At 39.6% G+C, this 42,485-nt stretch carries 34 protein-coding genes and 1 pseudogene (1 of these 35 only partly in view); 19 read left to right on the plus strand and 16 right to left on the minus strand.

Annotation, left to right across the window (positions count from 1 at the left end):
• Positions 1 to 1,151, minus strand: partial view of a hypothetical protein gene (locus ACNKW3_RS16740; RefSeq protein ID WP_427400475.1) — the 5' end (the start) only. 1,537 nt of this gene lie to the left of the window's left edge; the window shows 1,151 of its 2,688 coding nt (coding positions 1–1,151); the start codon lies at positions 1,149 to 1,151; its stop codon lies beyond the left edge, outside the window.
• 702 nt (positions 1,152 to 1,853) lie between these two features.
• Here ACNKW3_RS16740 and ACNKW3_RS16745 point away from each other — a divergent pair.
• The 6 genes from ACNKW3_RS16745 to ACNKW3_RS16770 all read left to right on the plus strand — a co-directional run bounded on the left by ACNKW3_RS16745 (position 1,854) and on the right by ACNKW3_RS16770 (position 11,311).
• A complete protein-coding gene (locus ACNKW3_RS16745) occupies positions 1,854 to 3,092 on the plus strand; it encodes a hypothetical protein (RefSeq protein WP_427400476.1) in 1,239 nt (412 codons plus the stop codon).
• Positions 3,093 to 3,094: 2 nt separating this feature from the next.
• Positions 3,095 to 5,554: a LamG domain-containing protein gene (locus tag ACNKW3_RS16750; protein WP_427400477.1), complete on the plus strand. Its 2,460-nt coding sequence runs from the start codon at positions 3,095 to 3,097 to the stop codon at positions 5,552 to 5,554.
• Between the two features lie 108 nt (positions 5,555 to 5,662).
• Positions 5,663 to 7,216, plus strand: coding sequence for a hypothetical protein (locus ACNKW3_RS16755; protein WP_427400509.1), 1,554 nt, complete (start codon positions 5,663 to 5,665; stop codon positions 7,214 to 7,216).
• Between the two features lie 11 nt (positions 7,217 to 7,227).
• Positions 7,228 to 7,674 (plus strand): DUF3592 domain-containing protein, encoded by a 447-nt coding sequence (locus ACNKW3_RS16760; RefSeq protein ID WP_427400478.1) that lies wholly within the window; start codon positions 7,228 to 7,230, stop codon positions 7,672 to 7,674.
• Positions 7,675 to 7,814: 140 nt separating this feature from the next.
• Positions 7,815 to 10,136: a response regulator gene (locus ACNKW3_RS16765; protein WP_427400479.1), complete on the plus strand. Its 2,322-nt coding sequence runs from the start codon at positions 7,815 to 7,817 to the stop codon at positions 10,134 to 10,136.
• 134 nt (positions 10,137 to 10,270) lie between these two features.
• Complete coding sequence (locus tag ACNKW3_RS16770) at positions 10,271 to 11,311, plus strand: hypothetical protein (protein ID WP_427400480.1); 1,041 nt, start codon at positions 10,271 to 10,273, stop codon at positions 11,309 to 11,311.
• Positions 11,312 to 11,374: 63 nt separating this feature from the next.
• Here ACNKW3_RS16770 and ACNKW3_RS16775 read toward each other — a convergent pair whose 3' ends face one another.
• The 3 genes from ACNKW3_RS16775 to ACNKW3_RS16785 form a co-directional block, all read right to left on the minus strand.
• A complete protein-coding gene (locus ACNKW3_RS16775; RefSeq protein ID WP_427400481.1) occupies positions 11,375 to 11,938 on the minus strand; it encodes a CBS domain-containing protein in 564 nt (187 codons plus the stop codon).
• Positions 11,939 to 12,013: 75 nt separating this feature from the next.
• The gene (locus ACNKW3_RS16780) at positions 12,014 to 12,316 is read right to left on the minus strand and encodes a hypothetical protein (protein WP_427400482.1); all 303 of its coding nucleotides are present in this window, start codon (positions 12,314 to 12,316) and stop codon (positions 12,014 to 12,016) included.
• Positions 12,317 to 12,447: 131 nt separating this feature from the next.
• Positions 12,448 to 13,020 (minus strand): YceI family protein, encoded by a 573-nt coding sequence (locus tag ACNKW3_RS16785; protein WP_427400483.1) that lies wholly within the window; start codon positions 13,018 to 13,020, stop codon positions 12,448 to 12,450.
• Positions 13,021 to 13,259: 239 nt separating this feature from the next.
• Here ACNKW3_RS16785 and ACNKW3_RS16790 point away from each other — a divergent pair, with 239 nt between their 5' ends.
• The 3 genes from ACNKW3_RS16790 to ACNKW3_RS16800 all read left to right on the plus strand — a co-directional run bounded on the left by ACNKW3_RS16790 (position 13,260) and on the right by ACNKW3_RS16800 (position 17,220).
• Positions 13,260 to 14,882, plus strand: a complete 1,623-nt coding sequence (locus tag ACNKW3_RS16790; RefSeq protein ID WP_427400484.1) for a SulP family inorganic anion transporter — start codon at positions 13,260 to 13,262, stop codon at positions 14,880 to 14,882.
• A 515-nt stretch (positions 14,883 to 15,397) separates the two neighbouring features.
• Positions 15,398 to 16,123, plus strand: coding sequence for a DUF1796 family putative cysteine peptidase (locus tag ACNKW3_RS16795; protein ID WP_427400485.1), 726 nt, complete (start codon positions 15,398 to 15,400; stop codon positions 16,121 to 16,123).
• Between the two features lie 119 nt (positions 16,124 to 16,242).
• On the plus strand, positions 16,243 to 17,220 hold the full coding sequence (locus ACNKW3_RS16800; RefSeq protein WP_427400486.1) for a hypothetical protein: 978 nt from the start codon (positions 16,243 to 16,245) through the stop codon (positions 17,218 to 17,220).
• Here ACNKW3_RS16800 and ACNKW3_RS16805 read toward each other — a convergent pair.
• The 5 genes from ACNKW3_RS16805 to ACNKW3_RS16825 form a co-directional block, all read right to left on the minus strand.
• Entirely contained in the window at positions 17,217 to 17,963 is a 747-nt protein-coding gene (locus tag ACNKW3_RS16805) for a capsular biosynthesis protein (RefSeq protein WP_427400487.1), read from the minus strand. The genes ACNKW3_RS16800 and ACNKW3_RS16805 overlap by 4 nt on opposite strands.
• A complete protein-coding gene (locus ACNKW3_RS16810; RefSeq protein WP_427400488.1) occupies positions 17,960 to 19,576 on the minus strand; it encodes a hypothetical protein in 1,617 nt (538 codons plus the stop codon). Before ACNKW3_RS16810 ends, ACNKW3_RS16805 begins: the two co-directional genes overlap by 4 nt.
• Positions 19,573 to 19,968 carry an HAD hydrolase family protein gene (locus ACNKW3_RS16815; protein WP_427400489.1) on the minus strand — a complete coding sequence of 132 codons (396 nt, stop codon included), beginning with the start codon at positions 19,966 to 19,968 and terminating at the stop codon, positions 19,573 to 19,575. The genes ACNKW3_RS16810 and ACNKW3_RS16815 overlap by 4 nt, the downstream gene beginning before the upstream one ends.
• Before the next feature lie 8 nt (positions 19,969 to 19,976).
• Positions 19,977 to 21,014 carry a glycosyltransferase family 61 protein gene (locus ACNKW3_RS16820; RefSeq protein WP_427400490.1) on the minus strand — a complete coding sequence of 346 codons (1,038 nt, stop codon included), beginning with the start codon at positions 21,012 to 21,014 and terminating at the stop codon, positions 19,977 to 19,979.
• An 81-nt stretch (positions 21,015 to 21,095) separates the two neighbouring features.
• Entirely contained in the window at positions 21,096 to 23,984 is a 2,889-nt protein-coding gene (locus ACNKW3_RS16825) for a glycosyltransferase family 2 protein (protein ID WP_427400491.1), read from the minus strand.
• A gap of 450 nt (positions 23,985 to 24,434) precedes the next feature.
• Here ACNKW3_RS16825 and ACNKW3_RS16830 point away from each other — a divergent pair, with 450 nt between their 5' ends.
• From ACNKW3_RS16830 to ACNKW3_RS16840, 3 genes and pseudogenes are all read left to right on the plus strand, one after another.
• Complete coding sequence (locus ACNKW3_RS16830) at positions 24,435 to 24,650, plus strand: hypothetical protein (RefSeq protein WP_427400492.1); 216 nt, start codon at positions 24,435 to 24,437, stop codon at positions 24,648 to 24,650.
• 194 nt (positions 24,651 to 24,844) lie between these two features.
• The gene (locus ACNKW3_RS16835; RefSeq protein WP_427400493.1) at positions 24,845 to 26,992 is read left to right on the plus strand and encodes a hypothetical protein; all 2,148 of its coding nucleotides are present in this window, start codon (positions 24,845 to 24,847) and stop codon (positions 26,990 to 26,992) included.
• A 301-nt stretch (positions 26,993 to 27,293) separates the two neighbouring features.
• Positions 27,294 to 27,458, plus strand: a pseudogene (locus tag ACNKW3_RS16840) (excalibur calcium-binding domain-containing protein); the annotation flags it as partial.
• On the opposite strand, the gene ACNKW3_RS16845 reads toward ACNKW3_RS16840, so the two are convergent.
• The 5 genes from ACNKW3_RS16845 to ACNKW3_RS16865 all read right to left on the minus strand — a co-directional run bounded on the left by ACNKW3_RS16845 (position 27,447) and on the right by ACNKW3_RS16865 (position 31,793).
• Positions 27,447 to 28,412 carry an FAD:protein FMN transferase gene (locus ACNKW3_RS16845; protein WP_427400494.1) on the minus strand — a complete coding sequence of 322 codons (966 nt, stop codon included), beginning with the start codon at positions 28,410 to 28,412 and terminating at the stop codon, positions 27,447 to 27,449. The pseudogene ACNKW3_RS16840 and the gene ACNKW3_RS16845 overlap by 12 nt on opposite strands.
• 13 nt (positions 28,413 to 28,425) lie before the next feature.
• Positions 28,426 to 28,698 (minus strand): hypothetical protein, encoded by a 273-nt coding sequence (locus ACNKW3_RS16850; RefSeq protein ID WP_427400495.1) that lies wholly within the window; start codon positions 28,696 to 28,698, stop codon positions 28,426 to 28,428.
• 62 nt (positions 28,699 to 28,760) lie between these two features.
• On the minus strand, positions 28,761 to 29,504 hold the full coding sequence (locus tag ACNKW3_RS16855) for a hypothetical protein (RefSeq protein WP_427400496.1): 744 nt from the start codon (positions 29,502 to 29,504) through the stop codon (positions 28,761 to 28,763).
• Entirely contained in the window at positions 29,501 to 30,121 is a 621-nt protein-coding gene (locus ACNKW3_RS16860; protein WP_427400497.1) for a sigma-70 family RNA polymerase sigma factor, read from the minus strand. Before ACNKW3_RS16860 ends, ACNKW3_RS16855 begins: the two co-directional genes overlap by 4 nt.
• Entirely contained in the window at positions 30,087 to 31,793 is a 1,707-nt protein-coding gene (locus ACNKW3_RS16865) for a vWA domain-containing protein (RefSeq protein ID WP_427400498.1), read from the minus strand. The genes ACNKW3_RS16860 and ACNKW3_RS16865 overlap by 35 nt, the downstream gene beginning before the upstream one ends.
• 313 nt (positions 31,794 to 32,106) lie before the next feature.
• Between ACNKW3_RS16865 and ACNKW3_RS16870 the strand changes: the two genes are divergently transcribed.
• Positions 32,107 to 32,826 carry a hypothetical protein gene (locus tag ACNKW3_RS16870; RefSeq protein ID WP_427400499.1) on the plus strand — a complete coding sequence of 240 codons (720 nt, stop codon included), beginning with the start codon at positions 32,107 to 32,109 and terminating at the stop codon, positions 32,824 to 32,826.
• Positions 32,827 to 32,867: 41 nt separating this feature from the next.
• Here ACNKW3_RS16870 and ACNKW3_RS16875 read toward each other — a convergent pair whose 3' ends face one another.
• The gene (locus ACNKW3_RS16875; protein WP_427400500.1) at positions 32,868 to 34,451 is read right to left on the minus strand and encodes an N-acyl-D-amino-acid deacylase family protein; all 1,584 of its coding nucleotides are present in this window, start codon (positions 34,449 to 34,451) and stop codon (positions 32,868 to 32,870) included.
• A 307-nt stretch (positions 34,452 to 34,758) separates the two neighbouring features.
• Between ACNKW3_RS16875 and ACNKW3_RS16880 the strand changes: the two genes are divergently transcribed.
• The 3 genes from ACNKW3_RS16880 to ACNKW3_RS16890 all read left to right on the plus strand — a co-directional run bounded on the left by ACNKW3_RS16880 (position 34,759) and on the right by ACNKW3_RS16890 (position 39,131).
• Positions 34,759 to 35,214, plus strand: coding sequence for an Hsp20 family protein (locus tag ACNKW3_RS16880; RefSeq protein WP_427400501.1), 456 nt, complete (start codon positions 34,759 to 34,761; stop codon positions 35,212 to 35,214).
• A 152-nt stretch (positions 35,215 to 35,366) separates the two neighbouring features.
• Positions 35,367 to 38,240, plus strand: a complete 2,874-nt coding sequence (locus ACNKW3_RS16885; RefSeq protein WP_427400502.1) for a M16 family metallopeptidase — start codon at positions 35,367 to 35,369, stop codon at positions 38,238 to 38,240.
• Positions 38,241 to 38,279: 39 nt separating this feature from the next.
• The gene (locus ACNKW3_RS16890) at positions 38,280 to 39,131 is read left to right on the plus strand and encodes a DMT family transporter (protein ID WP_427400503.1); all 852 of its coding nucleotides are present in this window, start codon (positions 38,280 to 38,282) and stop codon (positions 39,129 to 39,131) included.
• A 17-nt stretch (positions 39,132 to 39,148) separates the two neighbouring features.
• On the opposite strand, the gene ACNKW3_RS16895 is transcribed toward ACNKW3_RS16890, so the two are convergent.
• Positions 39,149 to 39,571 (minus strand): hypothetical protein, encoded by a 423-nt coding sequence (locus ACNKW3_RS16895; RefSeq protein WP_427400504.1) that lies wholly within the window; start codon positions 39,569 to 39,571, stop codon positions 39,149 to 39,151.
• A gap of 539 nt (positions 39,572 to 40,110) precedes the next feature.
• On the opposite strand from ACNKW3_RS16895, the gene ACNKW3_RS16900 reads away from it, so the two are divergent.
• The 3 genes from ACNKW3_RS16900 to ACNKW3_RS16910 all read left to right on the plus strand — a co-directional run bounded on the left by ACNKW3_RS16900 (position 40,111) and on the right by ACNKW3_RS16910 (position 42,367).
• The gene (locus ACNKW3_RS16900) at positions 40,111 to 40,767 is read left to right on the plus strand and encodes a DUF2306 domain-containing protein (protein WP_427400505.1); all 657 of its coding nucleotides are present in this window, start codon (positions 40,111 to 40,113) and stop codon (positions 40,765 to 40,767) included.
• A 111-nt stretch (positions 40,768 to 40,878) separates the two neighbouring features.
• On the plus strand, positions 40,879 to 41,250 hold the full coding sequence (locus tag ACNKW3_RS16905; RefSeq protein WP_427400506.1) for a hypothetical protein: 372 nt from the start codon (positions 40,879 to 40,881) through the stop codon (positions 41,248 to 41,250).
• Positions 41,251 to 41,386: 136 nt separating this feature from the next.
• Complete coding sequence (locus tag ACNKW3_RS16910) at positions 41,387 to 42,367, plus strand: hypothetical protein (RefSeq protein ID WP_427400507.1); 981 nt, start codon at positions 41,387 to 41,389, stop codon at positions 42,365 to 42,367.
• Positions 42,368 to 42,485: the final 118 nt, after the last annotated feature.

Genomic DNA, 42,485 nt, shown 5'->3' on the forward strand with positions numbered 1-42,485 from the left:
TGACTCCAACTGTATAGGATTCGACCGCTACCGTCCCACAAAGGATATAAGGCGTTGATAAATCCTGGTGGCGACACTTCGCCGGTTAACACTATGCCGTCAAACAAGGCGCTCTGCTGCGCTGGTCCTTGCAATGAACTCATAGATGCAATTGGACGGTTGTAATCAATAAAGTTTTCAATGTCTATGGTGACATAATCAGTACCAAAACGATTATTCTCAAATGAATTAATCCCCATCAAGATTTGTCCATCTGGGGTAACGCTAGCTTTGGCATACTGCACGTCATCGACATAATCGGAAAGATTGTGACTATGTCTACCGTACATGATCTCTAGATCACTGCCGTCCGGATTCATTTGATAGAGATTTAACCCTTTGTTTCCGTTGGACTGATCCCAGCGGCTGAACAAAAGTTTTCCATTGGGTAGAATCAGAGGATCAAGGTCATGACTTTGGTTAAAGGATATTTGCTGAATATTACTACCGTCAGGATCCATGATATGTAATACCGACGCTAGGGCATCCAGTCCTTCTTCTAACCCTGAATATTGCGGTTTGCCTTCATCTAATAAACGTGACTGATTACCTCGTTGGCGATTCGAACTAAACACTATTCTGCCATCAGCTAAATAGACAGGACCCGTATCGTCGCCAGCTTCAGCTACTATATCACTTGAAATAATTCGCATTAGAGTGTCGGTTTGTCTGTCGTACTCCCAAATGTTCCACGTGGGGAGCTCTTCCATACCAACCAATTCTGGCGCCCTGACACTAAAAATTAATTTGTTCCCAGAGTAGTCGCCCTTTAAATCTTTAATGTCTATTGGTAGCGGATTACCTTGGTCATCTAAAGCGTCAGGAAATAGTCGCTCACTGATATTAACGGGAACAGCGGACGCATTGGCGCGTTGTTTGATATACAGGGTCGCGCCAGGTATAAATTGTGTTGGATCAGCAATGTCACGAATGGGTTCACCTTCAGATACAGCAAGGTCTCTTTCGATATAGGCGACAGGGACGTCAATTACGACAGGATCAGGTTCCTGATTCTCAGTGTCACCAATAGAACCGCCACAACCTGCTAACACTATTAGCAAGCTGGTACTGAGGAATGCCCTAGTGACATTAAATTGGCGATTTATTGACATAATCCCACCTACTTTTCACAATTGAGACAGCTGTAGCAATAACCACACCCAATTTGCAAATCCTAGCGGTATTATTTTGCCTTATGAAGTGTCTCAAAGTGCCGACAGCTTTGTCTATTGGCCTAAAAATTAAAAAATGTTTTTTCGACTAAAATAGTCTCAGCTCAATAAACTCAATACAATTGCGGTATTGATTATTAGGAATATATATTCATAACTAAGATTATGAAACCGAACCTTTAATTCACATTTAATATAAAAATTTAGAATTAAATAATGAATTGATATAGAAATAGCGCAATTTAGTTCTCTAATGCCTGACAGGTAGCCGTTAAAGACGTTTACCTTTTCTAATCTAACCGTCTGAATTTACTTAATATTATCTCTTTCTTTGTGGCAATTATCAGTCAATATGTCTGAATTTAGAGACACATAATTCTTGACGAAACAGCATTTTATTAGAAAAGTAATTAAAAATCATACGCTTAAACGAATAGGCATGATAATTGATAAAAGCATTTCCTATTAATAAACACAGGCATAGTCAACTTAAACAGTATTGTTCAATTAGTTTTTTGGCTGAGTAAAAAGCCAACACCTTTTAATCGAAAGTTATTAGTTTATAGACCCAAGAAGATTCGCCGATAACCTATGGATAGTCGCGATTTTGTATAACAAAGTATCAAAATGGGAGTAAGCGATATGCAAGGTTCAAAAAAATTGGTTATCGGTAAAGCAAAAAATATCGTGGCGAACTTAATCGTCGCGGTCGGTATTTTGAGCGCTTCCTCAATTGCTTTAGCTGATAGTGTATCCCAAGCTAAACGCATGCATGATCGCCTTGCTGGCGTTCCTCCTACTGAACAAATTTTGCAACAAATGGCCGGATTAATTGAGGCTGGGCAACCCGAACAAGCCGCATTTTTAGCCATGGAAAACCCAGCCTTTTACAATGTTACATTAAAAAATTGGATCACTCCCTGGACGAATGAAGAAGCCGACGTTTTTGCACCTTTAAATGATTATACTGCCACTGTGATAGGCATTATTAGAGACGATATCGATTTTCGACAAATTTTGACTGGCAATATAATCTATTCTGCTCCTAGTGTTTCAGGCATTCCAACTTACTCAAACTCCAATAATGCCCATTACGAAGCACTTGAAAATAACGGCATCGACCTTGCCTCAAATTTAGTTCAACAAACCCAATCCTCAGTCACAGGTTTACCCGCGCAGGCTACGGCTGGCGTTATTACAACTAGGGCAGCGGCGAAATCATTTTTCAAAGACGGTACCAATCGCGCAATGTTCAGATTTACTTTGATAAATCATATGTGTACTGATTTAGAAGCGTTAAAAGATACCAGTTTACCGCCAGATAGAATTCGCCAAGATCTTAGCCGTAGCCCAGGAGGTGATAGCCGAATTTTTGCCAACTCTTGCTCCGGCTGTCATACCGGCATGGATCCCTTAGCACAAGCATACGCCTATTATGAGTATGAATATGATGTTCAAGGTGATCCAGAAGGAAACAATGGTTACCTAGCCTACAACCAAGATGGCCAAACTGATCCCGAAACGGGTTCGCGAGTGACGGCGAAACACAGAATCAATGCTAACAACTTTGAATTCGGTTATGTGATCGAAGACGACCGCTGGGACAACTATTGGCGCGAAGGTATTAACCAAACTCTTGGTTGGTCAGAACAACTACAAGGTTATGGTTACGGCGCCAAAAGTATGGGTGAAGAACTGGCTAACAGCCAACAATTTGCACAATGCCAAGTGACAAAAGTATTTAAGGATGTGTGTTTGCGCAATCCACAAGATGTTAGCGATAGAAGTGTCATTGATGAGGCAACTCAAACCTTTATGCAAAACGGGTATCAGATGAAGCCTGTGTTTGCCAGTACTGCCAATTATTGCAAAGGGGAATAATCATGAAACTTAAGCATTATTTCAAGATCTTCTCTTTAGCTGCTTCAGTGGCATTATTGGTTGCTTGTGGCGGCAGCGAAACACAAGTGCAAGAAAACCCGATTCCACCACCTGCTAGACAACCAGTGCAAAACTATAATGGACCAGCGGCTGCCACTGAAGACGTGCAAAACTTTAAGCTTAATGTTTGGGACAATATTGCCACCGATGATAAATGTGGCGCTTGTCACACCCAGAACAATCAATCTCCCGCATTTGCCAGAGACGATGATATTAATGAAGCTTATGCTATTGCCAATACTTTGGTAAATTTAGCTAGTCCACAAGACTCATTGCTAGTGACTAAGGTTGCAGGCGGACATAATTGCTGGCTAAGCAGTGATACAGCTTGTGCAGACTTGATGACCACTTGGGTTGAGGCATGGTTAAATACGGATGAAAGCGCCAATGCCATAGTCCTAGAAGCGCCAGTACCTAGAGCTGTTGGTGCAAATAAAAACTTTCCTGAAAGTCCGGATCTATTCGCCGCAAATATACATCCGATTCTAGAAGCCCATTGTGGCGATTGTCATCAAAGTAGCGCCTCCATTCCTATTTCACCTTACATTGCATCAAGTGATTTAACCGAAGCATATTTAGCCACCATTTCTAAAATCAATTTAGATCAGCCTAGTGACTCCCGCATTGCGGCTCGCTTAAGAGATGAGTTTCACAACTGCTGGAACGACTGTGCAACTGACGCGCAAAGTATTATTGATGCAGTGCAAGCCATGTCTGACGCCATTCCAGCTACTCAGTTAGATCCTAATTTAGTTGCCTCAGATGCGGTATCTCTATATGAGGGAACTTTAGCAAGCGGCGGTGGACGTTTTGAAACTAACCTCATTGCCAAATGGGAATTTAAAACCGGCTCAGGCAATACAGCATTTGATACTAGCGGTATTTCACCTGCACTAGATTTAACAATTTCCGGTGATTATGACTGGGTCGGCGGCTGGGGAATTCAATTGCGCGGCGGTAAAGCTCAAGGCTCAACCACCGCGAGCAAAAAAATTCATGATCTTATTGTTGCCACCGGTGAATTTTCTATTGAAGCCTGGATTGCACCAGCCAATGTGACTCAAGAAGGTCCGGCGCGAATCATTTCTTATTCAGGTGCCGATGACAGACGTAACTTGATGCTTGGCCAAACACTTTATAATTATGATTTTTATCTGCGCAATGTGAACACAGATGCTAATGGTGAACCCTCATTAAGCACTCCCGATGCTGAAGAGGATTTACAAGCAGCTCTACAGCATGTGGTGATTAACTATGACGGCACTAATGGCCGACGCATATACGTTAATGGCCAGTTTACTGACGATATCGATAGTATTGAAGCTAGCTTATTAAATGATTGGGATGACAGTTTTGCGTTTGTAATAGGCAGTGAAGTCAGTGGTCGTTATCCCTTTGCTGGCACAGTTCGAATGGTGGCAGTGCACAATAGAACGCTGACCGACGAGCAGATTGTAAGTAACTTTGATGCAGGCATTGGTCAACGCTTTTATTTAATGTTTGGTATTAGTGATGTGGTGAATGTGGCGCAAAGTTATGTGGTGTTTGAAGTTAGCCAGTTCGATTCGTACAGCTATCTCTTTAGCGAGCCGTTTATTGTTAGCCTAGACCCAAATGCCAGCGTTGCAGATATCAATTTAACCGGTATGCGAATAGGTGTAAACGGTAGGGAAGAAAAGACTGGCCAAGTATTTGCCACATTAGATACATCCGTCGACGCTACTTCACCCAATGATTTGGGAGGGATTCCTTTATCTCGCCAAGGCACCATAATTCCGTTACAAAAAGGGCCTGAATTAGATGAGTTTTTCCTTACCTTCGATGTATTAGGCGACGCACAATCACAGAGAGTGCCTGCAGCGCCACCTGTGCCGGCATTACCTCAAGACCTGACGGCGCAATCGGAAATCGGCGTAAGACATTTTGCTGAAATAAATGCCAGTATGGCCGCTTTAACTAACGTTAGCAGTCAAGAGCCTCAGGTGTTAGCGACCTATAACCAGTTACGCCAGCAATTACCAAGTGTTACCAATATTGGAAGCTTTTTAACATCTAACCAAATGGCGATTACCCAGTTAGCCATAAAGTATTGCGATCGTTTGGTGGAAGATAACCAGTTGCGCACATTGTACTTTCCAGATGTTGATTTCAGCTACAACGCCAATAATGGTTTTAGCGCTGGATTTAAAGATAATGTGATTTTGCCGTTAACATCAAAAATGCTAGGCCAAAGCATAGGCACTCAACCTGATCAGTTAATGGTAAACGCTGAAATAAGTAACCTTATTGACAGATTAGGTAGTTGCTCACAAACCAATTCATGCACCACTGAAACGACAGAAACTGTGGTCAAAGCAAGCTGTGCTGCTGTGCTAGGCAGTGCAGTTGTGACCATACAGTAAGGGGTTGACAAAATGGGTACTTCAATGAAAAAGACATTCAGTTTCGCAAAATCATTCGGTCGAAAACGCCACAACGGCATACCTAAGGTACATTCACTTGATGCGCCTATGCTACATCAAGACCATGGCCGTCCCATGACCCGCAGAGAATTTATTTCCCAAGGTTTTTGTGCTGGCGCCGGCGCTGTGGTGGGAGGTTCATTATTAAGTCTTTTTGCTAATCCTGGCAAAGCATATGCCCAGTTATCTCCTGACTTGGAAGCTTTAAAAGCAGGCTGCGGCATTGCGTCACAAGGTGCAGGAAAAATTCCTTTTATTGTGTTTGATCTAGCCGGTGGCGCAAATATCGCTGGTTCTAACGTGTTAGTTGGCGGACGCGGCGGTCAACTGGATTTCTTAAGTACCCAAGGCTATTCACGTCAAGGTTTGCCGGGTGATATGGTACCTTCTATTGCCAACCCAAATACTGGCCTGTCGGATTTTGTAAATAATGAACTGGGTTTATCGTTTCATAGTGACAGTGCGTTTCTGCGCGGCATTCTGGACAAGGTGTCGGTAACTAACAGAGCAAATATTAACGGTGCCGTCATTCCAGCAAGATCTGAAAACGATACGGGTAATAATCCACATAACCCTATGTATGGAGTGAATAAAGTAGGCGCTGATGGCTCTTTGCTTACGTTAATAGGTTCAAGGAATACAGATTCTGGCGCGAATTCTATGGCGCCCCTTAGTATGATAAATGAAAGTAAACGCCCCACTAAGGTAGATCGTCCTTCTGATGTGACTGGATTAGTGGATACTGGAGACTTAGTTGGTCTATTAAGTCAGGAAGATTCGGTTGCTGTTATGGAATCCATTCAACGTATTAGTGACATGAAACTTGGCCGAGTTAACACAGGCATTTCATCTGACGATGTGGTTAAAGATTTGGTGCGATGTGGGTATGTGAAAAGTGCTGATATAACGGATCGGTTTGGCGATCCTAGCTCACTCAACCCAGAGTTAGATCCATTAATAGTTGGCGAAGGTGGTATTTTCAGCCAACAAGAATTTGACAGCGACGGTGAGTTTCGAAAAGCAGCCTCTGTTATGAAACTGGTCGTTAATGGATATGCCGGAGCCGGCACCATTACCATGGGGGGCTATGATTACCATACTGGCAACCGCTCTAGCGGCGAAGTCAGAGATTTACGTGCTGGACGTTGCATGGGCGCTTGTTTAGAATACGCAGCTCGAATTGGAACGCCGCTGATGATGTATGTATACTCTGATGGGTCAGTATTCAGTAATGGAATGATTGATGAGTCTGTAGACGGCAGAGGCAAAGGCGTGTGGACTGGCGATAACTCGTCAACATCAGCGTCATTCTTTTTAGTTTATAATCCAGGTGGTGCACCACAACTTATTGGAGCTAATGAAGTGCAACAAGCTCAACACCAACAACTTGGTTATATGCGCAGAGACGGTTCTGTAGAAACTGCTGCAACCCCAGCCGCCAACAACGTCAATTTATTGGTAGAAACCGTTGTATTGAATTATCTCGCTCTGCACGGTGAACAAAATCGATTTGCGGAATATTTTCCGCGTCATGGATTAGGAAATGCAACGCTTATGGACTCTTTGACCGCGTTTCAACCTATAGTTAATGGCACCATATAGGCTTAAAGACCATGTTTGAAATCGGCTTTTGGGGAGGTAGTCTATTATGTTTAATATCGTTTTATTTATTACGACGAAATTTCGACTACCGCCAACTCATCCGAGACAGTTACGAATGGCCGCAGACTAACGGCACAATTCTTAAATCTGACGCGCGTAGAGAAGAAAATGGCGTAGGTCGCTGGAAATATTGCATAGATTATTGCTATGACGTGTCTGGTAGTACTTACTATGGCAATAGACTCAGTCTTACTGACCCCGACAATGAATGGGACGCACTGAGTTTTGAAAAAGAATTTCCCCCCGGCTCTTCAGTAAAAGTGTATTTTGACCCAGCAAGCCCTTTGCGATCAATTTTAATCCGAGAAAAAGACCACAAACAGTTTGATATGGGAATTGCTTTGTCTCTGGTTGGGATTGTTGCCGGTTGGGCATTGATTATATATAGTTACCTGTGATTAAAAGATACTCAAGTATGTATGTAAATACCTGAAATGCCGGCGAATAAAGTAGTTTAAGCCGACATATATTTATTGAACGTTGCGACAATCTGTACCGAGGCTTCATGCGCAGGCTGTTTTTTTCATTAAAGGGTAGATTGAGCCTATTAGTCCTGCTAATTTTTACAACGCTGTTTATTATTTTCTTTGTCTTTGCTGAGAATTTCATAGATCAGGTAGAAAACGAGTTAGGCGCTAAGTTACTCAGCCAAGATCTACTGATTACTCGGGAAAGGACACTCAATTATTTCAACCGTGACCAGAAATTAATCGAATTCGGGCTGGCTGCTGACGACTATAAAAAATGGATGAAAAATCCAGATGATGAACTAGCAAAAGACGCCGCAATAAAAAACATTAAAATTATTTGTGACCTTGTGAACTGTTACGGTTGGTTCATGTTTTCCAATCAAAGTTTAAATGGCTACGATTGGAATCGTAAATATAACGAAATCCAAACCGATCAAATTATCCTTTCTAGAGACTCTTGGTATACCGAAATTTTATCGTCTGGCAAGCAAGTCTATATTATGTCGAGCATACACCCCAAAACTCAGGAAAAAGGCGTTTTCTTTGATTATATAGTGCGCGAACAAGACAAGGTCATCGGATTAATGGGGACTTATATCTACATCGATAACATTGTCACAACAATCTTACAGCGAGATTCATCCAGTGTTACTAACCTGTTTGTGGATGAAGCGAGAGTGGTGCGGTCTCTACATGAAGACAATCCGCAAAACGAACTGCAGAATACGTTAGTTGATCAGGTCAATAACCAGAACTGGGAAAACTTACTGCCCGCAACTAGTATTGCCCAAATCAATGAATTTATTGGAACTAATGCTGCCGCAAGCGATGCCATGTATTACACCGATATCACCATTGAAGGTAAAACCTATTTATTAGGCGCTCTGCATGTTAAAGAGGTTGATTGGATAGCAATAAGTTTGTTTCCACAGTCTTTGATACAACAGAAATTTGATAATGTTTATCTATTTGCCGTCGCTGTGCTGATTCTGCTGTTTTCGTTACTCTTGACGATTTTTGTTATTCACCGGGAAGTTTTCGACCCCGTGAGCAAACTGAATCAGTATGTGGATGCCATTCACATGGGCGATTTTCATAAGACTATCGGTAATCTAGGTACTGATGTCATGCAGAATTTGGGTAATCGCATCAGCCATATGGCAGCTCACATTGCCGAACAAGTGGAGCAATTACAAGAAGCCAACAATGCTTTAATTCAGGCAACTGAACGAGCCAATAAAGCAAACAATGCCAAGTCCTTGTTCTTAAGTAACATGAGCCACGAAATGCGCACTCCGTTAAATGCTGTATTAGGCTTTGTGCAATTCGCGAAAGAAGCAAAAAGTCCACAGGAATTAGAGCGTTATTTAAGAAAAATTGACAATGCTTCCGGGCATCTATTGAATATTATCAATGACTTATTGGATTTAAACAAAATCGAGTCGGGTGAGTTAGAGCTTGACCACGTAAATTTCAATTTGAATAAAGTATTGCGTAAGGTCATGAACATCTGTCAGTTGAAGATTCAAGAAAAGCAATTAACCGTTGCCTTTTTTGTTGACCCATCGACGCCGGTTCATCTTTTGGGCGACTCTTTGCGACTTGAACAGATTCTGATCAACTTAATCAATAATGCGTCCAAATACACCGAAAAAGGATCTATTCATTTAGTTATTTCAGGTAAAAAATTAGACAGAAAATATGCCTCTTTATCGTTTTCAGTGATTGATACTGGTATAGGCATGACGCCGCAGCAACTCAGCCGTATTTTTAAACCCTTTAATCAGGCTGATGCTTCAATCACCAGACGCTTTGGTGGCAGTGGATTGGGCTTGACCATCAGTAAGCAACTCGCCCAAGCCATGGGAGGTGACATCACTGTATTGAGCAAAATAGGCGAAGGGTCAACCTTCACATGCCGAGTTATTTTAGAATATTTAGAAGTTGCTCCAGAAAAAATCCAGCAAACACTTCCTGAATCCATACCCGAGTCAGAACTTAAAACCTTGGCTGGCAAAAAACTGCTATTGGTTGAAGACAATGATATTAACCAAGAGATTGCCAAAGGAATTTTAGCGCCTCTTAAACTGCAAATAGATGTAGCGGTGAATGGTAAACAAGCGGTAGAAATGTGTGAAAACAACGCATATGACGTTGTCTTGATGGATATTCAAATGCCCGAAATGGATGGTTTAGAAGCAACTAAACTTATCTTAAAACGTGCGCCAGAGACTAAGGTTATAGGTTTGTCAGCCCATAGCACCAAAGAAGATGAAATCTTTTCAATGAAAATTGGCATGCAGGCTTATTTAACCAAACCCATTGATAAGCAAAAACTCTTTACTGCAATTTACCACTCGATTTACTCAGAAACCTCGACGCAAATTTAATATCGCCAGCTATACTTATATTTCTGATAAAAAATAGGTAGTGATTCATTTAAAAATGAGTAGTCAGCACCTTTTCTTGCAAACTAACCTGAACTATCTTTGTTGTCCTAAGCTTAAATAAAAAAGGATTTGTTATGAAGTTCAGATATCGCTTAAATTCAACATCTAAGCTCTTTTTATTGGCCGCATTCTCCATTGGCTGTTTATTTTCTCCTGTCTCCTATGCGCTACCTATTAGTGTATTAAGCGGTGGTAATTTCGAATTTAATATGCAAATCGAAGGCGGAAATCAATTACCCATTGGGCTTGAATCCATAACTGACTCAATACTATTCAACAATAGTGCAGCAGCCTCACTTGCTGCTCCAGATGCGCTAGATTCGGACAATCAAACCGATATTATAGCCGGTAGTGGTCCTGACAACCCCTCAATATTTAGTGAAGAGGCACTAAGTGTAAGGAATTTGGGCACTGAAGGCGCATACGCTAGTAATATATGGAATGGCTATGGCATTCGGGCACAAGAAGTTTTGCCTGATGGTACAAATGATTTCGTGGAACGTGGTATTTGGGGCAGCAGTACTTCGCAAATCGGCTTAACTACGCAGGAATTCAATTCTCAAGCAGACTCATACTTAGTTAATAGCCGCACATTGCAACTATCAAATAGTTCTGCCTTTGCAATCACATTCGACCTTTTAGGTAGCTTTAGTGCTGATGTGTATGCTTATGCAAATGGTGACAATGGTTTTGCCCAAAGCAGCGTGCTTTTAGACATGTTTTTTGAAACCCAAGGTAATTTAGATATTGTGTATACAGAGCTTGAAGCCTATACACCGGCTACTAGCGCTTCATCACCTTTAGCTTCATCAATAGCGTCTAGAACCGTAGATCCTGCCGGCTCTGGTCATATATCCTTTGAAGCCTTGTCGATTGCTGAGGGTGACACTGTATCTGGGCCGAATGAGTCAACAGCCAGTGGTAACTTTGCATTTGCACTCGCAATCACCTTACAACCTGGACAAGAAATGCTGATGTCGAGTGGAGTAACCTTTGATAATTTTGTTACCTTTGAAGCAAACCCTAGTGAAGTAAATGCGCCATCATCGATTGGATTTCTGCTGATGACTACATTCATTGGTTGGACGTTACGAAAAAATGTTGTAAAGAGTTGAAATAACAAGACACTCAAGTACCTAGACGTTAGGTTTACGAGAGTGTCTGAGATCCTGAATTTCTTAAGCTGCGATAATGTGCGACAAACTCGCAAAAGATGGTTGAGTTTGAATATCTAAAGGGATCTTTAATATTCGGGCAATGTCGCTAACACTGATAACACCACGAATTTCATGGGCTTGTTTATCAATCACTAAACAATGCATAGCACCATTTTCTTCCAGTGTATTGATCACGTCTGACACTGAAGCAACTTTCAGTTCTTGATAATCAAAGGCCTGCAACAAGGCTTTGGGTTGCATCATGTCGACTACCAATAATTCTGAGCGCGGCGTTCCAAGTTGCACTACACGTTGAAGAATCTTTTGTTCAGTGATGTCTGCTAGTGTCACTATGCCGATAAACTGTTCGGTTTTGTCCAAAACAAGTTTCATTTTGACATGAGATTGGCGCATCAATTTTTCTAATTCTATGGCTTTCACGTTGCCATCAATCACAAGCGGTTGATGTTCATGGAAGTCGGTAAAAATGCTCAACGCTGACGAATTTAATTGAATATGCTCATAAATGTCAGGATGCGCTAATGTATCAATTGATTCGGTTTTACAAAGGGATAAATTATGCATGGGAATGCCCTCAAATAGTTAACAGTGGTAAGCCAAAACAACTTCTTGCAGTGTTAAGGCGATGGATTTAATTAACTATTTTTGTGGTGGGGCTCTTATGCTTTTGTGGGTACCGGCAGTGTGGGAATATGCTAGATAATAATTTGAAAATAATCGGGCTAGTCCAGCATCGATAATTCTAACACTGTAGCTGGTATTAAGGTCAGCATTATCTAGATCGTCTTCATGCACATTGTCGTTGTCTGAACAGGTATCGACAATAACATCTTGCAGGTCGGCAACTGGGACATGGATACCATTTTCGGTCGCTAATACATTACCCGCAGTGGTTGTGAAAACCATTGCATAGAGTATTGTTATTAGTCTTAACCAATTCATATTAGAGGTTATCCATATTCACACTTAAACATTAGAGTTAAACGTTTTTGCGAAAGTTCAAAACCACCGCTAAAAAACGTCTAACTCTCTTATACGCCAATTTCGGCAAAAAGCCCATCAGCATTTTCTGATTACTTTGTTTGCGCTTCCGCGGTAAGTTTCAAAGTAATGTCGTCACCCACATAGGGTACGTATTTATCGATACCGAACTCAGAACGTTTGATAACTACTTCAGCGTCAAAACCGACCGCTTGTTTTTTAGTCATTGGGTGTTCACCCATGCCGTTTAACGTAACATCCATAGTCACAGATTTAGTCACACCTTTGATGGTTAAGTCGCCAGTAACATCAAACTCTTTGTCACCTGTTGGAGTTACCTTGGTGCTAACAAAGGTTGCTTTGGGAAAGTCTTCAGCGTTGAAATATTCGCTACCTAAAAACTCTTCTGTTAGTTTTTCTACAAAGGTATCCACGGTATCAATGCTGACCGAGATATCCACTGAACTTTCCGCCGGTTTTGCGGGATCAAAAATGATGGTGCCCTCAGCGCCAGCAAATACGGCACTCGGGGTAGAAAAACCAAAATGGCTCCATGACGCCACAACAAATGTGTGCGTAGGATCTACTTGGTAAGTAGTTGGAGCAGCTACCGCTGAAACGCTAAATAAGGCACCGATTAATAAACTGGTAATACGCTTTTTCATGACAGAATCCTTTTGAGTATAAAATGAACAAATATTGAACTAACAGTATTGTTACGTAAAAAAATTAGAAAGGCTCTATCAATAAATTCAATATTTTTTTCTAATTTATCGAAAGGTGAATTATGCGCCTTAGTTGCAGATTGACCTTGCATTGGCTTTTAGTCGGCCGTTACTTCCTAAATTTCTGATATTGCGCTACATTGGTCAGACAAGTTCCAAGCTCAAGGTAACCAGTCAATATGTACAGTCGCCAAGATTTTACCCGAAATATAAGCGGTGATTTATTTGGCGGAATTACAGCTGCCATAGTCGCTCTGCCATTAGCGTTAGCGTTTGGGATATCCTCTGGTGCTGGTCCTATCGCCGGTTTATACGGTGCGATTATTGTTGGGCTTTTTGCCTCCATTTTTGGCGGGACTCCGTCTCAAATTTCTGGTCCAACAGGACCCATGACTGTGGTCATGACGGCTATTATTGCGCAAACCCTTGCTACATATCCTCAAGCGGGTTTAACGCTTGCTTTCACTACTGTTTTGCTGGGTGGTCTTCTGCAGGCGTTGTTTGGCTTGTTACGCTTAGGAAAATATATTGTCACTGTGCCCTATCCCGTGATATCAGGATTTATGAGCGGTGTAGGCGTGATTATCATTATACTAGAACTCGGGCCAATGCTAGGATTTTCGCCAGGTGCAGGCGTACTGAATTCGTTAGAAAACTTACCACTTCAAATTAAAAATTTAAATGCGCCTGCGTTGTATTTGGGATTGATTTCCCTGCTGATTGTGTTTCTTTGGCGCGGTAAAGCCAATCGATTACTGCCTGCTCCTTTATTAGCGCTATTACTCACCACAATGTGCGCACTTTGGTTAGACCCGTCAGCCATTGCTCCTCGCATCGGTATTATTCCGTCGGCTTTACCCGAACTCTATGTGCCAAAGATTGAATTTGAGATGTTGCAGTTTATGCTGATGAACGCCTTGATGCTTGCTGTCCTCGGATCTATTGATTCATTGCTGACATCTTTAGTTGCCGATAACGCAACTGGCACTCAACACAATTCTGATAAGGAACTTATAGGCCAAGGCATTGGCAATGCGTTTGCAGGTTTGTTTGCTGGTTTACCTGGCGCTGGCGCTACTATGCGAACTATGGTGAACATTAGAGCCGGCGGTACCGGACCATTATCAGGCGTTGTTCATTCACTAATTTTGGCCATAGTCATAGCTGGTGCTGGCTTCTTATTCGAGAACATTCCTTTAGCTGCATTAGCTGGTATTTTGCTAAAAGTGGGCATCGATATTATCGATTGGCCATTTGTGAAACGCTTGCATCAATTACCTAAGTTTCCTGTATTTTTAATGTTGTTAGTGTTTGGTTTGACAGTCTTGGTTGATTTAATCACTGCTGTTTTCGTCGGAGTCTTTATCAAAAACATCGTGATTCTGAATCAACTGTCTGACATTGAGTTAGGCAGAATTATATTTGCGGATACTACACAGGGATTAGACCGTTTACGTAAAAAAGAACAAAAATTACTACAACAGCAACAAGATTCCACGGTACTTATTCGAATTACCGGCCCTGTAAGTTACGCCGTGGGTAGAGGACTGAAACAACAGTTTGAACCCTTTAAAACCCATCAGGTTGTGTTAATTGATGTACAAGATGCTTCCTTGTTGGGAATCTCCACCGGCATTGTTATAGAAGGTTTAATTCGCTACGCCCTAGAAAATGATGCTCAAGTAAAACTCATAGGTGTTGAAGGACAAACAGGCGCTGAGTTAAAAAGGCTGGGCATAGTGACTTTAGTCGGGGAAGAAAATTGCTATAGTTCGCTTAGTAACGCATTAGAAATAAACTAACCTAGATCGTAAGTCAACTGGGCGACTGTCGAGCACTACTTTTTTAAAAAACAATGGAACACAAATCAAGTACTGCAGAGACTTGCAGCGTCACTAGCATATGCATCCTTATTTATTGAAATGTGGCAAAGAGAAAACTTAGTGCAAATAGCGCCTTTGATATGTGCATTCCCCTTATTGACAATGTAACCATTGAATACATAAGACCTATATATAATTGTAACCGGTTTTTCGTATTACTCACTTTTTATATTTAAAAACAAGTGATATTGGGCTACGAACAAATGAATAATGCTAGCTTTTGTATAGCGTTCTAGTATAACCTTACGACCAAAACGAAAACTAACTTTACAATAAGTAAAAAGTAATTTATTAGACGCCTTTTTTTGGTGGTTAAAACACAAGGATGGTGTCAAAATTTCAATTTTGAAAGGACGGGAAAACCGAACCCCTAACTCTAATGAATGTCCCCATTTTTTGTTTTGCTGATACAACTAAATTTTTAATGGCACCATATGAAGTTCGATAAAGCAGTGAGTTTAGGCCTAAATTGCCAATGTAGGTATAATATTTCCAGAATTCTTTTAAATCGGACTAAGCTCAAAAAAGACAATGTTAGTACAAAAGACCCATATGATTATGGTACCCACTTTTTTGATTGGAGTGTTAGCCCCCTAGATTCAGTTATTAAAATCCTGAATAGTGACTTTCAAAATACCTTTATGTTGGAAAATTTAAAACTGGTTCCATTAAATGAGAATGAGCAAACAGTGTTAGATCAAGGCTCTGGTTGTGAATATCCTCACATATTTGAAAAAACAAAGTTTGGTAATTGTTCTCGGAAAGATTTGGAACGGGATTTCGAAAAAGCTAAGCAAAAAATAGATCCCCTAGTTGATAAAACCAAAGCTCTCTTATCTTCAAATGAAAGAGCTTTATTTGTAGTAACGGGAAACAGCAAAGCCCAAGATTTACTCAATTTAAACTCAGCGATAGAAAATTATCGCGATTCAAACTATATGATCTTACATACGACTTGGAAGAACAAATTCGGTTTCGAAGATTCATTCAGGGTTGAAAATGAAAGATTTATTGTAAAACCTATAACGCATACGCCATACCCCGGAGACTTTAATTCATGGGATGAAGCCTTCTCCGATATTGATTTAGAATTGCCGTTGGATAAAAATCCACTTCGGGTAACTCTTGCATGGCTAAGAAAAATAGCCCTCAGGGGGTGAGTTTATCTTAACCAATTTGTTAAGTGTTTTATTACATAAAAATATTTAGGTTTTAGTCCTATTGTATTAAAGTCTGTTAACACGAAGCTAACGTTTTTAAAGAGAGGTTTGCTGTACAAATGAAAGCTATTTTACATATAGGGCTACCGAAAACAGGGACTAGTTCAATCCAGTCATTTTGTTGCAGATATTATGATTATTTGCAGGAAAATAAGATTCTTTACCCTAAAACAGGGATGCAGGGACAAGCTCATCATCTATTCGCTAGAGCTGTCTGCATGCCTGAGAAAAAGATGACCATGAACTGGATAAGAGAAGCGGATGTAAAAAGGCTGATTGAAGATTTGGTTGAAGAAGTTTCGAATTCTTCACCCGACACTGTACTGCTAAGCTCAGAGGCATACGGAGATGTGAGTATATTATCCGAACTGGTTAATAAGTTAAAGGAAACTAATTTATTCCATAACTTTAGCGTAGTAGTTTATCTACGAAGACAAGATGAATATCTCGAGGCTAAATATTCAACCGATAGGCGCGCCGCACTCACTTCAGTAGCACCAGAAGAATATTTCAAACAACATAATGGAGACGTGGAATATTTATGGCTACTCGATCAATTAGAGGCGATTTTCGGCCTACAAAACGTTAAAGTAGGGATATTTGAAAAAACAAGTGGCGGCAAAAATTTACTCGAAGAGTTTTTTGAAGACAAGATAAATATTCCGATTAAGACAGACTTTGATACCAATATTACAGTGAATACTCGCCTTACCAGAGACGCGCTAACTTTCTTAGAAAAAATTCGTGAAATGGAATACTTCGATCAGATTTCAAATGAATTGATTCACATTTTAGAAGACTGGTCATCTAATCAAGTAGAAAGGTTCAAATATTTTAGTTCCTACGATTTAAGAAAAAGCGTGCTCGATTCACAAGCTGAAAATAATGCAACAATTGCCAAAAAGTTTCTGGGCAGAGAAAATGGCGTTTTATTTCAAAATTCAGATATATCTCCTGAGTGGGAAGAATATAAAGGTCTTACTAAAGAGAAATTTCAATCCATAATAAAGTATCTTAATGAAAAGTATTTCACCTAGCTTTCTAAAACTTGCATATATTCAGATGGAGTTCCACAAAAAACAATTTGTTCACGAGGAATAACCGTGAACCTCACATCAGCGCCTGCCTTAATAATATAGTTATACATTGGCGCTATATAATACTCTTGAGCGTCCAACTTTTCCAAAGGGGTTTGTTTCATCTCATTAAAAGCATTAACAAACAAACTACATGACCCCCAATAATACAAACCGGTGCAACAAAATTCACTAATCTCCCTTTTCTCAGCTGTAAGTTTTACTTTATTTTCTGTTTTATCATAGGGTAAAACGTTACTCCAATTTTTCCCGCTGCCGATAAATGTTTCTAAATAACCGTCTATTTCATCAAGATTGAAGTCATCAGGAAAAGTATACCCAAGTCTAAATGTATCAATGTTAAATATTAACAAACCGGTTTCAAAGCTTTCCTCAATCGCATTTATTCCTTTTATTACAGTCTCCGCCTGACCTTTAGTTGCCGTTTCTAATATCACTACCTTATAGTTAAAAATACCAAGTTTTTTACATTTGTCATGAATGAATTTAGGAGTTTCAAATACATCCAAACATATAAATAAGAACTCGCACAACCGAAAGTATTTTTCGAAACTCAACAATGACAGTTCAAATACAGTTTTACCTTTAGCTTCTAACATATACTTCGGAATTTTATATCCGGCTTTAGTGAAACGAGACGATAAACCGGCCATAGGGATAACTATTTTTGTATTATTGTTCATAATTCCTGCAATTTAAAATAGAGCCTCAACGCATTTGCTATCATTGCTTGCTGGCGTTCTTTGTAATCGAAGTGAAGAGGCAACATCGAAAGAAAAAGGTGAATGGTTATGGAAAGTATTTCTTTATGACGGTTATCCGCGTTAATAAGAAAAATTTCATTAAACAATTTTTCAACTTGCGATTGGTTTTCATTGGTAAGTAATTTAAAAGTATACTGCTTTGTTTGTTTATCAAAACTATTTTGAAATCTACCTGAAATTATTAGATCATAACCACCAAATACTGAATGGTATAATTTTGCAATATCGTATCTGGTGTCCCCATATATCGTAAACTGAGAATTACTATCCATTCCTCTAGGATCAATCAGCTTAAGTCGTCTGGCTCTGCTATCATAAAGTATATTGCTAAAACAAAAATCTCCGTGAATTATACCAACTTTCTCTTGGGTAATTTCAGTTATATATTTTGAAGACTCATGCATAATTTCATTTAATGATACCTTTACATTTGGCTTACATACCAGGCCAAATTTCTCATCAAGATCGAAATTTTCCATTTCAGCAAATTGTGCTAACCTCTTTTTTGTCTTGTCCATATAAATCAGGTTAGAAATAGAAACAACCTTATCTAGTTCTTCACCTGACGGTTTATATGATTTAAATTGGTCTAAAATATTTGCTGCGGCTGAAAAAATTTGACGCCAGTCGCCATCAGCCAACTGTCCAAATACAAAAAGATCGTTCAGAGGTAATAAATATAAAAACTCTAGCTGATATCCACAATATTCGTTATTTTCTTTAATCTCACCCAAAAATTGAGGCGTATGTAATTTTAAATATTTTGGTAAAGCTTCAAACCAACTAGATTCAGCATACATTTTTTTTGAGTTTGAACTTCGCTTATCGACAACAAGGCTCGTTATCTTCATTTCGTTGAAAGCGCGTTGAGTTGTCATTTCGCTTCTTGAGCGAAAAAAACTATTGAGATGCCCGAAGTCGAACCAATCACCTTTGCTAATTAACGTAAGGGTTCGGAAGCTATTATAATACTCTAAAGCTTTGATGAAATTACCATTATTCTCAAGAATACCTTTCATCAAAAGATGAGGTTCCGAAAATGAGAAGAATCCAGAAACAACAAGGTCGCTGTCACTGGCTCTAACATTTTTAAATTTGGCCGAAATATCCGAACCGTTAGCCAATTTTGCGCGGATATAAGAACCGGTGTTCTTGTGCACGCTTATACTATCTGGTGGGTGATGGTTAAAATCAAAATCTTGAGAAAAAAGGGTATCACCATGCAATATCGTTAACGTATCATGAGATTTACCAGTAGAGTTCCAACTATACAGAATAGATTCACCCAGTGATATTTTACTTGGCACTCTTAAAATAGAAATGTCTAAATTTTCTAGCTCGCTCACGTCGGCATCGGGCACTACATAGTCTTTTGGTAACGATATGTATTTATTACTTTTAGACGATGCTATTAAATCAGCTTGCAACTCATAAAGTCTTTTGTTCGCTATAGGTAAAAAAGCGGGAGGTAATAGACCAACTTCACTAGCAAACTCTTGTGAAATGTAAGCGCCAGAGGTTAATAAGATCATTTAGTTTGTCCGTTTGCTATTTCCGTTTCTCTTTTGAGCAAATCCTCTATTTCTTCATAAGTCAGATTAGCAAATTCTGAGGGCCTGATAGCTCTGTCATCTATGTAAAATCCTTCGAAACCGCACCAGGGTTTACCAACGACAATACCATCGTAGGGTATTTGTTTTTCTTCTAGCCAATTAATAATTATAGGGAGCGTATTTGCGTTTATTTTTGAAATATCTCCCTCGTAGGTTCTCATATTCCGACTAGTAAATATTGTAATATTGAAACCTTTCTGCTTGTATTCTAACAGTTTAGTTTTAACACTTTCATTCACCTCTTTTTTTTCATAGGGCAAATCTGACTCAAGTGTTAGAGTGCTATCTAAATCAATAACTATATTTTTCATCTGTTGGCCTAATAGAACGTATTTAAACTGGTTTTGAAAGCTTCTACATTAATCTCGTATGGGACATTGCCGTTCTTACTAGTTTCATCACTTATAGTAATATCTTCAAACACACCAACTTGTTTTAAGTTTGGGCATAATGCCTGTGCTAGATCGACGAACCAATCGGCATGGCCAAAAGCATATTTGTGAGATATTACTATTAAGTATTCTAATTTGCGGGCAAAAAGAATATTCATTACATTCGCACCGATAGGTGTAATTATAACTTTTGCATCCTTTAAAACGGAGGCTTTTTCACCAATAGATAGACCTTCAAAATATTTATCGACAAATTCGTATTCGCGGAGCTCTTCAACAAATTTTGTTTGATTTAACATTATTCTGGCTGCTCCTGAATTACTAGGGTCTATTTTTCGACCAAGGTATATTAATTCGTCAGAAGAGGTGTCATCGCTAATATTTCTTGTCGCTTTGTCTATGAGTAAATTAAGAGCATTAATCGTTATTGTATGAAGGGGGTTCAGATTCCGAGTAAAAAGTCGCGGGTAAATAGCCAAGCTTTGTATTTCGACCGGATTTTGCTCGTCAACAGTTATGAACTCAAAATCAGGATAAAGTAATGTTAAAATCTCTCTAACAAAAGGCGCTTTTGAGATTAGTATTGGTATATCAATTGTGAAGTTAATATCAAACAGGTGAAGTCTGGGTAAAGTTTCTATTAAAAAGTGTTGATAGTTAGCATCGTAGCTATGGGTTAATACTAACGCTTGATCTAATTTTCTGCTGGCTTTTAAAGGACCGTTTAATAAACTCTCTGTCCAAGTTCGCTGTAGATTTTCATTAGGATAGATTTCAAAAACAGTCGTTTTTTCAATTAACTGATTTTCCTGTAATAAACCATGATGAGTAGAGACTACATTACTATAAGTGATGATAGATACTTCATCATAAGGAATTTTTCCAGGGGCCGTTAATCCTCGAATAGGCAGTATAGTATCTGGCTTTAAACTAGATGCTGTTCTTTTGTTTTTATATATTTCCATTTAATATGCTTCTTTTAATTCTGCCTGTAATTTGAACTAAGAATCGATCCAAAATACAAAAATAAAGGTGTCATTAATTTATTAATGGTTAGCAGATTTTAGTAATCTCATCAATACCATTGACAATTCAATTACAAAAGAGTCTATCGATAATTCAGCCTCTTTTTCTGAATGGTGCTCTGCCACCATAAGATTCAATCCATCAATACTGAGAAGCCTATTTATCAATGACTCTGCTTCATCAGTTGAATCGTAAAACAAAGGATAGTCTGCACCTAGGTAGCTCTCGAATCCCGGATGTCGATTGATAACCAGCTTTGTACCTGCTGAAATACACTCGCTTATGAGATTACTCCCTGCTGGCTGGATATAGTGATTGAACACAATTCCATGTGAAAGAATATCTTGATATTCATCGTTGCTTGCGTTGTACATATCTGCAACGTAATGCTCAATTTCTAAAAGACCATTTTCAGCGAGTTCACGATTAACTACGTCATTGATAAAATAATCTCGATCCAAATTCCCAGGTATCAATAGAACTTTTTTATCTTTTGGTAAGTCAAGTTTGGCAAATTCAGAAAAAGAACGTAAATGCCAACCAACATGATATACCTTTCCTTCTGCTGTTGTTCCCGATTCACTTGCGTCGGTGCGTTGAATCGGAATATTTGGGTGGAATAGTGTGACGATAGGTACAGACACATTCCGTTGATCCAACTCTCTTTTTAAATAGTCTGCGTTTTCTTGGCTTAAAACAATTAATCCTTTACACAACTTTAGACTTTCTAAAAACCTTGGTTCTTCTATAAGGCAATCCAAATTTTGTGCTTTGTGATCAAAAGATGAGCTCTTATGCGGAGTTGTATGAATAAACGCGATCCATGGTTTGTCAAACACGAATTGATGTTGTGGATCTAATGGGTTCCAAAAAAAAGTTCTTTCAACAAATAAGTCTAAATAAATACCTTCAGGGTTATGATTTAACTTTTCATGAACATTATCTCTAACCCAGTTCCAACCCAATAAATGATGATCACCATAAGTACCATCGTTTAGCGATAAATCGAAAGCGTTAGAAACCGCTAACTGCTTTAGATCATAAGATCCGTATTGCAATGCTAACTGAAGTAATTTTCTATAATTACTATCTTGGCGCATATGCGCTTGAGTATCAGAGAGGTAAAACAGCGCTGAATAATTATTTTGTTTAAACGTAAATCCTTGTCTCGATGCCTCCAACCAAAATACTAAATCAGTAAAAGCGCCGTATTTTTCTTCTTCAAAGTAACCGATAATATTATGTAATTCACGCCTCCACATAGCGGAAGCGTTTGGAACACAAAAAGAAGCAATTCTATTGCCATCTATAATTTGGAACATATTTTCATGGTTGTAGTAGCCCGCGTCTAAGTTGTGCCATGACACTTTGTTGTTCTTAAAATCATATTTCTGAATTACATCGAACCACTTCTCAAATTCCTTCCCGCCTTGCTTTTGCTTAATATAATCATCATAGCTATTAATGCTTCTATCACTAAAAGGAACCGTGATTGGACTTGACACATCACATAAGTTAGCCTTTAGATTGAAAAGGCAACTAGACATCCAATTTTTCCCTCTAATATCGTCGACATTCAAATTAGCTATAAACTTTGAGCGAATTTTTTTGATGACAATGTTCCAACATTCGTATAACCCAGGGTCTTTTAAAACAGGCAAGTAGTAAACTGTATCGTAATTTTTAGCAAGAGTTTGCAGGCCTAGCGACGTTTCTTTCGAGTGACTTCCTACAACATCCATTAAAATTATGGTTGGTGGTTGTTTGCAAGTCATAATATCTCTGACGTCGTCAGTGAATCTTTGTATATAATCACCAGCTCTGAAAATACTAGAAAATAGAGTTACCTCTGTTTTCACAGTACTGTTAATGCATTCAGGAATAAACTCTTCAAACAATGAAATCGGAACTATTGATTGGTATTCAACCCTAAACTGGTTTTTGCTCAAGGTTTCGTCCATTAATTTCCAATTTATTTGATTGTCATCATGCTCATGACTGGTATCTGCACTACCATTATCTATAAAAATCTCGTCCTGATCGCGCTTTAGTGAAATATGCTCATATTGGGCTGATGCTTTAATAGAGCGAATAAGAAAATCAATATCATCCATACCCATCCCAGCAAAATTCTCATTGTAGCCATTCACTTCTTCAAAAAGAGCTCTACTTTTACCAATCCTTCCACAGCTTCCGTCCCAAGAGAGTGGGATATTATGATATACATTGTCCTCAAACAAATTATAAGATTCCCAGTCCTTATGCTTCATTGGAGAAGCACCGGTAGTTTGATGTACAAGAGAATATTTATTATTTAGATTAGCATAGAAATTTTGTAGATCTTCTTCGTTGATATAGTTATCAGCGTCCAGTGAAATTATATATTCGCCCGTAGATAATCTAGCTGCTGCATTTTTTGCAGGGGCCATATGAAATTTAGTCCATGGCTTTTTGATCCTAAAATATTTCAATTTTCCACTTAAAATATCAAATGAAAAATGTTCATCAATAAACTTCGCTATTTGCGCCGAATCGCTGCCGCCAAAATCAACTACGACCAGTTCTGAAAGTTCACAATTTCTTAATGTAGCTAAGTTTGTTGGTAGAGTTTGTTTCAATTGCCAAAAACGATTAAATACAGAGGTAACAAAAGAATATTTAAAGCAATTGCTTGAAAAAATACTGGAAACAGGCGTATTTTTTAATTTATTGTCGGGTTTAAAGACACCCTTCTTTCTGCTTATCAACTTTTCTAAACTTTCGACAAGCTGTCCTCTACCTAGGTTATCGTCCCCAATATTTTGCTTACAATTTGCTAATATCCTTTTACATTCGTTGTAATTCTTTTCAGCTAACGCATTCCTCACGTCATTCATCTGTTCCCAGAATTGGGTAATATTTTTATCCATGACAAATCTTATTTATTATTCTTAATACAATTTAGGAAATTATTAAAATTATTTATGTTCAGCAGTGCGAACTGGATTTCATACTTCTATTTCATTTTAAATTAAATGGAGTAGTCCGACCTTACATATAGCTCATATATTTTATCAAATACAAAATTTAACACATTTTAATTAGCCTTTTATAGATTTTTAAAATGTAAAACAGTCAAATTTTTAAGTAGTTGGACTTTGCTTTACGAGCTGAAAAGAAACGCAGTATTAACTCGGCTAAAAATCTAATCGGTTAAAAAGTTAACTCAACTTAAAGTAATGATAAAACTTGTCTAGAATTTACAAATAATTCCAAAATATAAACCTGATTATACTGTATTTACGCATCTAGCGAGCTACTGAGTTTCACCGTTGGTAGAGGATTAAAAAAAGTTTGAACCCTTTAAAACCCATCAGGTTGTGCTAATTGATGTACAAGATGCTTCCTTGTTAGGAATTTCGACTGGTATTGTTTTAGAAGGTTTAATTCGCTACGCCCTAGAAAATGACGCCCAAGTAAAGCTCATAGGTGTTGAAGGACAAACAGGCGCTGAGTTAAAAAGGCTGGGCATCATTACACTTGTTGGAACCAACAACTGTTTTACTACGTTGAATAACGCGTTAGAACAAAGCTAGCGGGTGAGGTTTCCAGTTACACCGTGGATAACGAATATCTGCCGCTATTCCTTGTAAACTAAGGGTATTGCTTAATATCTTGGAAGGTGAGTAGACTAGTTTCAATTTTATTCATAGTCCTAAAATGATATCGTATAAATCCTTGCCGCTGAGGCACTTTGTTTTAGTTTTCATTGTATTCAGGGACGGTATAAATGATTCGAAAAGTCATAGTGGCTTTCATCTTAATCGCTTCTTTGTTGGCGTTTTTCTTTTTCACTGACGGACAAAATAACGCTTCAACTAAAGCCGCTATTTCCTCAAAAACTGATTCGGGATTAACAGAATCTGAATCTCAATTGCATTTCTCACGAAAAAAAGTCCTAGCAACGGATAGATTAAAAGCACTATACCGACAAAGACAAGCTTGCTACAGCGATCAAGAAAGCGCTAAAGACACTGCTCTAAAAATCCATGGAATGATTGTTTCAGCCTTAGAAAAAGAAATCAGAAATGGCGCGACTATTGGAGAACTTTATCAATATAAAAGTCAGTATTCGGTTTATTTTGAGTCCTTCAAAGATCTAATTATATTGGCGAAAATCAGGGTTGAAGAAGAGAAATACCAATTAACAGATAAGTTAGAAATTGTTGATCAATGGATGGGTATGGAAGTACTTCCAAAGTTTGCGCCTGAAAAGCGGGCTAAGACCATTGAAAGGCTCCTTGAATATAAAGATTCATCTGTCATATTTACTGTTAAACTCGCAGATAGTGTTGCACCTCAAGACATAAAAAATCTGATTAAGAATAACGGAAACTTTAATACTTACTTAAAAATGCGCAACCTGCATTTAGCAAGTAAAGATGAAGATTCTTTATACCTTATCCCTTATATCTCTCCTTCACTTCTATTCATTAAAGTAGCAGAGCAACTATCTTTTTCGGAATTCAAACAGGCCATAAGAAATCATCGCTTCACCGTCAATGAAATCGCTGTTGCGATGTTAAATAACCTGTCATTCGAGTACTTAGAAGCATTACTTCAACAAACTGACAATATCGGGGATTTCCCTATCACTGCAAACTTTGACCGGTTTATCTTTGAAAATTTAGCTGATATAGCTGCCTATAAACACCAAGTTAAATTGCTGCATTTACTCGAAGAGAAAGGGATTCAAGCTACTAATTTGCCAGGCTTAGTAACAGGTCTGGATCTGGCCACCCAAGGTATTTTTAGCAACCTAAAAAGTAATATTGACCAAGCCACTTTGGAAGATTACCTAGAGACCCTTGAATTCTTCAACCGCAGAGGTTATCCAATGCATGCTCGTGAAGATGCTCATCAAGATGAAATGATAACTTGGTATGGCTCTGAATATACTTCAATAAAGCCCTCGAGAGCTCTTCAGAATAATGTTTTGCAGCAAAAATTAAATTCCTTAATAAAGATTACCCCTGCAGACTATAGTAAGCAAAAACCTTCGGATGAGTCCGAAATATCGAAAGTAATTCAACAAGCGAATCAATTAAAATTTGCCCGAGAGCAATATGCGCTAACCTGTGAGGACATTGGGGAAGCAATTATCGAAGAGGAAGGTTACAAAACAAGCTTTGATTTTCGAACTTTTAGGGACTCACTTTCAATTAAGGCTACCGTTGACGAAATATTTGCTGAACTACAAGCGATAGACCCGACACTAGTTGATTTATGGATGCCGCCTCCCGACGTTATATTTTCAACATCCGACCGAGACAAAATCCCCTTGTTACAGTTATTAGATGATCAGGATGTTGATGCCCTCATTAATTACGTGTCACAAAATCCACTGTCGTCTTTAGAAACCGCTTATTTGTTTCAGTACGTATTTCAAAAGCCTGAGATATTCATGGTTGTCTGGCACGCTAGAATAGATCCAAAGCTACCTACCAACATGCATTTGCTTCGACGGTCGAACTATGAAAAATGGTTTGCTCTGGTTAACGAAGGATTTGATTTTTCGATATTTACTGTAGAGCAAAAACGAGGTAGAGATATCTTTACTATCGCTGCATTAGAGTCCCAAGAATTAGTAGAGCTTTTATTAGACAATGGATATCAGCCAGGTTTTAAGCATTATGGTGTAGATTCATTGGATGTGGTGCTTGATGATAGTTACGAAAAAGGTAACCTTAATCCCAATTATTTCGTTATTAAAGCACAAATACCCGAACTGGAATCTAGTCATATTTCGAGAATGGCTAGGTTAAAAATGTTCTTTCCTCAAGCGTATGCAAAATTACAACTTAGCGATGAAGAAATGGCCCGAGTTAATAGCTCTGATATCAATCGCTACCACAAGGATATTACTAAAAGACATTGATTTTGTATTAAGCACGAAATGACAGTAATGAGCCTTAGAGCATCCATTGGGTATTAACCCATATATCTTTTAGTCAATTTACATTATTCCTTTTTATCGGTAATTCCTTAACATCGACCTTGGGAAAATACACTTGTTTTCAAGGAAATGTAGTATGAAGTTAAGTGAAGTATTAATCGTAGTAATTTTAGGTGCAGCGGCCTATAAATCCCTTTATGCAGATAATAAACCTTCCACCTCAAAACCGGTAGCAAATGTTGATAACAGTTATTTAACGGCTTTACGCTCGCCTCAAACGACAACCCAATCTTTTGTTTGTGATGGTCGACAGTATTGCAGTGATATGCGTTCTTATGAAGAGGCGATGTTTTTTCTGAAGAACTGTCCTGATACTAAAATGGATGGCGACAATGACGGCATACCTTGTGAAAAGCAAATGCATGCCAATGATTGGTCACTGAATTAAACCGTTTGAATAGTGCATTCTTCGCTGATTATCCATAATAATGGCTTCGAACTCTGGCAGGCTGTTAATCAAGCCTAAACCATTTTGTAAGCCCATAACAAACACCGCAGTAGAAAGACCATCATTGTAAACAGATTCTGGCCCTATAATAGACACCGATTGAACCTCATAGGTGGAAGCACCAGTTTTTGGGGATAGAATATGATGATAACGTTTGCCGTCTTGCTCAAAGTATCGCTCGTAATCTCCAGAAGTAGACATAGCAGTATTTTCCAACGGAATAACCACTGCTTGTCTGTCTTTATTTCGTGGGTCTCGTATGCCAACAATCCAAGGTTTTCCTCGTCTGTCTCCGAGTAATCTAGTATCCCCACCAGCGGTTACCAAAGCATGCTCAATGCCGAGGTCTTTTAATTTTTGAATGGCGTTATCTACTGCATATCCCTTGGCGATACCGCCTAAATCAATTTTCACATTCTCATGGGCAAACATAACAGTGTGTTTTTGAGGATCTAATTTAATATGCTGATAATTAATTGCGTCGAGTAAGGGCTGGATTTGAGCGTCAGTGGGTTTTTGATTCGTTTTGTAATTATACAGGTAGCCAACACTGGCAAAGGTAATATCGAATGCACCTTGACTCAATTCTGAGATTTGAATCGACAACGCCAACAAGTCGAACATTTCTTGCGAAATCTCCACCGGCCCATTCACAGCTTCACGGTTTATTTTAGACAGTTCACTGGTCTCAATGTAGGGACTCATCAACTGATTTATCCGTTCCATTTCTTTCATCACTATAGTCAGTGCTTGCGCGCCCACTTTAGGATCTGAATGCCAAACTTCAGCATGAATATTGGTCCCCATAATGCCTTCACTACGCGTATGCCACTGGGCATTTGCCGCTAGGGAAAAAAGCAGCAGAGTTAGATACATTGAAAGGGATTTAATCATGCTGAGCACCTAATCAAATGAAAAGCAAACCAATACCCGTCAACGCTATCAAAAGGGCACCTGTGTAAACATACTTTGAAGGATACTTGGTGTATTCTGGATGTAAAATGCAATACACGGCGGAAAAGGGTAAACACAGAATAATCAAAATACCAAATAGTTTATCGCCTTTACCAAAAGCCGCCGCCACTGTAATTAAGCTTCCAAAAAAGAACAGGGCAATACCGATACACGCGAAAATGGTAACCGCGACCAGTACGTAGCCGTTTGTGTCCAAGATATCCATAAAATCCTTTGTTGAGCAAATTGGTTTTTAAAATATGGTATCACTTAGAGGAGCAAAGGTAACTAATCTTGGCTACTAGCGGTTAGTTTTTCCCACTGCGCTTCTGTTAACACCTGTTTGTATTTAGTATCAAGTTGCCAGTCATCTTGTTCTGCTTTTTGCTCAATGAGGAAATCGAATAACAACGATTGTAAATCATCGTACTCTTGCAGCAAGCTGTCTTCTTGTTCAGGTTTGGCTACCAAGGATTGTAATTGTTCAGACTCGGTCAATTCCGCTTTAAGGGCGATTAGCTCTGAATAAATCTCTTCAATGTAGGGATCAATATCCACTATTCTGCTACCGGTCACTGTAATTGCTTCCAAGTCGTCGGCATTTTGCATTTCTTCGGCAACCATTTTTCGCTTTTCACTGCTTGCTCGCTGTTTAAGTAGCGCCATCTCTTTAGCGTCTCGTAAAGTGGCAACTTCCGGCTCAAACCTATCCGCTTGCTCTTCCTTTGATGCTGATGGCGGCGGCAGACTAGGGGATAGTTGCGATTCCAGAGGCTCGTTGGGTGTATGCATAAAAATAAACGCCACAAAAAGTGCTGATGCAGCAATGGATGTAGCAAATTGCCATTTTGTCCACAAAGGTTTAGCTTTGGACTTAGACGCTGCAGCCGTGTGTTGACGCGCCATCGCTAATACCTTGTCATCGACTTCAGATGAGGGTATTTGATGTTTTGTTTGTTGATACAGTTTGCTAACAAAGGCCGAGTCTTTTTCGTCTTGGTCATTCAAATTATCATCATTTTGATTACTCATATTGACTGACCTCCTTTATTTCCAGTATCTGATTTAAGTAAATCACCAAGTTTTTGCTCTAAACAATGTCGAAGTGATTGGTAAGCATAACGGAGTCGACTTTTTGTAGCTTCAAAGCCTGTATCTATGATCTCTGCGATTTCCTTGGCGCTAAGCCCTGACTCTTCTTTTAATAAAAAACAGTCTTTTTGTTGCATAGGCAATTTATCTAAACATTGCATCAACGCTTGAGATTGCAGCACTGTGTCATGGGCTTGTTCCGGCGATGATGCAGAAACACCTTCTACGGCTTCCTTATTTTCTGATTCCGAAATCACATTTTCGACCACCTTGATATGCCGAATATGATCAATTAAATGGTGACGCGCTATGGTATACAGCCAAGTGGTAAATTTTGCTTGCTGGTCAAAACTTGAGGCTCGGCTAATTACTTTGCTCCAAACCTCTTGGAATATATCTTCCACTAGGTTTTGATCGTGCAACTGACGTGCTACATAACGGAAAAGCCCGCCTTTATGTCGCTCATAGAGCAACTGAAAGGCGGCATATTCTCCGTTTACAAACTGAGTTAATAAGTTCTCGTCAGTTTCCTGTACTGTCTGATTGTTTAGCGTCACTTAATGCCTGTGCGTTTCGTACTAACTGAATAAATTCACTTCGATAACCAAATTCATCTTTGCCCTTGGTAGCATTGGCAGTTTCAGTTATCCATTGAAAACTGGTGTCAGGGACAAATTTACTCTTTTTCATCTGCTGTGCAAAGCCTGCAACCGCAACTGCAAACTTATAATCATCAGATTGAGCATCGAAGTTGGTTATTTGTTCGCGTTTTACTGCTTGTTGAATAAGCTCGCTGGTATCACTATCAGGTTGCTTAAAACGTAATTTTACAAACGCCAATTCGTCTGACACTTCCTTATCTTGCTGATTGTTTGTTTGATATCTTAGCTCGTCGTTAAACTTATCTTTGCTTTCAATCAAGGTTAATTCATACAGTGCGGTTACCGTATGGCCAGCACCAATATCACCGGCGTCTACTTTATCATTATTGAAGTCTTCTTTCGCTAATACGCGGTTTTCATAACCAATCAAACGATACTCAGCGACTTGATTTGGATTAAACTCCACTTGAATTTTGACGTCTTTGGCGATGATTTGCATGGTGGATTGAAGTTCATCAACCAATACTTTTCTGGCTTCGTTAATGGTGTCTATATAGGCATAGTTACCATTGCCAGCATCCGCCAGTTGTTCCATTAAATAATCATTGTAGTTACCCTGACCAAAGCCTAATGTGGTTAATGCGATACCTTTATCACGCTCTTGCTCGATGAGTTCTATAAGAGCGTCTTGGTCTGTCATGCCGACGTTAAAATCCCCATCGGTGGCTAAGATCACGCGGTTTATACCGTCTTTAATAAAGGCTTGTTCCGCCATTTTATAAGCTAATTGGATGCCTGCGCCGCCGTTTGTTGACCCGCCCGCTTGCAATTGATCCAGCGCTTGAGTTATTTGCGCTTTCTCGTTACCCGGAGTAGGTTCAAGTACCACACCTGAAGCACCCGCATATACCACAATAGATACGCTATCTTTAGCGCTCATTTGATTTGTTAACATAGTCAAAGAACGCTTCAGTAATGGGAGTTTATTCTCTTGGTTCATCGAACCAGACACATCTAAAAGAAATACCAGATTTCGACCAACATCATCTGCTATTTCAGGGGTAAAGCCTTTTAGCCCAATGCGCATTAGGTGACGTTGGTCATTCCAAGGCGAAACCGACACTGCGGTATTCACACTAAATGGTTGATCAATGTCTGTTGGCTGAGGATACTGATAATCAAAATAATTAATGAATTCTTCCACTCTCACCGCATCTGCTGGAGGTAAATAGCCCTGAGTCAACATGCGACGGGTATTGGTATAGCTACCAGTATCCACATCTATGGAAAAAGTAGAAACGGGGTCTGAACCAACTGTTTTTACAGGGTTTTCTTCAATATCTTGGTAGTTTTCATTGTTTGTATCTGGGCCTTGATAATCTAGTTCTTGCGGTCCTGGTGCCATTAACGAGTGAAAAGCAAAATTATCTGCCTTTTCTTGCACGATCCTCGATCCAGAGACTTGTATCATTTCTTGTTGCGCTCGTGCTTGATCTGCTTGCGCTTGTGCCGCTCGTTCTCGCTCAGCAATAACTTCACTTTCACCAGGTGAGTGTGAACAAGCGAAAGTAGCGAATACTGCAATGGCTAATAGACTGTGTTTAAAGCTAGTAGAAGGTCTTAACATGATAATTTCCTTTGGTCTTTCATGATTGTCTATTCCCTATTGACGGACCTGAGTGTGAAAAGGGTTATTTATTTTCTAATTTTTTTATTTTCTACTTAATCGACTATTAAATTATGAATAGATTCATTTGAATAACGCTAAAACATCACCAAAGGTGACCTTAACTTTTTCAAATAACTAGCCCGTTAATGTCAGTTTATTTTACGCCCACCAAGAACAACATCTTAAACCATTGAATTAAATGAGCTTTATTTTCGGCACATTGATTGCTAAGAGCATCTTGAATAGTTGAAGTACCAGTTCAGGATTTTTTATGTTTAAGACTTTATTACCCTTATTTTTTTTATGTTTTTCAGGATTTGTGTCTGCTAATTTGGTAACTATTAATTACACTGGAATCATATATAACGAACACAACCCCAATGGCAATGATAGTTATGATTTTGGATATGCTGTTGGTGACAGTATTACGGGATCATTTGTCATCAATTTAGCCAATTTACCCACAGATTCAAACAGCAGCTCAGTAGCAGCCACCTATAATGATAATCCTAATTATGATTCAGAGTTTGTTACCTCGTCAGTAAGTGTAAATTTCGAAAGTGACACTACTGATAGTTCTTATCGCAATTACGATTCAGTCCAAATACAAGACAGTTCCACTCTCAATCGTTTACTGGTAAGAGATTACGATTATGTGAGTAACTCCGACCGACGTGAATTAAACTATTCTTTAATCAATATTTATGATCCTTCCGATTTAAACATTTTTAATGGCGGAAACTTAGATATTTCGTTTTCCCTTAATCAAAGTCAGTTGGCAAATATAGAATATAACTACGGCATTGTTTTTGTTGATAGATACGACCTAGATGATGTAGCAAATACTAGAGAGCGAAATTATATTCAGTTTAATATGACCAGCCTTTCTTATCAGTACAGTGCAAGCAACGCGGTCCCTACGCCGGGAATATTTGTTCTGTCAGGTCTAGGTTTTCTTGTGGTATTTGCTCGTCGTTTGAGAAACGCCTAAATCTCGAAAAGATTACTTTAAGAAGGTCGCTCTGGCGACCTTTACTTACGTACTGCTACGCCTGCTCTTACACCAGTTAATTCGCTGTTTTGCAAAACAGCTTTGCCATTTACAAGCATATGTTCAATACCTACAGAATATTGATGAGGCTGAGCAAAGGTAGATTTATCTTGGATGGTATTAGCATCCCACACAATAATATCTGCCTTGTAACCTTCTTTTAGTAAACCTCTGTCAGATAGTCCCATCCGTTGTGCTGGCATGGATGTCATTTTCTTAATCGCTTCTGGTAATGACAGAACTGACTTATCTCTCACATAGTGCGCCAGTACTCGTGGATATGTGCCATAGTTTCGAGGATGAGGACTGCCCTTCATCCATTCGATACCAGTGCCGTCAGACGCGATAGATGAATTTGGATGGCGCATAATTCTTTCTACATCATCATCTTTCATGGTGTGGTAAATTCCTCTTCCACCACCGGCAAGTTGAATTTCAACTGCCAAATTTGCGGCTTCAATGGGAGTTACTTCGCGATCGAGGGAAGTTAGTACCTGTGCGAAAGTTTTTCCTTCCCATTCAGGGTTTTTCACGTATCGACTTATTTGAATTCGATTAAGGTCATCGCCCGCTCTTTGGTTATAGATAATATCGGCACTTTCTTGAATGATTTTTTGTTTTAATTCGGGATCATTTATCCGTTGTTCAAACGCCTTATCACCGCCCGCGAGAGACCACGAAGGTAATAACACGCCTAAATTGGTATTCGACGCAGTGTATGGATATAAATCTAGGGTAACATCTAACCCTTCGGCGTTGTAACTATCAACCAACGCCAAGGTTTTTTTGCTCAACCCCCACGCGGAAGGACCAGAGGTTTTATGGTGAGAAATATGCACCGGTATTCCGGTTTTCTTTGCCACATTAACAGTTTCTTCAACCGCTTCTATAACGTGCTCACCTTCGCTGCGCATATGAGTAGCGTAAAAGCCACCTTGAGCTTGGGCAACTGATGCTAAAGCTTCAAGTTCTGAAGGTGGCGCATAAGTTCCAGGAATGTACAAAAGCCCTGACGATAAACCAAAAGCACCTTGTTCAATCCCATTTGAAACCAACGTCTGCATAGCTGCAATTTCAGTATCAGTGGCGTGCCTGTTTTCTCTTTGCATTATTTTGCGACGAACACTGTTGTGGCCAATTAACAGGGCAACATTAATCGCACTGCCTTGTTCCGACAGTCTTTCAAAGTAGTTCCCGATATTGACCGGGCTACCGCCGCAATTCCCGCCCAATATAGTGGTGACTCCCTGTTTTACGATAAAAGGTACGTCAGGGGTTCTTAAAATCCCCCATTCTGCGTGGGAATGCAGATCGATAAACCCAGGTGAAACCATCTTTCCTGTGGCATCAATTTCCTTTGTGTTTTGGCTGTTGCGTAGTTTTCCATAGGGAGCTATCGCCACTATTGTATCGCCAATTATGCCAATATCGGCCGAATAAGTATCCTCGCCTGATCCGTCATTGACCAAACCATTACGAATGATAATGTCGTACTCAAGTGTAGGTTCATTGCTTGCACAAGCAATGAGGCTCAGAAGGGTTGTAAGGATTATGAATAGTTTCATATTGCCTACCATAGCGGTAAAAGTGAATTAAAACAAATAAGTTTAGGTGAAAATTAAAGCTAGGAAGTGGGGAAGTCAATTTACTCTGAATCCAGTTAATAATTAACCCCGACTCCATTATTTCTAAAGAATGAACTACGGCTCCATTATTTTTTTTTGAAAAAAATTAAAAAAAATACTTGAAAAGGTTTTTTTCGATCCTACATATAAGTTGTAGGCGCCAGAAGGGTCTACAAAACCGCCGCCGGAAAGCCGGGGCATCAAAACTTAAATTTTTAACATATTGCTTAATAGGAAGGATATGAGAATGCGTACTATAGATCTATCTCCACTTTACCGTTCATTTATTGGTTCTGACCACTTGGCTGCTATGATTGATGCAGCAAACAGACAAGAAAAACAAACCTCTTATCCGCCGTATAACATTGAGTTATTGGGCGAAGATAAATATAGAATTACTATGGCCATTGCAGGCTTTTCTCAAGAAGATGTACTCATTGAAGTGCAAGAAAACACCTTGAAAGTGCAAGGCAATAAAGAAACGTCTGAACAAGACGAAAAAACTGTAAACGAGCGCAAGTTCTTACACAAAGGTATCTCTGAGCGTAATTTCGAACGTAAGTTCCAACTCGGTGATAACGTGAAAGTACTATCCGCTGACTTACAAAATGGATTATTGCACATCGATTTAGAACGTGTGGTGCCTGAAGCCCAAAAACCACGTCGAATTGAAATAGGCAGTAACCTTATCGAAAACCAATAATTGGTTCGACTTCTCCCTAAACTAAAGCGCTCTTTTGAGCGCTTTTTTTTATGCCCGCTAGTTTTTGTCTGTTTTCAAATAGTTGAGTTATTTATTGTAGGCGCTTATTCTAAATAAAAACTCGACCTTTCACGACAGATCCCAAGGACAATATGAGAATCATTAAACCTGCTTTCGCTAGTGCAATACTGCTGCTTTTTTTAGCCGGCTGTAGCGACCCCAAACCAACTCCTAGTTCAGATAACGCATCCACATCAACAGCACAACCAGAGCTTAAATTCAGTTATGAAAAATACCAGTTGGACAATGGGCTAACAGTTATTCTGCACCAAGATAAGTCTGATCCAATAGTCGCATTGTCGACTGTGGTGCACGTTGGCTCTAATCGTGAACAACCTGGACGTACTGGATTTGCTCACTTTTTTGAGCATATGGCATTTAATGATTCAGAAAATGTACCCATGGGTGCTAACAGAAAAATGATTCCCGAGCTTGGCGGAGAGCGCAATGGTGGCACTTGGAGTGACGGTACTATTTATTATGAAGTAGTGCCCAAAGATGCTTTTGATAAGTTGTTATGGATAGATTCTGATCGCCTAGGTTTTATGATCAATACTGTGACTCAGCCAACACTAGAGCGCGAAAAACAAGTGGTCAAAAATGAAAAACGCCAACGAGTGGATAACCGCCCATATGGCCACACAGATCACGTAATCCGTAAGGCTCTCTATCCTAAAGGTCACCCGTATAGCTGGACAGTGATAGGCGATTTGGAAGATTTACAAGCCGCCACCTTAGAAGACGTTAAACGCTTTTATAATGAATTTTATACCCCGTCCAACGTAACTTTAGTGATTGCTGGCGATATCGATATTGAAGAAACAAAACAGAAAGTGGAATACTGGTTTGGTGAAATTGCAAAAGGAGAAAAGGTTGATCCTTTATCTCCCATGCCAGTGACCTTAGAAAAAGACATTCTGTTATTTCATGAAGATAATTTTGCGCGTTTACCCGAAATTCGCATGACCTACCCAACAGTAGAACAATATCATCCAGATGCCTATGCCCTAGACATGCTCGCTCGTGTTTTAGCTGGCACCAAGGATACGCCTTTATACGAATTAATCGTGACAGAAAAACAGTTAGCCCCAAATGTCGCTGCCTATCATTCTAGTCAAGAAATCGCGGGGACATTTACTGTAAGAGTTAGGGCAAATGCTGACCAAGATTTGGATGAAGTGCAACAAGTAATCCAGCAAGCTTTCAATAAATTTGTTGCCGATGGAGTAAGTGAAGACAAACTAACCAGAATTAGAGCTCAGACTGAGACGTCTTTTTATCAGCAGTTTGAAAGCATCTTAAATAAGTCGCTTCAACTCGGGATTTACAATGAATATGCTGGCTCACCTGATTTTTATAAAACTGAAATAGAACGTATTAATGCTGTTACCACTGAAGATATAATGCGCGTATTTAATCAGTATATAAAAGACCAGCCAGCGGTTATTACTAGCTTCGTGCCAAAGCAAAAATTAGAGCTTGCTGTTGCAAATTCAACGCTAGCAAATGTGGTCGAAGAACAAATAGTGCAAGGAGCCGAAACTACCTTTGAAGAAAAAGCCTTGGACAACTTTACTATCACACCGACTAAAAATGATCGCAGCGAACCACCACTAGGAGAGCTTCCTGCGCTTAAAGTGCCCGAAGTCTGGCAACAAACGACAGAGTTAGGCATTCAGGTATTTGGAATTGAGCAAAACGAATTACCTCTGGTGAATTTTAGTCTTATTATTCCAGGCGGGCAGTTATTAGATCCTGCATCTAAGGAAGGGGTTTCCTCTTTAATGGCGGACATGTTGATGGAAGGAACCACTGAAAAATCAGCAGCCGAATTTGAGCAAGCCCTCGGCCTGTTAGGTGCTAGCTTGTCAGTATCAGCAAACCGTTATGAAATTGATATCAGTGGCCGCGTGTTAGCGAAAAACTATCAAGCGACAATGGCCTTAGTTGGTGAGATGTTGCTTTCACCTTCTTTTGATCAAGCAGCTTTTGACCGCTTAAAACAAGCCCAATTAACCAATATCAAGCAGCAACAAAGCAATCCTAGTCGAGTGGCTTATAACGCTTTTGCAAGTAAACTATACGGGGATAATCATCCTTTGGGCATACCCTCAGGAGGCACCGAAACAAGTGTCGAAAATATTACCCTAGCAGATGTGAAATCCTATTATCAGCAATATGTTAAGCCCCAAGGCGCGAGTTATCATATCGTTGGCAATATTAGCCAAACTAAGGTAGTTAGCACCCTAGAAAGCTTGTCTGAATGGACAGGTGAAGTTGCCGCGTTACCCACAATTGCGCCTGCGAAAACAGATACTTCTAGCCGCGTCTATTTTATTGATATCCCAAATGCTAAGCAGTCGGTCATTTATATAGGCAAACTATTACCAGACCAACAGCATCCTGATTCATATGCGATTGAATATGCAAACACTGCGTTAGGCGGTGGAATTTCAGGTAGACTCGCGCAAACCTTACGTATAGAAAAAGGCTACACTTACGGCGCTTACAGTTTCGTCCAAGATGGTCCATATTTGTCAAGCTTTATAGCCAGTTCACAGGTGCGTTCTAATGTGACCAAAGAATCTTTGCAAGAATTTAAACGCCTAGTGGGTCAGTATAAACAGACTTTTGGTGAAAGCGACTTGGCGACCATGCAGAACATGGTGATAAAGGGTAACTCCCGCGATTTTGAAACATTAAATGACAAGCTGAGAATTCTTGAAGAAATGAGCAAAAAAGGGTTAACCGCGGACTACATAGTTAACAATCAAGATTATGTGTTTAATGCGGACTTACCTGAAGTGCATCGCGTAATAGACACCTATTTGCAAGAGCCGCAGATGATTTATGTGATTGCCGGTGATGCAGCTACTCAATTCTCTGGCGTTGAATCCTTTGCCCAAAGCGTAGATTCTAAAGTGATTGAACTTGATATCAATGGCGATCCAGTGACCTTGGAATAAACCTTGTATAAAAAGAGCGGTAACTAAAAGGGCGGTAAAATGGCTGGATTGAAGTTAGTCATGCTTTCGGCACTGGCAATGGTTGCATTTGCAGCTAATTCATTGTTGTGTCGTATGGCTCTGGTCGAAACCCAAATAGATCCAGCCTCATTTACCCTTTGGCGAATCCTCAGCGGCGCTATTATCTTGAGCTTGATAGTCATGGCTCGCAAACGCAACCCTTTTAAAGCGGGTAGTCTGAAATCCGGATTAGCACTCATGGTGTATGCTGGCGGCTTTTCATTTGCCTACATCAGCATGACTACTGGGGCTGGTGCTTTATTGCTGTTTGGCGCCGTGCAAATCACCATGATAGGTTGGGGGTTGTACAAAGGGGAAAGAATGTCCAAGCTTCAATGGTTGGGATTTGTTTTGGCCATAGTTGGATTGGTGTTGCTATTACTTCCTAGTGCTTCTGTGCCTGAAATCTCAAGTGCAGCGCTTATGGTTTCAGCAGGTATAGCTTGGGGCATTTATTCTCTATTGGGAAAGGGGACTGCGATGCCCATTGAAGCAACGGCTGGTAATTTCATTCGAGCCTTACCTTTCGCAATTTTACTGTTTATTCTATTTCTGCCCCATCAAGAGACAGACTATACCGGTATAGCCTACGCCATTGCTTCAGGTGCTATAGCTTCCGGATTGGGTTATGCACTTTGGTACAGCATTTTGCCTTACATTGCCGCGATCAAAGCTGCCACCTTGCAGCTTTCAGTACCTGTCATTGCCGTATTTGCTGGCTGGATGTTTTTGCAAGAAGCATTCACTACTCGCATTGTGATCAGTTCAGCCTTGGTGTTAGGTGGCGTTGGCTTAGTAATTTGGGTAAAAAGCACCGCACATCAACCTTGATTCAAGTGCATTTGTAGCTACTTTATCCAGCCATTTTTTTCCGCGGTTACACTTAAAAAGAATAATCCTACAGCTATCAGAAATACCAGTCCCTGAATAATCAACACTCCTGCGCCTACTAAGGTTGCTGCATCCATGAAAAAGAACAACGCAATATCTTGAAGAACTAAGCCGACAATTGAGAGGATAAAGCTGATTTTCGCCCAAGACTGCTTCAACAATAATCCTAAGCAGCCAATGACACCAAAACCGACCGCAGCTACAGAAGCAAAAGGGGCCCAGATGGGGCGCATTGCATACATTTGTTGCTGAGCTTCAGGAAAAAGCTTAATGTCTTCTGCGGTTAACGTGAAATCAAGACCAACGGCAGCGGCACCGATGAGATTCCACAACAGCGCCACTGCAGAGAATATATAAAACCAAATAGGGGGCTTGTTCATGTTCAGTCCTTTGTTAGTTTTTTATTGCAGTCTATACAATTTTTGAAAAAGAATCGAAACAAAAAACGACGATTAATATTCGAGGGAGGGAATGTACTATTCTTAATTCTTCCCGTCAGCCTCGAGACATCGCGGATCTCTTTCAAGAATCCGCGTTGCGAAAGCTTTGCACGACGAACTTCCGACTAAAATTTCGACATAACTAACTCTGTATAAATACGTTTTTGATATAAGCTCGCTATAGAACAAAAAACAAGCCAAATCGGCATCATATGCATTCTTTAAATTTCGAGCAAAATCAGTAGTTAACAAAGAAATCCATATGTAGCGAGAAAACCCTCTAAATAGAGTCTCGCGAAATCCAGTGCAAACAGACCTAAACTAAAGTTGACCCTACAAAATTAAATGTTGTATAACAGTCATTTAGAATAAAAGGATATTAGCGATGAATCTACTGCACTTTCGTACATATGCGAGATACTCGCTAATAAGATGTTATGTCCTTAGCAAATTAAATCAACATCGGAGGTTGTAGTACTGTGCTAGTTTTTCTTCATATTTTTGCAGGCAGCATAGCTTTGCTCGCTGGAACCATAAGTTTCTTGGCCAAAAAGGGGGCAAATACGCACAGAAAAGCTGGCAAAGTTTTTGTTATCTCAATGGTGCTTATGACTCTATCTGGTGCTTTGTTGGCATTCATTAATGATGAAATGCTAAACATGGTTGCAGGTCTAGTAACATTCTATTTAGTTTGCACAGCTTTCGTTGCTGCCCGCATAACGACTTTCAAGCCTAACCTGACTAATCTTTCATTAGCATTTTTTGGCCTCTTGGTTGGTGTATATGCCGTTCTAACGGGATTTCATGCATTAAGCCAAGGTATTGCGAAGATTGATGGTAATCCAACTCAGGTCATTATAGTTTTTGGCACCATTTCATTATTGGCTGCTCTTGCGGATACATACCTTCTCAAAAAACAAAAACTAAATAACAAAGCAAGGCTAGTGCGTCACAGTTGGCGCATTGGCGTTGCTATGTTTATCGCAGCAGCTTCCTTTTTCCTTGGTCAATCTCAGGTATTCCCAGGAGCAATCAGGAATTCTTTTCTCCTTGTAACTCCTGTTTTGCTTGTTTTATTATCAACGATTTATTGGGTTGTACGTGTTCGTGTGTGGGGTTTAAAAAGACGGACATAACAAAGCCATTATGGCAGGGACGCAAAACGCTTGGCTTGCGCTCCTTCGTCGCCAATTTTAGCCAAGCATTTCTGCGCCCCATATGGCGGCGTTAGCTGAACGGGTTAAAACATGAGATCTTTTTTCCTTTTTGTTTCAATCTTAATCACGTTTCAATGTGGCGCACAAAGTTGGTATAAATTAGATAATCCAAAAGTTGATTTAGAGATAAGTGAGTTAGAGCTTGAAATTGCAATATGGACTGAAATTAACAGAATGATGGTAGGAGTCGTTCCAGATCGATCTGTCTTCACTTATCACTATCAAATAAAAGATGAAAATACAGTTGTAATTTGGGGGTATTGCGAAGTTGATGAATCATTTGAATCTATGGACAAGTCAAAACAAAGACTGGTTGTATTAGATGGCGGTACTTGTTATTTCACAGCTCAATATACTGTGGATTTGGGAAGCGTAAAGGTAGTGTTTAATGGAGTCGCATAGCATGGCAGCTAACAAGAAAATCAAGCCGTTGAACAAGTTCAACTGTGACACGACTTCGTCGCACACCATATTCAGTTGTTATGTTTTTTAAGGGGCCGTCAAAAGTAGACAGTTCATTTAATAATTTAGGGATGAGATGAAGTTCAAGAACCGTAATTTGAGGGAAATAGGTGAAATGATTGTGGGTGATATGGATTATTTCCCTTACCGGTCTAGTAGCTACATTACTCAGTTCTTTGAGGACTGTGATCTTGATTTTGTCCATGATGGCTCTACTCGCAGAGTATGGGCTGCAGAACGAATGGCAGAATTACTAGATGAACCTCAGTCTATGGCTAATACTCTCCCAGATCGTTTTGTACATGTCCTTCAAGTCCTAATGCATAAATCTGATGCAGAAGATAACGATCAAGATCGGACACTTGCCCTTGAATTACTAAATAAGCCATTGTCACGCGAAGGGTTCGAAGCATTCTATGGGGAGGATGATCTCCTTTATATTCGTCATATAGGAACAAAAACAGTTTCAACAATCACCAATCCTCATAGGCCATTTACACCTAACGAAGTTAAAAAGAGAGAGCAATTAACAGAATATCTTGATAAATGCTCTGAAGATGAGTTGATTGAAGAGGTTTTGTTACCTTTATTTCGCCAGTTAGGGTATCACCGAATTACAGCTGCAGGTCATAAAGACAAAGCGCTGGAATACGGGAAAGATATTTGGATGAGATTTGTTTTGCCCACTCAGCATGTTCTCTATTTCGGAATACAAGCGAAAAAGGGAAAACTAGATTCTGCCGGTGTAACGAAATCATCAAATGCAAATATTGCTGAAATATACAATCAGGTACTGATGATGTTGGGCCATGAAATATTTGATCCTGAAACTAGTAAAAGGGTTTTAGTCGATCATGCATTTATCGTTGCAGGGGGAGAAATTACGAAGCAAGCTAGGAATTGGCTTGGGGGAAAACTAGATGCTTCTAAGAGAAGCCAAATACTCTTCATGGATAGGGAAGATATTTTAAACTTATACACAGTATCTAATCTCCCTCTCCCAGAAGGGGCAGTTCCCAAACCAAAAGATATATTTGATGATGATATTCCATTTTAAAATGTGGAGTTCTAAATACAAAAACATAATCGGGTAGCCAGGGGTCTCTAACCCTCAGCCCCCACAACACCCTGCATGCGGCTCCGCACAGGGCGTTTCACTTAGGATAGTGAAGTGC

Source organism: Glaciecola sp. 1036 (assembly GCF_050306235.1).
Lineage (GTDB): Bacteria > Pseudomonadota > Gammaproteobacteria > Enterobacterales > Alteromonadaceae > Glaciecola.

Coding starts and splice junctions, on each gene's coding strand:
- ACNKW3_RS16870 (WP_427400499.1), top strand. CDS start 32,107: ATGTTTAAGACTTTATTACCCTTATTTTTTTTATGTTTTTCAGGATTT.
- ACNKW3_RS16785 (WP_427400483.1), bottom strand. CDS start 13,020: ATGAAAAAGCGTATTACCAGTTTATTAATCGGTGCCTTATTTAGCGTT.
- ACNKW3_RS16835 (WP_427400493.1), top strand. CDS start 24,845: ATGATTCGAAAAGTCATAGTGGCTTTCATCTTAATCGCTTCTTTGTTG.
- ACNKW3_RS16800 (WP_427400486.1), top strand. CDS start 16,243: ATGAAAGCTATTTTACATATAGGGCTACCGAAAACAGGGACTAGTTCA.
- ACNKW3_RS16815 (WP_427400489.1), bottom strand. CDS start 19,968: ATGAAAAATATAGTTATTGATTTAGATAGCACTCTAACACTTGAGTCA.
- ACNKW3_RS16865 (WP_427400498.1), bottom strand. CDS start 31,793: ATGTTAAGACCTTCTACTAGCTTTAAACACAGTCTATTAGCCATTGCA.
- ACNKW3_RS16760 (WP_427400478.1), top strand. CDS start 7,228: ATGTTTGAAATCGGCTTTTGGGGAGGTAGTCTATTATGTTTAATATCG.
- ACNKW3_RS16890 (WP_427400503.1), top strand. CDS start 38,280: ATGGCTGGATTGAAGTTAGTCATGCTTTCGGCACTGGCAATGGTTGCA.
- ACNKW3_RS16880 (WP_427400501.1), top strand. CDS start 34,759: ATGCGTACTATAGATCTATCTCCACTTTACCGTTCATTTATTGGTTCT.
- ACNKW3_RS16795 (WP_427400485.1), top strand. CDS start 15,398: ATGAAGTTCGATAAAGCAGTGAGTTTAGGCCTAAATTGCCAATGTAGG.
- ACNKW3_RS16750 (WP_427400477.1), top strand. CDS start 3,095: ATGAAACTTAAGCATTATTTCAAGATCTTCTCTTTAGCTGCTTCAGTG.
- ACNKW3_RS16885 (WP_427400502.1), top strand. CDS start 35,367: ATGAGAATCATTAAACCTGCTTTCGCTAGTGCAATACTGCTGCTTTTT.
- ACNKW3_RS16875 (WP_427400500.1), bottom strand. CDS start 34,451: ATGAAACTATTCATAATCCTTACAACCCTTCTGAGCCTCATTGCTTGT.
- ACNKW3_RS16855 (WP_427400496.1), bottom strand. CDS start 29,504: ATGAGTAATCAAAATGATGATAATTTGAATGACCAAGACGAAAAAGAC.
- ACNKW3_RS16845 (WP_427400494.1), bottom strand. CDS start 28,412: ATGATTAAATCCCTTTCAATGTATCTAACTCTGCTGCTTTTTTCCCTA.
- ACNKW3_RS16895 (WP_427400504.1), bottom strand. CDS start 39,571: ATGAACAAGCCCCCTATTTGGTTTTATATATTCTCTGCAGTGGCGCTG.
- ACNKW3_RS16770 (WP_427400480.1), top strand. CDS start 10,271: ATGAAGTTCAGATATCGCTTAAATTCAACATCTAAGCTCTTTTTATTG.
- ACNKW3_RS16910 (WP_427400507.1), top strand. CDS start 41,387: ATGAAGTTCAAGAACCGTAATTTGAGGGAAATAGGTGAAATGATTGTG.
- ACNKW3_RS16850 (WP_427400495.1), bottom strand. CDS start 28,698: ATGGATATCTTGGACACAAACGGCTACGTACTGGTCGCGGTTACCATT.
- ACNKW3_RS16775 (WP_427400481.1), bottom strand. CDS start 11,938: ATGCATAATTTATCCCTTTGTAAAACCGAATCAATTGATACATTAGCG.
- ACNKW3_RS16755 (WP_427400509.1), top strand. CDS start 5,663: ATGCTACATCAAGACCATGGCCGTCCCATGACCCGCAGAGAATTTATT.
- ACNKW3_RS16790 (WP_427400484.1), top strand. CDS start 13,260: ATGTACAGTCGCCAAGATTTTACCCGAAATATAAGCGGTGATTTATTT.
- ACNKW3_RS16825 (WP_427400491.1), bottom strand. CDS start 23,984: ATGGATAAAAATATTACCCAATTCTGGGAACAGATGAATGACGTGAGG.
- ACNKW3_RS16810 (WP_427400488.1), bottom strand. CDS start 19,576: ATGATCTTATTAACCTCTGGCGCTTACATTTCACAAGAGTTTGCTAGT.
- ACNKW3_RS16820 (WP_427400490.1), bottom strand. CDS start 21,014: ATGGAAATATATAAAAACAAAAGAACAGCATCTAGTTTAAAGCCAGAT.
- ACNKW3_RS16905 (WP_427400506.1), top strand. CDS start 40,879: ATGAGATCTTTTTTCCTTTTTGTTTCAATCTTAATCACGTTTCAATGT.
- ACNKW3_RS16745 (WP_427400476.1), top strand. CDS start 1,854: ATGCAAGGTTCAAAAAAATTGGTTATCGGTAAAGCAAAAAATATCGTG.
- ACNKW3_RS16805 (WP_427400487.1), bottom strand. CDS start 17,963: ATGAACAATAATACAAAAATAGTTATCCCTATGGCCGGTTTATCGTCT.
- ACNKW3_RS16780 (WP_427400482.1), bottom strand. CDS start 12,316: ATGAATTGGTTAAGACTAATAACAATACTCTATGCAATGGTTTTCACA.